Origin of the sequence: Tardiphaga robiniae (genome assembly GCF_001618955.1) — a bacterium.
Lineage (GTDB): Bacteria > Pseudomonadota > Alphaproteobacteria > Rhizobiales > Xanthobacteraceae > Tardiphaga > Tardiphaga robiniae_A.
In genome coordinates, this window is the sequence record NZ_LVYV01000001.1 from 832,342 (window position 1) to 889,540 (window position 57,199).

At 61.6% G+C, this 57,199-nt stretch carries 53 protein-coding genes and 1 pseudogene (2 of these 54 running past the window's edge); 23 read left to right on the plus strand and 31 right to left on the minus strand.

The annotated features are described in order from the left end of the window. Positions 1-1,650 carry the 3' portion of a DNA topoisomerase (ATP-hydrolyzing) subunit B gene (gene gyrB, locus A4A58_RS03945; RefSeq protein WP_068729946.1) on the plus strand. It extends 792 nt beyond the left edge of the window, so 1,650 of the gene's 2,442 nt are visible here — the last part of the coding sequence; the start codon falls outside the window, past its left edge; it ends in the stop codon at positions 1,648-1,650. Positions 1,651-1,717: 67 nt separating this feature from the next. Here the strand turns inward: gyrB and A4A58_RS03950 are convergent, their stop codons facing one another. The 4 genes from A4A58_RS03950 to A4A58_RS03965 all read right to left on the minus strand — a co-directional run bounded on the left by A4A58_RS03950 (position 1,718) and on the right by A4A58_RS03965 (position 6,495). Continuing rightward, a complete protein-coding gene (locus A4A58_RS03950) occupies positions 1,718-2,947 on the minus strand; it encodes an ABC transporter substrate-binding protein (protein ID WP_081421688.1) in 1,230 nt (409 codons plus the stop codon). Between the two features lie 75 nt (positions 2,948-3,022). Continuing rightward, positions 3,023-3,781, minus strand: a complete 759-nt coding sequence (locus A4A58_RS03955) for an enoyl-CoA hydratase/isomerase family protein (RefSeq protein ID WP_068729948.1) — start codon at positions 3,779-3,781, stop codon at positions 3,023-3,025. After that, entirely contained in the window at positions 3,781-5,019 is a 1,239-nt protein-coding gene (locus tag A4A58_RS03960) for a CaiB/BaiF CoA transferase family protein (RefSeq protein WP_244499654.1), read from the minus strand. The genes A4A58_RS03955 and A4A58_RS03960 overlap by 1 nt, the downstream gene beginning before the upstream one ends. A gap of 165 nt (positions 5,020-5,184) precedes the next feature. After that, positions 5,185-6,495 carry a hydroxymethylglutaryl-CoA reductase, degradative gene (locus A4A58_RS03965; RefSeq protein WP_068729952.1) on the minus strand — a complete coding sequence of 437 codons (1,311 nt, stop codon included), beginning with the start codon at positions 6,493-6,495 and terminating at the stop codon, positions 5,185-5,187. 273 nt (positions 6,496-6,768) lie between these two features. Here A4A58_RS03965 and A4A58_RS03970 point away from each other — a divergent pair, with 273 nt between their 5' ends. Then, positions 6,769-8,163 carry a PLP-dependent aminotransferase family protein gene (locus A4A58_RS03970; protein WP_068729954.1) on the plus strand — a complete coding sequence of 465 codons (1,395 nt, stop codon included), beginning with the start codon at positions 6,769-6,771 and terminating at the stop codon, positions 8,161-8,163. Between the two features lie 14 nt (positions 8,164-8,177). Here A4A58_RS03970 and A4A58_RS03975 read toward each other — a convergent pair whose 3' ends face one another. Further along, complete coding sequence (locus A4A58_RS03975; RefSeq protein ID WP_068729956.1) at positions 8,178-8,879, minus strand: GntR family transcriptional regulator; 702 nt, start codon at positions 8,877-8,879, stop codon at positions 8,178-8,180. Positions 8,880-9,045: 166 nt separating this feature from the next. On the opposite strand from A4A58_RS03975, the gene A4A58_RS03980 reads away from it, so the two are divergent. From A4A58_RS03980 to A4A58_RS03995, 4 genes are read left to right on the plus strand one after another with little or no spacing between them, the layout of a single operon-like run. Further along, positions 9,046-9,900: an ABC transporter ATP-binding protein gene (locus A4A58_RS03980; protein ID WP_204378157.1), complete on the plus strand. Its 855-nt coding sequence runs from the start codon at positions 9,046-9,048 to the stop codon at positions 9,898-9,900. A 3-nt stretch (positions 9,901-9,903) separates the two neighbouring features. Next, positions 9,904-10,677 (plus strand): ABC transporter permease, encoded by a 774-nt coding sequence (locus tag A4A58_RS03985; RefSeq protein ID WP_068729960.1) that lies wholly within the window; start codon positions 9,904-9,906, stop codon positions 10,675-10,677. Between the two features lie 27 nt (positions 10,678-10,704). After that, positions 10,705-11,730: an ABC transporter substrate-binding protein gene (locus A4A58_RS03990; protein ID WP_068729961.1), complete on the plus strand. Its 1,026-nt coding sequence runs from the start codon at positions 10,705-10,707 to the stop codon at positions 11,728-11,730. A 13-nt stretch (positions 11,731-11,743) separates the two neighbouring features. After that, complete coding sequence (locus tag A4A58_RS03995; RefSeq protein WP_068729963.1) at positions 11,744-13,183, plus strand: amidohydrolase family protein; 1,440 nt, start codon at positions 11,744-11,746, stop codon at positions 13,181-13,183. 21 nt (positions 13,184-13,204) lie between these two features. Here the strand turns inward: A4A58_RS03995 and A4A58_RS04000 are convergent, their stop codons facing one another. The 7 genes from A4A58_RS04000 to cyoA form a co-directional block, all read right to left on the minus strand. Further along, positions 13,205-13,738, minus strand: a complete 534-nt coding sequence (locus A4A58_RS04000; RefSeq protein WP_068729965.1) for a response regulator transcription factor — start codon at positions 13,736-13,738, stop codon at positions 13,205-13,207. Continuing rightward, a complete protein-coding gene (locus tag A4A58_RS04005) occupies positions 13,728-15,053 on the minus strand; it encodes an ATP-binding protein (protein WP_244499682.1) in 1,326 nt (441 codons plus the stop codon). The genes A4A58_RS04000 and A4A58_RS04005 overlap by 11 nt, the downstream gene beginning before the upstream one ends. A gap of 132 nt (positions 15,054-15,185) precedes the next feature. Next, a complete protein-coding gene (locus A4A58_RS04010; RefSeq protein ID WP_244499655.1) occupies positions 15,186-16,007 on the minus strand; it encodes an SURF1 family protein in 822 nt (273 codons plus the stop codon). Beyond that, positions 16,007-16,396, minus strand: coding sequence for a cytochrome o ubiquinol oxidase subunit IV (gene cyoD, locus A4A58_RS04015; protein ID WP_068729967.1), 390 nt, complete (start codon positions 16,394-16,396; stop codon positions 16,007-16,009). The genes A4A58_RS04010 and cyoD overlap by 1 nt, the downstream gene beginning before the upstream one ends. After that, complete coding sequence (cyoC, locus tag A4A58_RS04020) at positions 16,393-17,025, minus strand: cytochrome o ubiquinol oxidase subunit III (RefSeq protein WP_068729969.1); 633 nt, start codon at positions 17,023-17,025, stop codon at positions 16,393-16,395. Before cyoC ends, cyoD begins: the two co-directional genes overlap by 4 nt. Beyond that, a complete protein-coding gene (cyoB, locus tag A4A58_RS04025; protein ID WP_068729971.1) occupies positions 17,022-19,046 on the minus strand; it encodes a cytochrome o ubiquinol oxidase subunit I in 2,025 nt (674 codons plus the stop codon). Before cyoB ends, cyoC begins: the two co-directional genes overlap by 4 nt. A 13-nt stretch (positions 19,047-19,059) precedes the next feature. Beyond that, positions 19,060-20,226 (minus strand): ubiquinol oxidase subunit II, encoded by a 1,167-nt coding sequence (cyoA, locus tag A4A58_RS04030; protein WP_081421736.1) that lies wholly within the window; start codon positions 20,224-20,226, stop codon positions 19,060-19,062. A gap of 176 nt (positions 20,227-20,402) precedes the next feature. On the opposite strand from cyoA, the gene A4A58_RS04035 reads away from it, so the two are divergent. Further along, entirely contained in the window at positions 20,403-21,737 is a 1,335-nt protein-coding gene (locus A4A58_RS04035; RefSeq protein WP_068729973.1) for an MFS transporter, read from the plus strand. Positions 21,738-21,872: 135 nt separating this feature from the next. Here A4A58_RS04035 and ccoS read toward each other — a convergent pair whose 3' ends face one another. From ccoS to A4A58_RS04080, 10 genes are all read right to left on the minus strand, one after another. Continuing rightward, a complete protein-coding gene (gene ccoS / locus A4A58_RS29530) occupies positions 21,873-22,028 on the minus strand; it encodes a cbb3-type cytochrome oxidase assembly protein CcoS (RefSeq protein WP_081421690.1) in 156 nt (51 codons plus the stop codon). Continuing rightward, complete coding sequence (locus A4A58_RS04040) at positions 22,025-24,289, minus strand: cation-translocating P-type ATPase (RefSeq protein ID WP_068729975.1); 2,265 nt, start codon at positions 24,287-24,289, stop codon at positions 22,025-22,027. Before A4A58_RS04040 ends, ccoS begins: the two co-directional genes overlap by 4 nt. A 70-nt stretch (positions 24,290-24,359) precedes the next feature. Beyond that, complete coding sequence (locus A4A58_RS04045) at positions 24,360-25,160, minus strand: DUF2189 domain-containing protein (RefSeq protein WP_068729977.1); 801 nt, start codon at positions 25,158-25,160, stop codon at positions 24,360-24,362. Between the two features lie 16 nt (positions 25,161-25,176). Beyond that, positions 25,177-25,392 carry a hypothetical protein gene (locus A4A58_RS04050; RefSeq protein ID WP_068729979.1) on the minus strand — a complete coding sequence of 72 codons (216 nt, stop codon included), beginning with the start codon at positions 25,390-25,392 and terminating at the stop codon, positions 25,177-25,179. Beyond that, the gene (ccoP, locus tag A4A58_RS04055) at positions 25,389-26,270 is read right to left on the minus strand and encodes a cytochrome-c oxidase, cbb3-type subunit III (RefSeq protein ID WP_068729981.1); all 882 of its coding nucleotides are present in this window, start codon (positions 26,268-26,270) and stop codon (positions 25,389-25,391) included. The genes A4A58_RS04050 and ccoP overlap by 4 nt, the downstream gene beginning before the upstream one ends. Then, complete coding sequence (locus A4A58_RS04060) at positions 26,261-26,446, minus strand: cbb3-type cytochrome oxidase subunit 3 (protein WP_349509566.1); 186 nt, start codon at positions 26,444-26,446, stop codon at positions 26,261-26,263. The genes ccoP and A4A58_RS04060 overlap by 10 nt, the downstream gene beginning before the upstream one ends. A 2-nt stretch (positions 26,447-26,448) precedes the next feature. Further along, positions 26,449-27,189: a cytochrome-c oxidase, cbb3-type subunit II gene (gene ccoO, locus A4A58_RS04065; RefSeq protein ID WP_192855880.1), complete on the minus strand. Its 741-nt coding sequence runs from the start codon at positions 27,187-27,189 to the stop codon at positions 26,449-26,451. Positions 27,190-27,191: 2 nt separating this feature from the next. Beyond that, the gene (gene ccoN, locus A4A58_RS04070) at positions 27,192-28,850 is read right to left on the minus strand and encodes a cytochrome-c oxidase, cbb3-type subunit I (protein ID WP_068729985.1); all 1,659 of its coding nucleotides are present in this window, start codon (positions 28,848-28,850) and stop codon (positions 27,192-27,194) included. Positions 28,851-29,091: 241 nt separating this feature from the next. Beyond that, on the minus strand, positions 29,092-29,466 hold the full coding sequence (locus A4A58_RS04075; RefSeq protein WP_068729987.1) for a nuclear transport factor 2 family protein: 375 nt from the start codon (positions 29,464-29,466) through the stop codon (positions 29,092-29,094). A 93-nt stretch (positions 29,467-29,559) separates the two neighbouring features. After that, positions 29,560-30,519, minus strand: coding sequence for a tripartite tricarboxylate transporter substrate-binding protein (locus A4A58_RS04080; protein ID WP_068729989.1), 960 nt, complete (start codon positions 30,517-30,519; stop codon positions 29,560-29,562). 159 nt (positions 30,520-30,678) lie between these two features. On the opposite strand from A4A58_RS04080, the gene A4A58_RS04085 reads away from it, so the two are divergent. Beyond that, on the plus strand, positions 30,679-31,152 hold the full coding sequence (locus tag A4A58_RS04085) for a DUF2867 domain-containing protein (RefSeq protein ID WP_068730446.1): 474 nt from the start codon (positions 30,679-30,681) through the stop codon (positions 31,150-31,152). Positions 31,153-31,204: 52 nt separating this feature from the next. Continuing rightward, the gene (locus A4A58_RS04090; RefSeq protein ID WP_068729991.1) at positions 31,205-31,702 is read left to right on the plus strand and encodes a hypothetical protein; all 498 of its coding nucleotides are present in this window, start codon (positions 31,205-31,207) and stop codon (positions 31,700-31,702) included. Here the strand turns inward: A4A58_RS04090 and A4A58_RS04095 are convergent. Further along, positions 31,686-32,831 (minus strand): FUSC family protein, encoded by a 1,146-nt coding sequence (locus A4A58_RS04095; protein ID WP_068729993.1) that lies wholly within the window; start codon positions 32,829-32,831, stop codon positions 31,686-31,688. The two genes, A4A58_RS04090 and A4A58_RS04095, sit on opposite strands and share 17 nt — an antisense overlap. Positions 32,832-32,960: 129 nt before the next feature. Here A4A58_RS04095 and A4A58_RS04100 point away from each other — a divergent pair, with 129 nt between their 5' ends. Beyond that, positions 32,961-34,325 (plus strand): MmgE/PrpD family protein, encoded by a 1,365-nt coding sequence (locus A4A58_RS04100; protein ID WP_068729995.1) that lies wholly within the window; start codon positions 32,961-32,963, stop codon positions 34,323-34,325. Positions 34,326-34,331: 6 nt separating this feature from the next. Here A4A58_RS04100 and A4A58_RS31395 read toward each other — a convergent pair whose 3' ends face one another. Beyond that, on the minus strand, positions 34,332-34,619 hold the full coding sequence (locus tag A4A58_RS31395; protein ID WP_068730447.1) for a DUF1330 domain-containing protein: 288 nt from the start codon (positions 34,617-34,619) through the stop codon (positions 34,332-34,334). Between the two features lie 90 nt (positions 34,620-34,709). Further along, a pseudogene (locus A4A58_RS31740) lies at positions 34,710-34,955 on the minus strand (DUF1127 domain-containing protein); the annotation flags it as partial. A 110-nt stretch (positions 34,956-35,065) separates the two neighbouring features. Here A4A58_RS31740 and A4A58_RS04110 point away from each other — a divergent pair. The 5 genes from A4A58_RS04110 to A4A58_RS04130 all read left to right on the plus strand — a co-directional run bounded on the left by A4A58_RS04110 (position 35,066) and on the right by A4A58_RS04130 (position 41,027). Next, positions 35,066-35,986 (plus strand): LysR family transcriptional regulator, encoded by a 921-nt coding sequence (locus A4A58_RS04110; protein ID WP_068729997.1) that lies wholly within the window; start codon positions 35,066-35,068, stop codon positions 35,984-35,986. Between the two features lie 65 nt (positions 35,987-36,051). Then, complete coding sequence (locus A4A58_RS04115; protein WP_068729999.1) at positions 36,052-36,654, plus strand: 3-keto-disaccharide hydrolase; 603 nt, start codon at positions 36,052-36,054, stop codon at positions 36,652-36,654. Positions 36,655-36,758: 104 nt separating this feature from the next. Next, positions 36,759-37,676, plus strand: coding sequence for a pirin family protein (locus A4A58_RS04120; protein ID WP_068730001.1), 918 nt, complete (start codon positions 36,759-36,761; stop codon positions 37,674-37,676). Between the two features lie 66 nt (positions 37,677-37,742). Then, positions 37,743-38,660, plus strand: coding sequence for a phosphoribosylaminoimidazolesuccinocarboxamide synthase (locus tag A4A58_RS04125; RefSeq protein ID WP_068730003.1), 918 nt, complete (start codon positions 37,743-37,745; stop codon positions 38,658-38,660). A gap of 174 nt (positions 38,661-38,834) precedes the next feature. Further along, complete coding sequence (locus A4A58_RS04130) at positions 38,835-41,027, plus strand: SLC26A/SulP transporter family protein (protein WP_068730005.1); 2,193 nt, start codon at positions 38,835-38,837, stop codon at positions 41,025-41,027. 42 nt (positions 41,028-41,069) lie between these two features. On the opposite strand, the gene A4A58_RS04135 is transcribed toward A4A58_RS04130, so the two are convergent. From A4A58_RS04135 to A4A58_RS04145, 3 genes are all read right to left on the minus strand, one after another. Further along, positions 41,070-44,237 carry an efflux RND transporter permease subunit gene (locus A4A58_RS04135; RefSeq protein WP_068730007.1) on the minus strand — a complete coding sequence of 1,056 codons (3,168 nt, stop codon included), beginning with the start codon at positions 44,235-44,237 and terminating at the stop codon, positions 41,070-41,072. A gap of 8 nt (positions 44,238-44,245) precedes the next feature. Next, the gene (locus A4A58_RS04140) at positions 44,246-45,376 is read right to left on the minus strand and encodes an efflux RND transporter periplasmic adaptor subunit (RefSeq protein WP_068730448.1); all 1,131 of its coding nucleotides are present in this window, start codon (positions 45,374-45,376) and stop codon (positions 44,246-44,248) included. A gap of 941 nt (positions 45,377-46,317) precedes the next feature. Beyond that, a complete protein-coding gene (locus tag A4A58_RS04145; RefSeq protein WP_068730009.1) occupies positions 46,318-46,674 on the minus strand; it encodes a hypothetical protein in 357 nt (118 codons plus the stop codon). 280 nt (positions 46,675-46,954) lie between these two features. Here A4A58_RS04145 and A4A58_RS04150 point away from each other — a divergent pair, with 280 nt between their 5' ends. Beyond that, positions 46,955-47,167: a hypothetical protein gene (locus A4A58_RS04150; protein WP_068730011.1), complete on the plus strand. Its 213-nt coding sequence runs from the start codon at positions 46,955-46,957 to the stop codon at positions 47,165-47,167. Between the two features lie 213 nt (positions 47,168-47,380). On the opposite strand, the gene A4A58_RS04155 is transcribed toward A4A58_RS04150, so the two are convergent. Together A4A58_RS04155 and A4A58_RS04160 are read right to left on the minus strand one after the other, a co-directional pair. Beyond that, positions 47,381-48,871 (minus strand): NAD-dependent succinate-semialdehyde dehydrogenase, encoded by a 1,491-nt coding sequence (locus tag A4A58_RS04155; protein WP_068730013.1) that lies wholly within the window; start codon positions 48,869-48,871, stop codon positions 47,381-47,383. 154 nt (positions 48,872-49,025) lie between these two features. After that, entirely contained in the window at positions 49,026-49,355 is a 330-nt protein-coding gene (locus tag A4A58_RS04160) for a hypothetical protein (RefSeq protein ID WP_068730015.1), read from the minus strand. Between the two features lie 274 nt (positions 49,356-49,629). On the opposite strand from A4A58_RS04160, the gene A4A58_RS04165 reads away from it, so the two are divergent. Further along, the gene (locus A4A58_RS04165; RefSeq protein ID WP_068730017.1) at positions 49,630-50,814 is read left to right on the plus strand and encodes a serine hydrolase domain-containing protein; all 1,185 of its coding nucleotides are present in this window, start codon (positions 49,630-49,632) and stop codon (positions 50,812-50,814) included. A 162-nt stretch (positions 50,815-50,976) separates the two neighbouring features. Here the strand turns inward: A4A58_RS04165 and A4A58_RS04170 are convergent, their stop codons facing one another. Then, entirely contained in the window at positions 50,977-51,978 is a 1,002-nt protein-coding gene (locus A4A58_RS04170) for an adenosine kinase (protein ID WP_068730019.1), read from the minus strand. Positions 51,979-52,138: 160 nt separating this feature from the next. Between A4A58_RS04170 and murJ the strand changes: the two genes are divergently transcribed. The 6 genes from murJ to rimI form a co-directional block, all read left to right on the plus strand. Further along, positions 52,139-53,692 (plus strand): murein biosynthesis integral membrane protein MurJ, encoded by a 1,554-nt coding sequence (murJ, locus tag A4A58_RS04175; RefSeq protein WP_068730020.1) that lies wholly within the window; start codon positions 52,139-52,141, stop codon positions 53,690-53,692. An 88-nt stretch (positions 53,693-53,780) separates the two neighbouring features. Further along, positions 53,781-54,833 carry a tryptophan--tRNA ligase gene (gene trpS / locus A4A58_RS04180; RefSeq protein WP_068730022.1) on the plus strand — a complete coding sequence of 351 codons (1,053 nt, stop codon included), beginning with the start codon at positions 53,781-53,783 and terminating at the stop codon, positions 54,831-54,833. 156 nt (positions 54,834-54,989) lie between these two features. Then, positions 54,990-55,484 (plus strand): universal stress protein, encoded by a 495-nt coding sequence (locus tag A4A58_RS04185; RefSeq protein WP_068730024.1) that lies wholly within the window; start codon positions 54,990-54,992, stop codon positions 55,482-55,484. A gap of 136 nt (positions 55,485-55,620) precedes the next feature. After that, the gene (locus A4A58_RS04190) at positions 55,621-56,190 is read left to right on the plus strand and encodes a NifU family protein (protein ID WP_068730026.1); all 570 of its coding nucleotides are present in this window, start codon (positions 55,621-55,623) and stop codon (positions 56,188-56,190) included. A gap of 229 nt (positions 56,191-56,419) precedes the next feature. Beyond that, positions 56,420-57,115, plus strand: coding sequence for a tRNA (adenosine(37)-N6)-threonylcarbamoyltransferase complex dimerization subunit type 1 TsaB (gene tsaB, locus A4A58_RS04195; RefSeq protein WP_068730028.1), 696 nt, complete (start codon positions 56,420-56,422; stop codon positions 57,113-57,115). Continuing rightward, positions 57,115-57,199: the 5' portion of a ribosomal protein S18-alanine N-acetyltransferase gene (gene rimI, locus A4A58_RS04200; protein WP_068730449.1), read on the plus strand. The gene runs 401 nt beyond the window's last position; 85 of the gene's 486 nt are visible here — the first part of the coding sequence; the start codon lies at positions 57,115-57,117; the stop codon falls past the right edge of the window. The genes tsaB and rimI overlap by 1 nt, the downstream gene beginning before the upstream one ends.

Below are 57,199 nucleotides of genomic sequence, written 5' to 3' on the forward strand. Positions count from 1 at the left end.
AGCGGCATCAGTGTCGAAGTCGCGATGTGGTGGAACGACAGCTACCACGAGAATGTGCTGTGTTTTACCAACAATATCCCGCAACGCGACGGTGGTACCCATCTGGCCGGTTTCCGCGGCGCGCTGACGCGCCAGGTCAACGGCTATGCCGAAGTTGTCGCCAAGAAGGAAAAGATCGCACTGACCGGCGACGATTGCCGCGAAGGTCTAACTGCCGTGCTGTCAGTGAAAGTGCCCGATCCGAAATTTTCGTCGCAGACCAAGGACAAGCTGGTGTCCTCGGAAGTGCGTCCGGTGGTCGAGAACGTTCTCAACGAAGCCCTCGCCTCGTGGTTCGAGGAACATCCGACCGAGGCTAAGATCATCGTCAGCAAGGTGATCGAAGCCGGCGCTGCCCGCGAAGCCGCCCGCAAGGCCCGCGAACTGACCCGACGCAAGGGCGCGCTGGATATCGCCTCCCTGCCCGGTAAGCTGGCCGACTGCCAGGAGCGCGATCCCGCCAAGTCCGAACTGTTCATCGTCGAGGGTGACTCGGCAGGCGGCTCCGCGAAACAGGGCCGCAACCGCGAATTCCAGGCCGTGCTGCCGCTGCGCGGCAAGATCCTCAATGTCGAGCGCGCGCGCTTCGACAAGATGCTCGGCTCCGAACAGATCGGCACGCTGATCACGGCGCTCGGCACCGGCATCGGCCGCGACGACTTCGACCTGTCGAAACTGCGTTATCACAAGATTATCCTGATGACGGACGCCGACGTCGATGGCGCGCATATCCGCACGCTGCTGCTGACGTTCTTCTTCCGTCAGATGCCGACGCTGATCGAAGGCGGCTATCTCTACATCGCTCAGCCGCCGCTTTACAAAGTGACGCGCGGCAAGTCCGAGCAGTATCTCAAGGACGAGCGGGCGCTGGAAGATTACCTGATCGATACCGGTCTCGACGACTGCATCTTCAAGCTCGCTTCGGGCGAGGATCGCACAGGCCGCGATCTGCTAGCGCTGGTGGAAGATGCCCGCATCATCCGCGGCACGCTCAACAATCTGCACTCGCGCTATAATCGCAAAGTCGTCGAGCAGGCTGCAATCGCTGGCGTGCTCAATCCGCGGGTCACCGCCGATCTCGCCACCGCGAATGCCGCCGCCGCTTACATTGCCAAGCGGCTGGACGCGCTGGCCGACGAAGTCGAGCGTGGCTGGATCGGTGAATTCCGCGAAGGCCAGGGCTTCTTCTTCGAACGCACGATTCGCGGTGTGAGGGACGTCTCCTTCATCGACGACGCCCTGCTCGGCTCCGCCGATGCGCGCAAGCTCGACGAATATGCCGGCAGCCTGCAGGAAGCCTATCCGAAATCCGGCGTCCTGCGCCGCAAGGACATCGAATTCCCGATCCACGGCCCCGTCTCGCTGTTCGAGGCCGTCACCGACGCCGGCCGCAAGGGCGTGGCCCTGCAGCGCTACAAAGGTCTGGGCGAGATGAACCCCGGCCAGCTCTGGGAAACCACGCTCGACACCAATGAGCGCTCGCTGCTGCAAGTCCGGGTCAAGGAAGTCGACGAGGCCGACGACATCTTCACCAAACTGATGGGCGATGTGGTCGAACCGCGCCGCGAATTTATCCAGGACAATTCGCTCAGCGCGAATGTGGACGTGTAAGCGGATCGCGCCCCAGAGATAAAACTGAAAAGGCCCGCCATTCTTGGCGGGCCTTTTTGCGTTTATCCTACTTGTTTACCAGCGGGCAGCGCGACTGCGCCAACGGCTGGAAGGCCTGATCTGCCGGGATCGTGGCGAGCAGCTTGTAGTAATCCCACGGCGCCTTGGACTCGTTCGGCTTCTTCACCTCGAACAGATACATGTCGTGGACCATACGACCGTCTTCGCGGATCTTGCCGTTCTTGTAGAACACGTCATCGACGGGCAGTTCACGCATCTTCTTCATCACCTCTTCGGTGCTGTCGGTGCCGGCGGCCTGAACGGCCTTCAGATAATGCAGTACCGATGAATATGTGCCGGTCTGAAGCATGTTCGGCATGGCGTTCACCTTCCCGTAGAAGCGCTTCGACCACTTCCGCGTCTCGTCGTTCATGTCCCAATACGACGCCTCGGTGATCGTCAGCCCCTGGGCCTCCTTCAATCCGAGACCGTGAACGTCGTTGATAAATCCCGCCAGCGCCGAAAGCTTCTGGCCGCCTGCCGTCAAGCCGAACTCTGCCGCCTGCTTGATCGAATTAATGGTGTCGCCGCCGGCATTGGCGAGAGCCACAACCTTGGCCTTGGACGACTGCGCCTGAAGCAGGACGGAGGCGAAGTCCGCCGTTCCGACCGGATGCTTCGTCGCACCGGCGACCTTGCCGCCCGATGCCTTGACGACATCACCAGTGTCCTTCTCGAGGCCTTGACCGAACGCATAGTCCGCCGTCACGAAATACCAGGTATCGAAACCCTGGCTGACAAGCGCCTTGCCTGTGCTGTTCGCGATAGCGAATGTGTCATAGGCCCAATGAACCACATAGGGTCCACACACCTCGTTCGTGATTCGGGTCGATCCCGGCGAGCTCAGTGTGATGATCTTCTTCTTCTCCTTGGCGATCTCAAGGACGGCCAAGGCAGGCGACGACGACGCAACGTCGAGAATGGCATCGACTTTGTCGGTATCGAACCATTTGCGCGCGGCCGTGGCTGCAATGTCCGGCTTGTTCTGGTGATCTGCGAACACGACTTCGACTGGCATGCCGAGGACCTTGCCGCCGAAATCCTCCACCGCCATCTGCGCCGCAGTGACGGCGCCCTTGCCGGTAATGTCGGCATAGACGCCCGACATATCCTCGATCACGCCGACACGGACAACACCATCCGAGACCTGTGCATTCTGCGCCAAAGCAGAGACGGTGCAAAGAAAAATGCTGGCAATCGCCGTCGTAAAGCACGCCCCCAGTTCAGATTGTCTCATATCATCCACCCCTTTTACGTTTTTGATTTTCAATACGCCTGCGACGCGCGATCTCTCCAGGGACCTATCGCATCGTCACTTCTCGTTTCCTCTGTTCGCAAACGCAGCCAGGCCACGCTTGGCATCCGCACTCGTGAAGGTGCGCTGACCGAGTGCGGCCTCCACGCGAAATGCTTCTGCGAGCGGCAGGTCCTGAAGCGTCAGCGCCGCTTCCTTGATGGTCTGGATGGCGATCGGACTCAGTGCCGCGATCTTTGCTGCCATCTCATAGGCCAGCGGTTCGACTTGATCGGAATCGACAAGCTGGTTGACGACGCCTTTGGCAAGCATGTCATCCGCGGAAAAGCGCTCCGCCGTCAGCATGATCTCCATGGCATGCGCGTAGCCGATCTGCCGGACCAGGCGCACGAGCGTGCCTCCCGCCGGCACGAAACCGTGCTTCGGTTCGGGCAGTTGAAAGACAGCGTCGCGCGCCGCGATCCGGATGTCCGTCGCCAGCATGATCTCGAACCCGCCGCCCATGCACATGCCGCGAATGGCGCTGATGACCGGCTTATAGAATCCGGGAAACTTGATATGGGCCGGATCCCAGGCAGAGATGTCGATTGTGTCCGCCGCAAGTGCAGGAATGGACTCCCGGAGGTCAGCACCGACGCAGAAGGCGCGATCGCCCGCACCGGTCAGCACCACGGCCCGGATCTCATCGTCATCCTTGATGGCGTGGAATGCGCGGCCGAGGTCGTCATACATGGCGAGCGTCAGCGCATTCATCTTGTCCGGCCGGTTGATCCGGACCGTTGCGACGTGACTGTCCTTGGTGAAATCAATCGCCATCAGATCGCTCCCGACGCCTTGAGACGCGCCAGTTCGGCCGCCGTGACATCCGCCAACCGGGAGAGAACCTCTGCATTGTCCTCGCCAGGCAGCGGCGCTTTTTCGAACGACATCTGCCCCGCACCGGATAGCTTGATCGGCAGACCGAACATGCCGATCAGCTTTCCGGCGATCGGAACGTCGACGATCATGTTGCGTGCGGCGATATGCGGATCTTCGACCACTTCGGCGATGGTTTTGATGGCGCTGAGCGGGATCTTGTCGCCGGCCATCTCCTCGAGTTCGGCCTTGGTGTAGTGGCTGAACCAGCGTTCCAGCAGCGGCTTGACCCTGGTTTCCGCAACAATGAGATCAAATCGCTTTTCCATCGTATCGATGACCGGATCGCGCGCCATTTCAGGCTCACCGAACAGGGCACACGTGATGGCCCAGAACTTGTCGGTGTAGCCGCCGAAGAAAACGTAGCCGTCCTTGCAGGGAAACTGGCCATAGGGCCGAACGAACGGATGATCGTTGCCCAGTGGCGAGGCGACCTCTTTCTGCGCGGTGTAACGGACCACGGCGTTCTCGGTCAGTGTCAGTACGGAGTCTTGCTGAGACACATCGACCACCTGACCGACACCGGTCTTCTCCGCCTCTCGCAATGCTGCGAGCGTTCCGATAGCCGCATAGAGGGAAGCGGCGAGGTCGCCGATGATCGTGCCGACGCGAACGGGCGGCATGTCGGCATAGCCATTCATCGACCACAGCCCGCCGGCCGCCTGCCCCGTATTGTCATAGGCCGGCTTGGATGAATTTGGACCTGTGCGACCGAAGCCACTGATAGCGGTGTAGACGAGCTTGGGATTGAGTTCGCGCAGCACCTCGTAGCTGAGACCAAGCTTGTCCATGGTGCCAGGGCGGAAGTTCTCGACGAGGATGTCGGCCTTCTGCACCAGCTTCTTCAACAGAGCCTTGCCATCATCGGATTTGAGATTGAGCGTGATGCCCCTCTTGTTGCGGTTGAACTGTGTGAAGAAGGCGCTGAGTTGCTCATCATCGTTGCCGACGAAGGGTGGAAAGGTCCGCGCATAATCCGGCTCTCCGGGATGCTCCACCTTGATCACGGTGGCACCCAGGTCTGCGAACAACATCGAGCAGAATGGACCTGCGACAACACGCGTGATGTCAAGCACCGTCACGCCCTTGAGAGGACCGTTGCGCTCCTTGAGCCCAACTATCTTTTCTGCTGTGTTCACGTCATCCTCCCAGTCCATACGAATGTCCGCCGACAACATCGGCGCGCATGGTTTTCGTACAAGAGCATGAGTATCGAAGATACATTTTCATACCCGCCGGCCGTGCAGGCGTGATGCCTGCACGAAGTTGCGTTGCACAAAGTGGCGTTAGAACGTCTCCACTTTTTACGACCGCAGCTTTTCGAGAACTTCCTTGGCGCGGTCGACACGGACGTCGTGATCGGCGGCAAGCGCGGCGGCGACCTTCTCGATCTCGTCGCCGGTCGCTCCGGCCACGATCGCGATGTTTCGCGCGTGAAGCGCCATGTGCCCTTTCTGGATGCCTTCGGTGGCCAGCGCACGAAGCGCGCCCATGTTCTGCGCCAGACCGACGGCAACCGTGACTTCCGCCAGTTCCTGCGCACTCTGCACGCCAAGTATCTTCAGGGCCGCTCGCGCGGCGGGATGAGTCTTGGTGGCACCGCCGACGAGGCCGAGCGCCATCGGCATCTCGATGGTGCCGACGAGATTGCCCTTGCCATCGATTTCCCAATTGGTGAGCGAAGTGTAGCGGCCGGAGCGCGAGGCCCAGACATGGGCACCGGCCTCGATGGCGCGCCAGTCATTGCCGGTGGCGACCACGACGGGATCGATACCGTTCATGATGCCCTTGTTGTGGGTCGCAGCGCGGTAGGGATCGACGATCGCAAACGCGCAGGCCTCGACGATGCCGCGGGCGATCCGCTCGCCGCTGTATTCGTCGGTCTTCAGCGCCTCCGGCGTGACGCGCACCATGGCGCGCGCGATGCGGAGATCCGCGTAATTCGACAAAATACGAAGGCGAACCTCGCCGCCGGTGATCTTCTCGATCAGCGGCGCGACCGTCTCCGCCATCGTGTTGACGGTGTTGGCGCCCATGGCATCGCGCACGTCGACGATGAGATGCACAGCCATCATCGGCCCCACCGGTGTGTCTTCGAACACATGCACCTCGACGTCGCGGCAGCCACCGCCGAGCGAGATCAGCACCTTGTCTTTGGCATTAGCCGCCTCAAGGATGGCATCGCGCTCGCGTAGCACGCGCGCACGGGCGCCGTGCACGTCGGTCACGCCTAGCACCTGCACCTGCGCACGCATGATCGGCGCGGAGCTTGAGGTCTGGAAACCGCCGCATTTGCGAACGATGCGCGCCATATAGGACGCTGCAGCCACCACCGACGGCTCCTCGACCGCCATCGGAATCAGATAGTCACGGCCGTTCACGGTGAAATTGGTGGCGACACCGACCGGCAGTTCGAATGTGCCGATGACATTCTCGATCATGCCATTGGCGAGTTCGAGCGGCAGCGTACCGGGACTGAAGGCCGCGCGCTCGGTGTCACCGAGCGAGGTCGCTTCGATCACACGGCCCAGCCTTTCGGCAGGCGCGAGATTGCGCAGATTTTCCAAACGCGAATTGATCTTTCCGGGCTGTTCGCCCGACTTCGAACCGGCCATTGCGGCGCCTCCTATGCAGGGTCTTCTGTTGGCGGCACGTTAGGCATCCGCGGATGACGTCCGAAAGAGACAGTTCTGAAATATTGTCCTAGACTGTACCCATGGCGATATGACCACTCTATTCGCGGATGCAGCATTCTTCCGTGCAAATGGAGCGCAGACCAGATTCATCTGCGCGAAGACATGAGACTGGACGATTGAATTCAATCTTGTCGCTCTTGGAGAAAGGTACGGTTCTGATGGACCGTCCAGCACTGCACCTGGAGGCATTGCTTGACCGCTTCTCGTGAGCCGTCCGACCGCAGCACAACGCTGGCCGAGACTTTGGCCGGCCGGTTGCGTGTGCAAATCCTCTCGGGCGCATTGCCGGAAGGCAACCGCCTGCCCTCGATCAGAAAGGCCGCCGGGGAATTTGGCGTGTCGAAGAACACCGTGGTCGAAGCCTATGACCGACTGGTGCTTGGCAATCTCGTCGCGGCAAAGGCAGGCTCCGGTTTCGTGGTCATCTATCGCGGGGATGATGGCGGGCGACCGAAACACGTGAGCGAAGCCGTCGACATCGCATCGCTGCTGAGTGCCCAGCTCTCGCAGAATTTCGAGATCCGCGTCGGCGACGGACGGCCGCCGGCTTCGTGGACGGAGCAATCGGAGATCAAGCGCCATCTGAGCGGGACCGGACGGATCCTGCCGGCCGCCGCTGACGCCTATGGCTCCGCGCTCGGATTCCTGCCGCTCCGACAACAGATCGCATTGCGGCTGCAAGCCCAACAAGTCGCGGTGAAGGAAGACGGGCTTCTGCTCACATTCGGAGCCAATCACGCGCTCGACCTGATCATCCGCGCGATGCTGTCGCCTGGCGATACGGTGCTGGTGGACGAGCCCGGCTATTATCCTCTGTTCGCAAAGCTCACGCTGGCGCAGGTTCGCATCGTCGGTGTTCGCCGCCTGGCGGATGGGCCGGATGTCGATGACCTCGCCGCAAAGATCCAGTCGGAGCGACCGAAGCTGTTTTTCACGCAGTCGCTCGGCCACAATCCGACCGGAGGATCGATCACGCTGCCCGTGGCGCATGCGGTGCTTCAGGCGGCGATGCGATCGAACCTCGTGATCGTTGAGGACGACCCGTTTGCCGATCTCCCGATGGCGGTGAACGGCCGGCTGGCGACGCTCGATCAGTTGAACAATGTAATCTCGATCGGGACCTTCTCGAAGACGCTGTCGGCGAGCCTACGATCGGGCTTCATCGCGGCCCGCAGCGACCGCATCGCGACGCTGGCCGAATTGAAGATGCTTACCACCGTCAACAGTTCGGGACATGTGGAGCGACTGCTGCACCGGCTGCTCGCGGACGGCCACTATGAACGGCACCTGAAGCGGCTGGGACAGCGGAGTGAAGCCGCCATGGGCCAGGTGCGCGCCAATCTCGTGCGCGGCGGGCATCAGCTCTATGCCGACGCACGCACGGGCTATTACCTGTATCTGCTGCTGCCGGACGGGATCGACGACATGGCGCTGGCGCGCGAAGGCGCGAAGGACAGCATCTTCATCGCGCCGGGAAGCCTGTTCTGCCTTGACAAGAACAGCCCGCTGGCGCGGGCGATCAGAATTAATGTGTCGCGGGCGGACAATCCGAAGTTCTACGAATTTCTGCTGCGCCGGCTGCAATAGACGCCGCGACGCCTTCAGGTCGCTTCCTCGGTATAGGGCGCCAGCACGTCGAGCAGATCCCTGCCCCGCGCCGGGGTCGGCTCTACCAGAGCGCGGTTGGCGACCGAGTCGAGATGCGAATGCATTAGCGACATCGCCTTGTTGGCATCGCCGTCCTGCAGCGCTTCGATGATCGAAATGTGCTCGCTGATGCCGCATTCCGACGAATGTGGGCGACTGAACAGCGACAATGTCAGACAGCAGCGATAGGCGATCTCGCTTACATAGCGGACCAGCACCGGGCTGTTGGTCATCGACGCCAGCATGATGTGAAATTCCGTCGCTAAGCGAATGGACACGGCATTCGGCCCGTCATGCGCCTCGCGCTCCGCCTCGACATGCGCCTTGAGGCGCGCGATCTGGCTGCTGCTGAGCTTGCCGGCGATCTTGCGGACGATCAGCCGTTCGAGATCCATCCGGATGTCGAAGATGTCGCGCGCGTCCTGCCAGCTCGGCGTCACGACCACGGCGATGCGGTTACGTCGCAGCTCCACAAGCCCCTCGGACGCCAGTTGCCCGAGTGCATAGCGCGCAATGGTGCGGCTGACGCCGAAGCGCTCACCCAAGGAGTCCTCGGGAAGCTTGGCGCCGGGTTCCAGAGCCTGCTCGATGATCGCCCGCCGCAGCGCGCGGCAGATCATCCCAACCTTGTCTTTTGAATTCGGCGCTTCTGGCATTCAGATCGAACCTGTCGCGATTTTGGGCATTCTGGGCCGTGCCCGAAGTGCATGCAATCGAGGAGAGTGACTGCCCAATAATTCCTCAGGGAATGGCGAGCGAACGTAAAATGACAACGTTTCGCCTTGGACTCAAGTGGCACCCCAATTGCATGCACTTATCGCCATGACAAGTATGCAAGAAAATGGGCCCACCGAGGGCCAACGCAGACCGACCGCCGTTGAACTGTCAGCGACCTCGGTAACGTTCGGCCGCGGCCCGACCGCCACGCCGGCGCTTGCCGAGACCAACCTTAGCATTCCCGATGGCGAATTCGTCGCGCTGGTCGGCCCCTCGGGCTGCGGCAAATCGACGATTCTCCGGCTGGTCAGCAATCTCGTCCGGCCAACCACTGGCGTCGTCATCGTCGGCGGACGTGAGGTCGCCGCCAAGGCCCTGCGGATCGGCATGGCCTTCCAGAACCCGACCATGCTGCCCTGGCTGACCATCGAGCGGAACATCATGTTGCCGCTCAAGATCGTGGAGCCGTTCCGGTCGGAGTATCGACAGAAGCGCAAAGGCGAATTTCGCGACAAGGCGCATGCATTGCTGGCCCAGGTCGGCCTCAAGGACTTCGGCAACAAGTATCCCTGGCAGTTGTCCGGCGGCATGCTGCAGCGGGCGAACCTTTGCCGCGCGCTGATCCATGAGCCGCGGATGCTGTTGCTGGACGAGCCGTTTGGCGCGCTCGACCAGTTCACCAAGGAAGAACTCTGGTCGATCCTGCAGAGCCTCTGGCTGCAACACAAACCGACGGTGCTGCTGGTCACGCATGACCTCCGCGAAGCCGGCTTCCTGGCCAGCCGCATCTGCGTAATGAGCGCACGACCGGGCCGCATCCTCGACGACAGCCCGGTGGACTTCCCGCGCCCGCGCACCATCCCCATGACTTTCGAGCCTGATTTCGTCGCACTCAATCAGCGCCTGCGTGAACTCATCGTCAACGCCCGGAGCAACGCTCCCGAAGCGCAGGAGGCATAGGTCATGAGTGTAGGCCTGCGTCAAAAACTCTGGTCGTTCGGACTGATCGTCATCTTCTTCGTCGGATGGCAGTTATTTTGCGCCATGTCGGGCGTGTCGGATCTGGTTCTTCCGCGTCCGACGGAAATCATTGCGACGCTGATCGCGCGCTTCCCGATCCTGTGGCCGCATATTCTACAGACCCTCGGCACGACCATGGCCGGCTTCGTCCTTGGCGTCGGCCTCGGCGTGGTGCTGGGCGCGGTCATCGGCGTCTCGAAAGTCGCCTATGACACCGCCTATCCGCTGCTGGTCGGCTTCTCGTCGATTCCGAAGGTCGCCGTCGTGCCGATCTTCGTGCTGTGGTTCGGCTCCGGCTCCGTGCCTGCGATTCTTACCGCGCTGTCGATCTGCTTCTTCCCCATCGTCGTCAATATCGCGACCGGCCTCGCCACCACCGAACCGGAACTGGAAGACGTGCTGAAGGCACTTGGCGCAAGCAAGATGGACATTCTCTGGAATGTCGGCCTGCCACGCACCATGCCGTTCTTCTTCGCCTCGCTGAAAGTCGCGGTCAGCTACGCCTTTGTCGGCGCCGTTCTGGCTGAGACCGTCGCGTCCAATCGCGGCATCGGCAATGTGATGATGAGCGCATCGTCGAACTTCAACGTCCCGCTGGTGTTCGCCTGCCTGTTCATTCTCGCGATCCTCGGCGTGGCGCTCTACGTCATTTTCTCTCTGATCGAAGCGCGCGTGACCGGCTGGGCCACGCGCAAGAACGATCTCGTTGCGACCTAATCCACCCACATCAACCAGGAGAATGTCATGTTGAAGAGATTGACCGCCCTCGCAGTCGGCAGCGTCCTGCTCACAGGCTCTGCCTTCGCTCAGGAGACGACCATCAAGTTCACGCTGGGTTGGAAAACCCAGGGCAGTGACGCGGCGTTCTTCTATGCGAAGGACAAAGGTTACTTCAAGGAAGAGGGCCTGAACGTCGTCATCGATCAGGGCGAAGGCTCGGGCGCAACAGTGACCCGTATCATGTCCGGCGCCTGGGATGCCGGCTTCGGCGACGTCAATGCCATCATCCAGAACTCCTCGACGCGCCCACAGGACGCGCCGGTGATGGTCTATATGATGTGGAACCAGCCGCCCTTCTCAATCGTCACCAAGAACACCAGCGGCATCAAGACGATCAAGGATTTCGAAGGACACACGCTGGGCGGCGCGCAGGGCACGCCGACGACCCGGCTCCTGCCCGTCTTCATCCAGAAGAACGGTCTCGCGGCCGACAAGATCAAGGTCACCAATATGGCTCCCAATCTGCAGGAACCGATGTTGATCAAGGGCGATATCGACGCCGCGCTGGTGTTCAACATCACCAGCTATTTCAACCTCGTCCTGAACCGTCAGGATCCCGAGAAGGATTACAAGTGGTTCTCCTTCGGCGAATTCGGCCTCGACCTGTATTCCAACGGCGTGATGGTGTCGCAGAAACTGCTGGCTTCGAATCCCAAGGCCGTTGCGGGTCTGGTCCGAGCGATCAACAAGGCCAACATCGCCGTCGCCAAGGATCAGAACGCAGGTATGGCGTCGGTTGTCGCCTTCGACAATCTGGTCGACGTTCCTGTCGAGAAGCGCCGCCTACAGTACTCCTTCGACAAGCTGATGGTCTCGCCCGAGATGAAGGAGATCGGCGTCGGCGATATCAAGGATGATCGCATGACACGCGCCATCGGCATGGTCGTCGAAGGTTATGACCTGAAGCGCGTCCCGACCCCGAAGGAAGTGTTCTCTCGCGAATTCCTGCCGGCACGTGGCGATCGCGAGCTGGTCTACACGGCAAACTAAGGCTGGCACGCGGATGACCGGGATCCTGTCTGCGACGAATATCTTCACCGGCACAGATCGGGGCCTCGTGCCTCAGGCCAGCATCCACCATGCGGATGGCCTGATCACGAGCGTCTCGACCGGCGCAAGTATTTCGCCGCAGACGAACCATCTGGTCATCCCCACGCTGGTCAACGCCCACGACCACGCGCGGCCATCCATGACATCCTTCGGCGCATCGAACATGCCGCTGGAATCCTGGATCGTCCGCTCGGCTTTTGGCACTCCACCCGATCCCTATCTCGCCGCCGCTGTCTCGCTTGCCCGCTCGGCGCGCGCAGGCTGCGGCGGCGCGATGATTCATTACACCCGCCCCAGCGGCAAGATGCCGATCCTCGACGAGTCGATCGCCATCGCAAAAGCCGCAAGCGATATCGGCATCCGGCTGGCCTTCGCATTGGCCGTACGCGACCAGAATCCGATCGTCTATGGCGACAGCGCAGAGGTGCTTGTCGCGTTACCTGAAGAGGACCGCAGTACGATCCAGGACATGTTTATTCGTCCGAGCCCGACACCGTCAGAATATCTCGACCGCGTCGAAGCCATTCATGCCGCCATTGCCGGTCCGATGATCGATGTGCAATTCGGCCCCGCCGGCGTCCAGTGGTGCTCGCGTCAGCTGCTCGAAGCCATCGCCGAGCGCTCCGCCGCCACCGGCCGGCGCGTACACATGCATCTGCTCGAGACCATCTATCAGCGGCAATGGGCCGACCGCGCCTTTCCAGGCGGCGTCGTACGCTTCCTGAAAGATATCGGCCTATTGTCGAACCGGCTGACGCTAGCGCATTGCATCCATGCCCGGCCGGACGAACTCGACATGATCGCCGAGTCCGGCGCGACCATCGTGACGAATTTCAGCTCCAATCTGCATCTGCATTCCGGCCTCGCACCCATTGCCGACGCCCATCGCCGCGGCTGCCCGATTGCCGTTGGCATCGACGGCGTTGCTCTCGACGAGGACGACGACGCGATCCGCGAGATGCGCCTCGTGCAGATGGCCCATGACGGCCTCGGCTTCGACCGCACATGGAGCCGGCCGGAGTTTCTCGCGCTCGCTATCCGCAATGGCCGCAAGTCGATCGGCGCCCCGGGCCCGGGCACGCTCGCCGCCGGAGAAGCCGCTGATTTCGTAATTCTCGATATCGGCCAGCTTGATCGCGACGCTATCATGCCGGTCGATCCGCTCGACATGCTGTTTGCGCGCGGCAATACGAGCTGCATCCGCGATGTCGTCGTCAACGGCCGCATTATCAGCCGCGACGGCAAGCCAACCGGCGTAGATCTGGAGGCCATGGAGGTCGAGTTACGCGGGCTCTATCGCAAGAACGTGCCTCAGTTCAAGGCTTTCGAACGCGCCTGGGCGCCGTTCGAAAGCGCTGTGTCGCACTGGTTCCGTCAGCAAGGGTGTTGCTAGCTCGCCAAACGCTGAGCGGCCTTAGTTCACCTGACGCTTTTCGAGCTTCCGTGCCAGCGTGCGGCGATGCATGCCGAGACGGCGCGCGGTCTCCGAAATATTGAAATCGCTTTCCACCAGCGTCTGGTGGATGCGCTCCCATTCCAGCGTCTTGATCGAGGTCGGGCGTTCCGTAAGCGCCACCTGCACGTCGCCGGTCGCCTTCTGGAAGGCTTCCTCGATATCGTCGGTGTTCGACGGCTTGGCCAGGTAGTGGCACGCACCGAGCTTGATCGCCTCCACCGCCGTCGCGATGCTGGCATAGCCTGTGAGCACGACGATCAGCATCTCCGGACTCAGCGCATGCAGCGCCTCGACGCAGGCCAAGCCCGAGGCGCCCGCGAGCTTGAGATCGACCACCGCATAGCCCGGCATCTTGTCGCCAAGCACCTCGGTCAGTGTCTCGAAACCGTCGGCATGCAGCACGGTATAACCGCGGCGCTCGAAGGAGCGCTTCAACGTGCGCGCAAAACCCTCGTCGTCCTCGACAATGATCAGCAGACGTTCATCCGACATGTTTGCGCGCTCCAATCGCGAGGGCGGACAGTGGCAGTGACAACGACACCAGGGCGCCGCCCACGGGCCGGTTCTCCGCCACCACCGTGCCACCCAGTTTGCGGACGGCATTGACCACCAGAAACAGACCGAGCCCGCGCCCGGACTGGCCTTTGCTTGAATTATAGGGCTTTCCGAAATTCGCCAGCATCTCCTTGGCAAAGCCCGGCCCCATATCGCTGACTTTCAACACCAACGAATCGCCATCGCGTTCGATGGCAAGGCGAACCCAGAGCGGCGACACTTCATTGGCATTGTCGAGCACGTTGAAGATCATCTGCTTCAACGCCGAGTCCGACACGATCGGCATGTCCTCGCCGAACCGGTTCTCGTAGACCAGCGTGTTGATCGAGCGGGCGCCGCGCCAGTCCTCGACCAGCTCGCCGAAGAAACCGTTGACGGTCGTCACCACCGGCGCCTCGCCGCGCATGTCGCCGGCCGACATCAGAATGCCGGTGACGATCGACTTGCAGCGCTGCACATCGGCCTGCATCTCGCTGACCTCTTCCATCAGCTCCGGATTGCCTGCAAGTTCCGGCATCCGGCGCCAATCGCTCAGGATCACCGACAGCGACGCCAGCGGCGTACCGAGTTCATGCGCAGCGCCGGAGGCGAGCAGGCCCATGCGCACGATATGATCTTCCTCTGCAGCCTGTTGGCGCAGCGCTGCCAGACCCTCGTCACGCTCGCGCAGATTTTGTGCGATGCGCGTCATGAAAACAACGATCAGCGCCGCGTCCAGCACGAAGCAGATCAACATGCCGATGATGTGCAGCTCGAACAGATCGTCGCGCAGCGCTTCCGGTAGCGCCAGCGGGCGATGAAATACAATCAGTCCGGCGAAGCACAGACAGGCAACAACAACGACGACCCAGGTCGAGCGACCATTTAGCAACATCGCCCCGAGCGTAACCTGCAGGAGATAGAGCGATATGAATGGATTTGTGGCGCCGCCGCTCAGATAAAGCTGGGCGGTCAGCGCCGCGACGTCGAGCAGCAAAAGCAGAAGCAGTTCGCGGTCACGCGCGTCGGTCTGCTGGCGCAGCCATTCCTGGCTGATAACATTCAGGAACACCGAGCCGCAGAGCACCATGACCATGGCCATCAGCGGCAGCGAAATGCCCATCACCAGATGCACGAAGCCTATGGTCAGGACCTGCCCGACCACTGCGATCCAGCGCAGCTGGATCAGCAGATTGATGTTCTTGATATTGGTGGTCTCGTCGAGGGGCAGAGCAGTGACTGCAACGGGTGTGGTGACACCCGCCGCGTCGATAGGTGACGCGGCAACTGCACTGACGCCAGTGACGTCTGGTGTGCCCACCTTGCTCTCTGCTCCCAAACCCGGCATCTCGCCCCGTCAGCTTGATCGGCCAGCCTCAATCGAACCGGCGCACCATCCATGACGTCATACGCGAGGTAGTGATTTTTTCCGAATCCGCCACTCGTCGCGGGCGACGAACAGGGCACCGCCGGCCAGCATCAAAGCGAGGCCGAACCAGGTGATGGCATAGACCACATGGTTGTTCGGGAAGGCGATGACGGTCAGGCCGCCATGGGGCTGACCCGGCACGTCCAGCGCCGCATTGGCATCGATAAAATACGGCGCAACAGCACCGAGCTTCTGGCTTGCAGCAATGGCCTCGACGTCGCGGGAATACCAGCGCTGGGTGGCGGGATCGTTGCTGCGCAGGAACCCGCCTTTCGGCTCGGTGATGCGCAGCAGGCCCGTCACCGACACCGGCGCCGCGAGCACCGCGAATGCGCCAGCCTTGCGCTCATCCGGGCTGACGAAGCCCCGGTTCACCAGAACGGTGTAGCCGGCCTCGGCGCGCAACGGGGTCAGCACCCAGAAGCCGGCGCCTAGATCCGAGACGGCCTGAACCAGAGTATCGGCACCCGGCACGAACCGGCCGGTGACGTTGATGCGACGATATTCATCGTCACTGCGATTGATCGCAAGCCACGCCGCGGGCCCGGGTGCAGCTTCGGGCGCGGCGTGGCTGCGCTGATCGACACGTGCGATCAGATCCAGTTTCCAGGCGCGGCGTTCGACCTGCCAAATGCCCAGCGCGGTCAATCCCGCAATACCGAGCAGTGCCAGCAGACCCAGCACCGTGAGCGTCGTCGCGCGACGCGGCGAACGCCCGGATTCCATTTTCGATTCAGACGGCTCCTGTCTGGCCGGGCGGCCCACGACGATCCCGTCGTTGGCACGCACCATAGTCATCAGGGCATATTCCTCATGTCGTGAACCGGCATCATGTTGACGTTCAGATGATACATCACCCAGAGCGAACCGCTCAGCGCGATGACCACGATGATGATCGTGAAGATCAGCGCCATCATGGTCCAGCCGGCATCCGACGTCGTCTTCATGTGCAGAAAGTAGATCATGTGAACCACGATCTGCACCACGGCGAATGCAACGACGATCGCGATGGTCCAGTTCTTGTTCTCGATCACACCCGTCATCACCAGCCAGAACGGAATGGCGGTAAGGACGACCGACAGGAAGAACCCGATCAGATAGGACTTCATCGAGCCGTGGTCGCGGCCGTCGTCATGGCCGTGGTCATCGTGACCATGTCCGTGCGCGGCATGTGCATCGGCGCTCATCGCAGCACTCCCAGCAGATAAACAAAGGTGAAGACGCCGATCCAGACGACGTCGAGGAAATGCCAGAACATGCTCAGGCACATCAGCCGGCGCTGGTTCGCCTCAATCAGGCCAAAGCGAGCGACCTGCACCATCAGCGTGACCAGCCAGATGATGCCGAAGGTGACGTGCAGACCGTGGGTGCCGACCAGCGTGAAGAACGACGACAGGAAGGCGCTCCGCCAGGGGCCAGCACCTTCGTGGATCATGTGATGGAACTCGTAGAGTTCGATGCACAGGAATGCGAGGCCGAACAGGCCGGTAATGCCGAGCCACATCTGGGTCGACTTCACTCTGCCCTTCATCATCTCCAGCATCGCTAAGCCGTAGGTGATCGACGAGAACAGCAGCATCGCGGTGTTGAGCGCGACGAGCTTGAGGTCGAACAGATCCTTCGGTCCAGGTCCGGCAGCATAGCTACCGCCGAGTACGCCGAAAGTAGCGAACAGCATCGCGAAGATGAGGCAATCGCTCATCAGGTAGAGCCAGAAGCCCAACATGGTGCTGGAACCAGCCGGATGATCGTGTTCATCGACGACGTAGAAGACCGGCACTTCAGTGCCGTTTATCGTTGGGGTCGTAACGTTCATGACGCGGCCTGTGCTGCGAGAAGTTTCGTACGCTCGCCTTCGGTACGGATGACGTCCTCCACCGGAATGTGGAAGTCACGGTTGTAGTTGAAGGTATGGAAGATCGCGACGCCGACGATGGCAACGAAGCTGAGCGCCGCGAGCCACCAGATGTACCAGATCAAAGCAAAGCCCATCGCCGTGGCGAGTACCGAGAGAATCAGGCCGGTGCCGGTGTTCTTCGGCATGTGGATCGGCCTGAAGCCTTCCAGCGGACGGACATAACCGCGGCGCTTCATGTCCCACCACGAGTCGTTGTCGTGAATGACCGGCGTGAAAGCGAAGTTGTAATCCGGCGGCGGCGACGAGGTTGCCCATTCCAGCGTGCGCGCGTTCCAGGGATCGCCCGTGGTGTCGCGCAGCTTCTCGCGATTCCAGATGCTGACGGCGATCTGGACGAGGAAAGCGCCGATGCCGATGGCGATCAGGACAGCGCCGAAAGCCGCGACGATGAAAAATATCTGCAGCGAAGGATCGTCGAAGGTGCGGAGCCGGCGAGTGACGCCCATCAAGCCGAGCGCATAGAGCGGCATGAAGGCGAAATAGAAGCCGAGGACCCAGCCCCAGAATGACACCTTGCCCCAGAACTGATCGAGCTTGAAGCCGAACGCCTTCGGAAACCAGAAGTTGATGGCCGCGAAGATGCCGAACACCACGCCGCCGATAATCACGTTGTGGAAGTGGGCGATCAGGAACAGCGAGTTATGCAACACGAAGTCGGCCGGCGGCACCGCGAGCAAAACACCAGTCATGCCGCCGATCACGAAGGTCAGCATGAAGGCGATCGTCCACATCATCGGCAATTCGAACCGGATGCGGCCGCGATACATCGTAAACAACCAGTTGAATATCTTCGCTCCCGTGGGAATCGAGATGATCATGGTCGTGATGCCGAAGAAGGAATTCACGCTGGCGCCCGAGCCCATGGTGAAGAAGTGATGCAGCCAGACGAGATAGGACAGGATCGTGATGACGAGCGTGGCGTAGACCATCGAGGTGTAGCCAAACAGCTTCTTGCCCGAGAAGGTCGAGGTCACTTCCGAAAACACGCCGAACAGCGGCAGGATCAGGATGTAAACCTCCGGATGACCCCAGATCCAGATCAGGTTCACATACATCATCGGATTGCCGCCGAGATCGTTCGTGAAGAAGTTGGTGCCGACGTAACGATCCAGCGACAGCAGCGCGAGAACGGCGGTCAGGATCGGGAAGGACGCGACGATCAGGACGTTGGTGCAGAGCGAGGTCCAGGTGAAGATCGGCATCTTCATCATAGTCATGCCGGGGGCACGCATCTTCACGATGGTCGCGATCAGGTTGATGCCTGACAGTGTCGTGCCGACGCCAGCCACCTGTAGCGCCCAGATGTAATAGTCGACGCCGACATCCGGACTGTAACCGATATTCGACAGCGGCGGATAAGCCAGCCAGCCGGTCTTGGCGAATTCACCGATGAACAGCGACATCATGACGAGAATGGCGCCGCCAGTCGTCATCCAGAAGCTGAAATTGTTCAGGAACGGGAACGACACGTCGCGGGCGCCGATCTGCAGCGGCACGATGTAGTTCATCAAGCCAGTGACCAGCGGCATCGCCACGAAGAAGATCATGATCACCCCGTGCGCCGTGAACACCTGATCGTAATGGTGTGCGGGCAGGAAGCCATCGGAGCCATTGAAGGCCATCGCCTGCTGCGCGCGCATCATCAGTGCGTCGGCAAAGCCGCGCAGCAACATGACGATGCCCAGCACCATATACATGATGCCTATCTTCTTGTGGTCGACGCTGGTGAACCACTCCTTCCAGAGATAGCCCCAGAGCTTGAAGTAGGTCAGCGCAGCGAGCAGCACGATGCCGCCGAGGGCGACCATCGCGAAAGTCGCGACCAGAATCGGTTCATGATAGGGAAACGACTCGAGCGTCAGGCGGCCGAAGATGAACTTCGCAAGCCCGGTGTTTGCCACTACGGCTGTATCAGACATTAGATCGACCCGATCAGGTGTTGGAAGCGCGCCGCTCGGCAGGCGACAGCGCAGGCGTGAAATTGAACGGCGCGGGGGCGGCACCCGGGCGCGTGAGACCAGCACCGGTGACCGGTGTCGGGTCGGGTGGAGTCGTCGTCGAGCGGTGATCGGCTGCTTCGCGAGCCGCCTCGGCGAGGGTGCAGACGCTGGCGACGTAGTTCTTGGTCGAACTGGAGCCGTCAAGCATCGAGATATTGTACTTCAGCGGCAGGATGTTGCGGGCGCTGGCGAGGCCGAGGCCACCCTTCGCATCCATCGCCATCATCTCGCTCATGCACATCTTGCCGGGTTGGGCGCACATGTTGAGGATCGCCTTGTAGAGGTCAGGCGCGACTTCCTTGTAGAGACGAACCGGCACGTTCTCGCTGGGCTTTTCGAGCTCCAGATAGGCCTCGCGGCTCAACGTCTCGCTGCTCGCCTTGGCCTTGGCAATCCAGGCATCGAAGCCGGCCTGATCGACGCCATGGAACTTGAAGCGCATGCCGGAGAAGCCGGCGCCGCTATAGTTCGCCGAGAAGCCGTCGTAAACGCCGGCCTTGTTGATGACCGCGTGCAGCTTGGTTTCCATGCCGGGCATCGCATAGATCTGACCGGCGAGCGCGGGGATATAGAATGAGTTCATCACCGAAGAGGCAGTGATCTTGAAGCGCACCGGACGATCGACCGGCGCAACCAGTTCATTGACCGTAGCAATGCCGTATTCCGGGTAGAAGAACAGCCACTTCCAGTCGAGCGCGACGACTTCGACCTGCAGCGGCTCAAGAAGGCTCGCAGCATTGCCGGGCGCAATCCGGTCGAGCCGACGATACGGGTCGAGCAGATGCGTGCTGGACCAGGTCACGGCGCCGAGGCAGATGATGATGAGGAGGGGCATCGACCAGATGACCAGCTCGAGATGGGTCGAGTGATCCCAGTCCGGCTCGTATTTCGCGTCGGCATTCGACTGCCGGTACTTCCAGGCGAAGAACACGATCAGGGCCATCACCGGCACGATGATCAGCAGCATCAACACCGTGGAAATGACCACGAGATCGCGTTGCTGCACTGCGATGTCACCCGCAGGATTCATCACGACGAAATTGCATCCGCCCAGCAAGGCAACCAAGGGCAGCAAAAGGAGTATCCGTAGGCGGCTCAAGGTGTTACCCATTCAATAATGTCCGTCGCGCGCACGGTTAAGCGTATTTGCTGCAGGGCAACATTGGACAATTTGTCCAATGGTCCGAAGACGCGGTTCGCGACAAATCGTCAACCTCGCGTCGCCCTTGGGCGTCGATTGCATGACCTTCAACACACCACCGACGGATAGAAAAAATGGCGCAGACGTCATCGACGATCGAACGGGACGCACGCCTTCTGCACGCGGATGGCCACGGAGCGGTTAACCCGGGCGAGATCGCCATTGGCGTCATCATCGGCCGGACCTCCGAGTTCTTTGACTTCTTCGTCTATGCGATTGCTTCGGTGCTGGTGTTTCCGAAGCTCGTCTTCCCCTATCTCGATCCGCTGACCGGCACTCTCTATTCCTTTGCGATCTTTTCGCTGGCATTCATCGCCCGCCCGATCGGCACGATGATCTTCACGGCCATCGATCGCAGCCAGGGCAAAGGCGCCAAACTGACCATCGCGCTGTTCCTGCTCGGCGTGGCCACCGTCGCCATCGCCTTCCTGCCCGGTCACGAATCCATCGGCGTCGCATCGGCCTGGCTACTGGCGGCTGCGCGTATCGGCCAGGGCATTTCCTGGGGCGGCACCTGGGACGGCCTTGCTTCGCTGCTGGCGCTGAATGCGCCGGAGGGCAAGAAGGGCTGGTACGCCATGATCCCGCAGCTCGGCGCGCCGATCGGCCTTCTGGTGGCGAGCGCGCTGTTCGCCTTCTTCGTCGATACCCTGTCCGCTGAAGACTTCCTCGACTGGGGTTGGCGCTATCCGTTCTTCGTTGCTTTCGCCATCAATGTCGTCGCGCTGTTCGCACGTCTGCGCATGGTGGTGACGCCGGGCTACACGGCGCTGTTCGAAGCCCGTGAACTCGAGCCGTCCTCGGTCACCGAGACCATCGCCCAGCAGGGCCGCACCGTCGTCATCGGCGCCTTCGCACCGCTGGCGAGCTTCGCGCTGTTCCACATGGTCACGGTGTTCCCGCTCTCATGGGTGTTCCTGTTCACCCGCGAAGCACCCGGCCGCTTCCTGATCGTCGAATGCGTCGGTGCCGTGTTCGGCATCATCGCGATGATCGTGTCGGGCTATGTCGCCGACAAGGTCGGCCGCCGCACGCTGCTGACCGGTTCGGCGATTGCCATCGCCGTATTTAGCGGCTTCGCACCGCAGATGCTGGACGGCGGCATCGTCGGCGAACTGGCCTTCATGGTGACCGGCTTCATCCTGCTCGGCCTGTCGCTCGGTCAGTCGTCGGGCTCGGTCGCATCGAGCTTCTCGAAGCGCTTCCGCTACACCGGTTCGGCGCTTACCACCGACCTTGCCTGGCTGTTCGGCGCCGGCTTCGCGCCATTCGTGGCGCTGGTGATGTCGAGCCGCTTCGGCCTGTCCTCGTCGGGCGTGTATCTGCTGTCGGGCGCGGTCGTGACCCTGCTTGCGATCTCGATCAACCGGCAGTTCGCCAGCCGCGACGCCTCGGCGATCCAGCCATAACTCTCAGTCGTCATACGCGGGCTTGACCCGTATCCATCTTCGCCCGCGCACAAACTTATCGACTTTGAAGCTGGATTGCCGGGTCAAGCCCGGCAATGACGTGAGGGGGAGGCCCGCGACCGTCGCTATTGAATTCTAATGCGACAGCGGCACATCGTCCTGATGCAGAATGCGTTCGGCGGCGCCCTGCAGATCGTCATACTGACCTGATTGCAGCGACCACAGGAACGCCGCGAGGCCGCACAGGCCAAGCCCGATGGCGATCGGGATCAGATAAAAATAGTCCGTCATTCCGCCGGCTCCAATCTGACTGACATTCGCGGCGTTGATGCGCCTGCGCCCTGAGACTTGTCGGACTTGCCACGGCCACGCAGCCGCAGCGCATTGGCGACAACCACGATGGACGAACCGGACATCGCGATCGCTGCAACCAGCGGCGTGACATGGCCCATGATCGCGATCGGCACCGCAATGAGATTGTAGCCGACTGCCAGTGCGAGATTCTGCCGCACGAGATGCCCTGCCTCGCGCGAGACCGCGATTGCCTGCGACACGGCCGACAGATCCTCGCGCAGGAAGACGAGATCTGCGGCGTTGCGCCCGACATCAGCAGCTGACGCCGGCGCCATCGACGCATGCGCGGCCATCAGCGCCGGCGTGTCATTGAGGCCGTCGCCAACCATTAGCACCTTCTTGCCGGCGGATGCCAGCTCTGCCACATGCGCCGCCTTGCCGCCCGGCAGCACGCCGGCGAAATATGGCACGCCCATGCCGCTCGCGAGCGTGCGCACCGGCATCTCGCGATCGCCCGAGACAACCTCGACAGCCAGTCCGTCGCGCTTCAAGTCGCCGACCGTTTCAACCGCGCCCGCACGCAACCGATCCTCGAAGCGGAAATCCGCCACGCATTGTCCATCGCGCGACAGCACGACGGAGGAGCCATCGAGATCCATGCGGCTGGTATCGGTGAGAGCCCATTCCGGCCGCCCGAGGCGCAGCACGCTGCCGCCGAGACGCGCTTCCATGCCGCAGCCCGGATGTTCGGAGACATCATCGAGCACAATCGGGGCCTGCAACCTCGGAACGGCCGCAGCGAGCGCGCGCGAATAGGGATGACGTGAATGCGCGGCAATCGCGCCGGCCAGTGCCAAGGTCGCAGGATCGACGTTGTCCGAATTGACGACGCGGGCATTGCCGAGCGTCAGTGTGCCCGTCTTGTCGAACACCACCGTATCGATCTCGGCGAGACGCTCAAGCGCCCCGCCATCCTTGATCATGATGCCGCTCTCAAACAGTCGTCGCGCAGCAACCACCTGCACCATCGGCACAGCTAAGCCGAGCGCACAAGGACAGGTGATGATCAGCACCGCGACGGCAATGGTGATGGCGCGATGCACGTCGCCGGACACGATGAGCCAGCTGACCAGCGTGATCGCCGCCGTGAGATGCACAACCGGCGCATAGAGCCCGGCTGCACGATCGGCGATGCGGCGATAGACCGAACGGCCCTGCTCTGCGGCTTCCATCATCCGCAGCATCTCGGCCAGGAACGACTCGTTGGCGGAGGCTGTCGCCGTGATGATCAGAGGCCCCGTGAGATTCAGCGTGCCTGCGCGCAGGACCGACCCCGGCAGTGCCGGCTGCGGCACGCTCTCGCCGGTGACCAACGAGACGTCGAGTTCGGACAAACCTTTGGTGACCTGCGAATCGACCGGCACGCGCTCGCCGGCGGCGAGCATGATGGTCATATCCGGCGTGATTTCGCTGACCGGCAGATAGGTCTGCGCACCATCACTCTGCAGAACCAGCGCGCCGCGCGCCGCCAGACGCGCGAGCCCCTTGACTGCGACACGTGCGCGCTCGCGCATCATGTGATCGAGCGTGCGGCCGATCAGCAGGAAGAACAGCAGCGTCACCGCCGCATCAAAATAGGCATGCGGACCATGGATCGCAGTCTCGTACAGGCTCATGCCGAAGGCCAGCAAGACGCCGAGCGAGATTGGCACATCCATATTAGTGCGACCGTGACGCAGCGCCTGCCAGGCCGAGCGAAAGAATACCCGGCCGGAATAGATCAGCGTCGGCAACGCGATCAACGCAGAGATGCCGTGGAACAGATCGCGTGTCGCGGGCTCGGCACCGGACCACACCGAGACCGATAGCAACATGATATTGCTCGCCGCAAAGCCCGACACCGCCAGCGCACGGATCAGTTCCGACAGCGTCGTGTCCCTGGCATCGCCATCGACCTCGAACAGATGCGCTTCATAGCCGACATTGCGCAACGTTTCGATGAAGGGCGGAGGCGAGGCATCGGCGCGCCATTTGATGGTGACGCGCTTCGTGGAAAGATTGACCCGGGCCCAGGTCACGCCATCGAGTGCATCGAGCGCCTTCTCAACCGTGCGAATACAGGCGCCGCAGTGAACGTCCGGTACCGAGAGATCGGTCTGCCTCAAACCGCCGGCAATGGTCCGGCTGACCAGCAGGACTTCGCGCGGATCCGGCGCCGCCAGCATTGCCAATTCTGCTCCTGAGCCACAGCAACTCATCGGAGACCTCGTTTCTCACTTTGCGCATGATCCTTTCGGAAAACCGGTTCCCACTTTTCCGGATCATGCTTTAGCCAGTCACCTCGACACCCGGCTTCATCGCCACATAGGCGTGCCATGTCCCGTGACCGAGCACGGGAAACACGACGATCATACCGAGCAGGCCGGTCATGACATTGATCAAGAACAAAGCCAGGGCGATTCCCGCCCAGGTCAGCATGACCGGCAGATTGGCCCAGACCATCCCCATGCTGGTACCCATGGCGGTGAGCGCATCGACGCGCTCGTTGAGCAGCATGGGAATGGCGAACACGCTGATCGCAAAGGAGAATGCCGCAAAGATGCCGCCGACCGCGGTGCCGGCGATCAGCATCGCCCAGCCGACGGGTGTGGTGAACAGCATGGCCGCAACGCCATCGAGGCCGGGAAATGGGTTCATGCCGAAAAACAACGCGTAGATGATCACCGCGGCGCGGATCCAGACCAGCATCAGCGAGCACAACAAGAGGCCCGCGAACAGCAGCTGCCCGCCCGACTTCGGCCGGACGAGAATCATCTGCAACAGCGAGACACGCTCATGGGCGGCGATCCGGCGACTCTTCTCATAGAGCCCGATGGCGAGTACCGGCCCGACCACCATGAAGCCGGCAAAGGCCGGAAACAGGATGTAGTCCCAGCCGAAAGCGAACAACCCGCCGACCAGGACGACCGAGACCGCGAAAACCAGCATGCCATAGCTGAGGCTCACCGACGGGATAATTGTCAGATCGCGCCAGCCGGCTTTGAGCCAGTCAAAGGCGACGGATGGCGCGACATGGCGATTCCACGACACCGAGGGTGGTAGCGGAGGGGCAACGGCTGGAAGATTCATCTTCGACCTCGCAATCTCAATGACGCGGCGTGCATGACGAGGACGCCGCACTGAATTTTCCGGCTTCCGCGACACTGGTGCCGCGCTTGACGTGATCGATACAGTCGGGCTGCGACCAGAGCGCCACATAGACCATGTGCGCATTGGCCATCAGCACCAGTAGCAGACCGGCAGCAACCGCCATCCAGATCCAGAACTTCGCGTTGACGTGCTTCATCGCTGCTGCACTCATGGCCCGGCAGCCCTGAGGTTGACGAGATAGAGCGCGAGAATCTTGCGATCGAGCGCCGACAGCCGCGAATCCCAGCTCGGCATGTGACCTTGCCGGCCACCCCAGACAGTCGTGAAGACCGACTGGGCGCCGCCGCTATAGATCCAGAAATTGTCGCGCAGGTTCGGCGCACCGAGTTCGATATTGCCGGTCGCGTTCTCGCCGTGGCAGGCGACGCAATTGTCGGTGAACACCGCTTTGCCGCTGGCGAGCTTCGCGGGCGCGATAGCCTTGGCGACGGCAGGGTTCGACAGGCTGCGAACATAGTCGACGACATCGTCGATCTGCTCGCGCTTCAGCATCCCGTCCCGGCCGAAGGCCGGCATCTGCGACGTCCGCGAATCCTTGTGCGGCGAATTGATGCCAACGCGGATCGTCTCGGCGATCGCATCGGGCGTGCCGCCCCACAGGAAGGCTTGCGACACCAGCGTTGGAAAGCCGTTGCCACCCTCGGCGGTGCGGCCATGACAGGCCGCACAATTGTCGCCGAACAAAGTCGCGCCGGTCTGCCGCACGATCTTCATCAACTTCGGATCGGCCTGGATAGCTTCGAAGCTTTCGGTATCGATCAGCTTGCTCCACTTGGTGCGGTCTGAGGCCGCGTCCTTGATCTGCTCGGCCACGGTGTTGCGCTGGTCGATCCCCAGCAGACCCTTGGTATAGGTCACGCCCAGCGGCCAGGCCGGCATCAGGATCCAGTACACGACCGAATAGAGAAAGGTCGCCCAGAGCAAGAAGACCACCGTACGCGGCACTGGCGTGTTCAACTCCTTGATACCGTTCCACTCGTGGCCGGTGGTGAGATAACCGGAGACGGGATCGCGTTCCTCTACTGCCATCGCTTCGCCTCATACGGCTTGTCCTCAACAGAGGGGTCGAGGATCGACTGCGCTGCAGAGTCGAACGACGTCTTGTTCTTGGGCCAGTAGGCATAGACCACCACGCCGATCGACATAGCGATCAGGTAGAACAGTCCGAAGGATTTCGCGAACCAGACGGTGGTCTCATGCTCCATCGTCACTCTCCCGCCGCAGCCGTTTTGGCCTTATGAGCCGCATCGGTCAGCTTGCCCAATATCTGCAAGTAAGCGACCAGCGCATCCATCTCCGTCGGCTCGCCGGGCTGACCGTCAAAGGCACGCACATTGGTCGCCTCGCCATAGCGCTTGGTGACGCCTTCGGCGAAAGGCGTATCCGGCGTTGTCTGGCCATAGGCATCGTTGGATGCGTTGGCGATCATCTCATCCGTATAAGGCACGCCGACCTTGCGCAGCGCGGCCAGATGCAGGCCGAGATCGTCGATCCGCGCCTTGGCGCGCGTGAGATAGGCATAAGGCGGCATCACGGATTCCGGCACCACGTCGCGCGGATTGGTCAGATGCTTGACATGCCACTCGTCGGAATACTTACCGCCGAGGCGCGCGATATCCGGCCCGGTGCGCTTCGAGCCCCACAGCATCGGATGATCGTATTTGGATTCGACCGCGAGCGAATATGGCCCGTAACGCTCGACCTCATCGCGCAATGTGCGGATCATCTGCGAATGACAGGCGTAGCAGCCTTCACGGATGTAGATGTTGCGGCCGGCGATTTCGAGCGGCGTATAGACGCGCATATCCGGTGAGTCTTCCACCGTCTGATGGATCGTGAACAGCGGCACGATCTCGATGAGCCCGCCGATGCTGGCGGCAATGATGATGCCGATGGCAAGACTCATCGTCTTGCGCTCGAGCTTGTAGTGCAGGCCGAACAAACCCATCGTTATTCTCCCGGCTGCAGCGCAGGCACGCCAGTGGGCTGTGCCACCGGACGATCGGCGGCGCGTTCATCGGCCGGCTGACCAGCAGTGCGGATGGTCATGACGATGTTGTAGAGACCGATCACGGCGCCAGCGAAGAAGAAGAACCCGCCGACCGCCCGCGCAACGTAATAAGGCTTCATCGCGATCACTGTCTCGATGAAGGAATAAGAGAGCGTGCCGCTACTGTTATAGGTGCGCCACATCAAGCCCTGGATGATACCTGAATTCCACATCGCGAAGACGTATGTGAAGAGGCCGGCGACAGCGAGCCAGAAGTGCCATTCGACGAGCGCCGGCGAATACATCCGCTCGCGCTTCCACAGCCACGGCACCGACGCATAGATCGAGCCGAAGGTGATCATGGCCACCCAGCCGAGCGCACCGGCATGGACATGACCGACGGTCCAGTCGGTGTAATGCGATAGCGAATTCACCGAGCGAATCGCCATGAACGATCCCTCGAACGTGGTGAGACCGTAGAACACCGCGGCCACCATCATGAAACGCAGCGTCGCATCGTCGCGCACCTTGTGCCAAGCGCCGTTCAGCGTGAGCAGGGCATTGCCGGCGGAGCCCCAGGACGGAATCAGCAGCATCAGCGAGAAAGTCATGCCGAGCGTCTGCACCCATTGCGGCAGTGCCGTGTAATGCAGGTGATGGGAGCCCACCCACATATACATGAAGGTGATGCCCCAGAACGAGATGATCGACATCCGGTAGGAATAGATCGGCCGGCCCGCGCGCACCGGCAGATAGTAATACATCATGCCGAGGAAGCCGGAGGTGAGGAAGAAGGCGACGGCGTTGTGGCCGTACCACCATTGGGTCATCGCATCCTGCACACCGGAAAAGGCCGAATAGCTCTTGGCGTGACCGAACGAGACCGGCATTGCCAGATTATTGACGGTGTGCAGGATCGCCACCACCAGGATGAAGGCCATGTAGTACCAGTTGGCGACGTAGATATGCGGCTCCTTCCGCCGCGCCAGCGTCCGCATATAGATGACGAAATAGACGATCCAGACGATTTCCAGCAGAAGGTCGGCATACCATTCCGGCTCGGCATATTCCTTCGACTGGGTGACGCCCATGAAGTAGCCGGTGGCGGCGAGCAGGCAGAACAGATTGTAACCGAGCAACACGAACCACGGGCTGATCTGATCCGGCAATCGTGCACGCGAGGTGCGCTGGAGCACATAAAGCGAAGTGCCGATCAGCCCATTGCCGCCGAAGCCGAAGATCACCGCGCTGGTATGCGCGGGACGGATGCGGCCGAAGCTCGACCAGCCGGCATCGAACGTCAGATTGGGAAACACCAGCTGCCACGCGACCCAGTCGCCGATGAACATGCCGATGACGGCCCAGATCATCGCCAGGATGATCGCCACTTTGGTGGGGTCGTCGTAATATAGCGCCAGCCGGCCCTCGTCGGGCTCCGGCTCGTAATAGACATAGATGACACCGAAGATGCCGGCGATCCCGGCCAGCATGACGATCGCGCCATGGACGCCGAGCGGGTCCTGGCGGCCGGCGATCGCCATCGCGAGACCGCAAATCGTGAAGGCCAGCAGGATGATCAGCGCAAGCTGCCGTTCTGATTTGGTCAATTGCGCGATCATCCGGTCATCCCCTGCTCGTCTCGCGGCGGTTCGTCAGGCAGGACTCGCGGCGCCCGATCGGCACAGAGCATCCTCACACCATCACGACTAGCTCACTGCGCCGCCGCCGCGATTGACTTAGGTCAATCCCGCGAACGGATTCCGACCGGGATCAATCGCAATTTCTGATATTTATAGCCAATGTCGCGCAACCGAACTTGGCACACGTCTTCTACAAGTGCAGGCAGGATGCCTGCGCCTGTTAGTCCTTCACGTCGTAGCGATAGGATTTCGAGACGATCTGCCAGCCATCGGCCAGCTTCATCGCGATCAGGTAATCGGTGAAATAACGCGGCGGCAGCTGGCAGCGCACCTTGATGAAGGCCGTTTTGTCGTCGGAGCGATCAATGGTGACAATGAGGTCATCGCGGGTCTTGCCATCGACCTTGCCCGAGGTCCGCGTACGAACCATGGCCATCCAGTCCGGCATGGTCAGCACTTTCAGCTCGCCATTCTCGACCCAGCGCAGGTCCGCGGTCGGATGAAAAATTGCGCCAAGCTTGTCGGCATCAGCCTCGTAGAGGCCGTCGAAATAATGCTGGATCACCGCTTCAACGGTCGAACGATCGTAAGCCAAGTTATTCCCCCACCAACAGCCGCACTGAAATTCTTATAACACGAAAGCGATGACGGCCATACTATACCGTTGCATAGGTGATCCGGCCTTAGATCACTTGCTGTCGCCCAGCATCTTTCGAAAACGTTCGATCTCCTGCGGCACGAAGGCCGCGAGATAGGCCGGCGCCATTTCCGCATCGCCGGCGGGCACGGAGCCGAGATCGTCGAGCCGTTTCTGATAATCGGGATTCGCAACGGCAGCGCGCATCGCGGCATTGAGCTTCCCGATGATCGGCGCAGGCGTACCCTTCGGCGCAAACAGCGCATACCAGCCGGATATTTCAAATTGTGGCAACCCGGCCTCGCTGGCGGTCGGGACGTCTGGCAGATGCGGCAGGCGCGTTCTGGATGCGAGCGCAATCGCGCGAATGAGACCGCTCTGGATGGCCGGCGTCACCGATGCCGAAGAATCGCAGATGCCGTCGATCTGTCCGCCTATCAGATCATTCAGGGCCGGACCGCCACCGCGGTAGCCGACCAGCGTGACGTCGATGCCCGCGGCCTGAACGAAAGCCTTGCAGAACAGATAGTTCTGCGAGCCCACACCGGAGTGGCCGATATTGAGACGGCCGGGATTCTGTTTCGCATGCGCGATGAATTGCGCGAGATTGTCGGCCGGAAAATTGCGCCGGATGGCAACCATGGCCGAACTCTTGTTGAACATGCCGATGCCTGCAAAATCCGACGGCGCGAATTTCACATCGGGCGTGAACAGGTAGACCGCAGTATTGGTGCCGCTATTGCCCTGCACGATAGTGTAGCCGTCGGGTGGAGCCTGCGCGACGCGGGCTAGCGCCACGGCCCCACCCGCACCGCCTATATTTTCGATCACGATGGGCTGACCGAGATGCCGGCTCATCTGTTCGGCAATCAGCCGCGCATTGACGTCGGAACTGCCGCCGGCGGCGAATGGCACAACGAGCGTGATGGGACGGGTGGGATAGTCCTGCGCGGACGCGCACAGCGGCGCGATCAGCACCAGACAGAGCGGAGCAAGCCTGAGCCAAGCCATTTCAAATCCTCCCTGACCAGGTCTTGTCTAAGCAGATCTTTGCCTAATTTTTCCGTGATCTTAGGGAGTATCCGGCGCCGGATGCAAAGACATGTTATGCTGCAAAGCGGCGTAACTGGCGGCGTGCTGCGCCGCTTCTTGACGTCTACGGAGGTCCTGATGACCATATCCATGGTTCACCCGACAATCGACACCAAGAGCCTGCTGACCGGCGCACAATTCGCCGACGCCTTCAGTATCACGACCGAGACGACGGACCTGACCGCTCGCGACGCCGCCACCCGCATGCTCAGCCACTCTCCGCCCTGGGTGGATGCCCTGATGCGGCTGCGGGATCTGATCGTTGCGCCCTTCGGGCTGAAGACGGCGCACTCTGCCCGTCACGCCAATATCGACAAGGTCGGCTTTTTCCCTGTACTCAGCGAGACGCCGCAGCGTCTGGTCGCGGGATTCAATGACAATCATCTCGATTTTCGCGTCGTGGTCGATGTCGCAGCGGACGGCACCGGCCAGCGCGTTACGGCAACGACTGTCGTGCTGATGCATAACTGGCTCGGACGCATCTACCTGACGGTCATCAAGCCGTTTCACCGGATGGTGGTCCGTTCCATGTTGCGGCAGGTCGCGCGCTGAATTTGCCGTGGCCGCCGTGGGGAACCTGGGTCATCGCAGCTCGTTAGCCCATATGCCATTTACCGAGATTGATCCGCAGAACGACGAGCTGAAAGTCACGCTGGCGCACGCGTTTGACGCCGCTTGGCAGCCCTTTGTGACGCATGAAGGCGAGTCCGCCGACACGCCAGAGAACCGCCGCCGCCTTGCCGCGCGGATTGTCGCCGTGGCGCGATCCGGACAGACCGATGAAGAGGCGCTCAGCGAGGCCGGATTGATCTACCTTCGCGTACTCGCCGAGGCGGCGCGGCTTTCGGCCCGCATTCGTAACATCGCATCTCCCGATCTGGCACCTCAGGCTGACGATCAGCGAAACCAGTCGTTCGGCCCGGAGACGGTCGCTGCGATGTCCGCGGCGCTGGATCTCTGCCTCGATGAATTGCCGCTGCGGATTTCATCGGATGCCGTGCAGTTGCTCTCGAACAGTATTCTCGATGAAGCATCGCGCGGCGAGCGCGACCCGGAAAAGCTGCAGCTCCACGCCTTGGCATTGCTCAAGTCGCGTCAGTAGGCTCCTTGCTCACCGGATCCGGGTTCGTCTCGGCCCATTCGGCGACGCAACGTTCGAGATCCTTCAAATTCTGCCGCATCTGTTCCAGCGAAAAGCCGATCGCGAAGAAGCGCTCGGCTACATCGCCGGGTAATCCGCGCGTTAGTCCTTCCTGACGCAGCGCACCGATCTCTCCCGCATAAGCCTGCAACGCCGTCTGTACCGGCCAGATCGCCGGCGCGCCGGTGCCGCTGCGCAATGCCACGGCCGTCGAATGCAGGAAACTCGTCATCGCATCGCTGACCCGCGCCAGCGGACCGGCCAGCCTGACCTGCAGTGCGGATGGCAACGGCACCACCGTGGACCGCCCGATCATGACCAGATCGTGCCGCAGCCGCAGCGTCGTGCGCAGCAACGGGCCAGTGTCGGGACCACGGGAGAGATGCGCGGCACGCTCACGCTCTGCTTCGGCGCCGATCGCATTCAGATTGGTGAGCGCGTTGCCGATCCCATCCTGCAGCCGGTGCAGTGCCTCGTTGTCTCGCCCGCGCGTCAATGACGCCAGCAGTTCGGTGAGCGCCGTCGCGATCAGATCGAGCGCTTCCGCCGAACTGGCCCGGACCTGACTATGCGCCCGCGACGGCAGCACCAGGAACGACACCAGAAGACCTGTGACGGCACCGACCGTGACTTCGAGCACACGATCGATGGCGGATTCCAGCGGCGTGTTGTGGTTCATCATCGGCAGCAGCAGCACGATGATGGCCGTCACGGTCGCGACATTGAGGCTAGGATTGATCGCCGCGATGAAGGCCAGTGGCGCCACGGAGAGCACAAGCACCGCGAGCAGCGCACCTTCATTGGAATGCGGGATCAGAATCGCGACCGCGCCGCCGTAAATGGCGCCGCCGATGGTCCCGACCAGATAATCGCGCGTTGCCTTCAGCGACCGCCCGACGCTCATCTGGGTGACGATGATCGCGGTCAGCACGGCCCAGAGCGGCAGTTTGAGCCCGACGGTCAGGGCCACGATCAGCGCGACAAGCGCCGCTGCGGTCACCCGGACGCCGAGGCCGAGTTCGACCTTGCGCTCCCCGAAGAAGGCAACCACCCGTTTCAGGAAGCCGAGAATTCGCTTCGATGCGGACATGTCAGAATTGACCCCTGAAACGGATTTTGACGAACCGGTTTCAGCATGGCTGGTCCACGCGTCGTCCTGCCCGCTTGAAACGCCGATTTGGTCCGCCTAAGGCTATTTCAACAAGAGTGAGGAAACACAATGGCTAACGAGACTGCAACGCTTGCCGCCTATGTCGCAGACCTGAAATTCGACGACATTCCGCAGGACGTGCTGGAACGCGCCAAGGTTCTCACCCTCGATTATCTCGGCAGCACCATCCGTGCCCGCAGCGAGGCCGAATCCACCCCCTCCTTGCTCAAGATGCTGGAAGCCCTGTCGCTGGACGGCACGGGCGAATCCACCGTCTTCGGCGACAGCAAGACATGGACGCCGGCCGTGGCAGCCCTGCTTAATGGCGCGCTCGGCCATTCGCTCGATTTCGACGACACCCATGCCGATTCCTCGCTGCACCCCAGCGCCCCCGTGGTACCCGCCGCCTTCGCCGTTGGTGAAATGGTAGGCGCATCGGGCAAGCAGGTGTTGACCGCGATCGTCGCCGGCTATGAGGTCTGCTGCCGGCTCGGCAATGCGCTCGATCCGACCTCGCACTATGCCAAGGGCTTCCATCCCACCGCGACCGCCGGCACCTATGGCGCTGCGGCTGCAGCCGGCAAACTGTTCGGGCTCTCAAAGGATCAGCTGATCTCGGCCTTCGGCGTGTCGGGCAGCCAGGCGGCGGGCTCGCTGCAATTCCTCGTCAACGGCGCCTGGAACAAGCGCTACCAGGTCGGCGCCGCCGCTATGAACGGCGTGATCGCCGCGACTTTGGCGCGCAACGACTTCATCGGCGCGACCGAATCCGTCGAAGGCAAGCATGGCCTGCTGGTCGGCTATAGCGACAACGCGCATCCCGAGAAGGCCGTGGCCGATCTCGGCTCTGTCTATGAGACCATGAAGATCGGCGTGAAGCCGTATCCGAGCTGCCGCTATACGCATGCCGCCATCGACGCATTGGTCGCGATGCGGCGCGAACACAATCTGACGCCCGAGCAGGTCACGCGTGTCGAGATCGGCCTGCATCGCAACGGCATCACGCTGACCGGCGACGCCGCCACCAAGCGTCACCCGACCTCCATCGTCAGCGGCCAGTTCTCGATGTTCTTCACCGGCGCGCTCGCGCTCGAACAGGGCAGCTTCGGCTGGGACGACTATAAGCGTCTCGGCGACAGCGCAATCAACACGCTGGCCGACCGTTTCGACGTGGTTCAGGACGAACGCCTCGAAGGCAAGCGCCATCCGTTCGGCGCCCGCGTCAGCATCACCACCGAGGACGGCGTGCATGAGCGCATCTATGCCGATCCGTCGGGCGAACCGACGTCGTTCCCGGATGCGAACGCCATGCAGCAGAAGTTTCTGCAGCTCGCGCGCCCCGTGCTGAACAATCGCGCCGAGAAATTCGCTGACGCGATTCTCTCGCTCGAGACTTTCGACCGCGTGGCAACGGCGACCGCGCTGGGACGGTAACGGGCATCAGGCGCCGTCGATGATGATAAAATCGGCCTCGGCGCATTTTTGCCGGATGAACTTGGCGGTTTCGTATTCCGGGCTGCGATAGCAAGCCGTTGCTGTCGCGCGGTCGGCGAATTCCACCACCACATTGCGATCCCGGGCATCGCCTTCCATGGTTTCGAAGGCGCCGCCGCGCACGATGAACCGTGCGCCGAACTTGTCGAACGCCGGCTTGGCCGCGGCGAGATATTCCGGATAACGGCTCTCGTCGAGCACCGAGACGCGGACAATCCAGTAGGCTTTCGACATCATGGCTCTCCAGTTTTGATATGATCGTTGTGGCGCGTCCTGCGTCGCATCGTCATTGCTGTGGCGGGTCACGGCATCAATGGCGGCGCGGGTCACGCCAATATCGCGCAATTCGTAGTCGCTCATGGAGCGTAGTTGGTCTCGCGCCTGTTGCCGCTCGCGCAGGCAGCGCCAGCCATGGCGCAGGGCTGCGACGGTCGCCATCGCGACCGAACGCAACATCCGGCCGCGCTCGACATGGATGCCCCGGATGATGGATCGCTTCAGCGCGGTCCATTGCAGCGGCGTCAGGTAGCGCGTGTCATGCGCGTGCGGCTCGCATTCGCTGTCGATCATGTCCGCACCCTTTTCCGCTCATAGCTGATGTCAGCCATGACGGGTTTACCCGGCGCTTTTCATCCCATAAAATGAATAATCAAGATCATTTCGATCTCATGGGGAGATGCATGGATCTGTCCGAACTGCGCATCTTTCGCGCCGTGGTGCGCGAAGGCGGTGTGACGCGCGCCGCGGAACGGTTGCACCGCGTGCAGTCCAACGTGACGACGCGGGTGCGTCAGCTCGAAGACGATCTCGGCACGGCGCTGTTCGTGCGCGAAGGCAAGCGTCTGCATCTGACGCCTGCGGGTCAAACGCTACTCGGCTATGCCGACCGGCTGCTGGCGTTGGCGGACGAAGCCCGCGACGCGGTTCAGGACCCGCGGCCGCGCGGCGTCTTTCGCCTTGGCGCCATGGAGAGCACCGCGGCGGTGCGGCTGCCCGCACCGCTCAACGAATTTCACCGCCGCTATCCCGACGTGCAGCTCGAAATGCGCATCGGCAATCCGGAGACGCTCGCGAAGGGCATCCTCGCCGGCGATCTCGATGCCGCCTTTGTGGCGGAGCCGATCGCCGCGGCGCCGTTCGACCGCATGCATGCGTTCGACGAGGAGCCGGTGATCGTGTCGTCGCCACGCCATCCGCCGATCGGCCGCAAGGACAGCGCGCCGCGCTCGGTACTGGTGTTCGAGAACGGCTGCCCGCATCGCAAGCGGCTGGAAGACTGGTATGCAAAGCGCGGCGAGATGCCCGAGCGCACCATCGAACTCGGCTCCTATCACGCCATGCTCGGCTGCGTCGTCGCGGGTATGGGCATCGCGCTGCTGCCGGAAAGCGCGCTGTCAACCTTTCCGGAGGGCAAGCGACTCACCGTGCATCGCCTGCCGCGCGGCGAGAATCACGCCGAGACCGTACTGATCTGGCGCAAGGGCGCGGCCTCGCCGAACGTCCAGGCGATGCAACAAGTGCTGCTGGACGGACGATCAACCCGCAGCCCTGCAGCGAAGCGCAGGACATCAAGCGTTAGCGCACCGCACAATGTGAAGTAGATTTACAACCCCATTCTCCCGCGGCTAACGTCACGCCAATAAAAAGCAAACGGGAGGAGACCTTTATGTTGCGCGTTACAGCGATTGCGGCCGGATTCGTCATTGGCGTTGCGGCTCTTACGACAATCCAGCCTGCCATCAGCCAGTCTGACGGCTGGGTCACGCTGGTCGACAACACCAAGATGGGTGACTGGGACAAGGTTGGCGATGCCAACTGGGCAATGAAGGACGGCGCACTCGCCGCCGACAAACTGCTCTCCGGCAAGGATCTCGCTTATCTCGTCAGCAAGACGCCCTACAAGGATTTCCAGATCAAGGCCGAGTTCTGGACCGATGCCGAAGCCAATAGCGGCATCTTCATCCGCTGCGATAACCCGAAGGTGATCGACGGCAAGACCTGCTACGAGGTCAACATCTTCGACAAGCGGCCCGACCCGTCCTATGGCACCGGCGCCATCGTCGATGTGGCTAAGGTCAATCCGATGCCCAAGGCGGCGGACAAGTGGAACACCTATGAGATCACGGCGAAGGGTCCGAAGCTCACGGTGATCCTGAACGGCGAAAAGACCGTCGATGTCGAGGACACCAAGCACGCCGCCGGCCCGATCGCCCTGCAATACGGCTCCGGCGTGGTGAAATTCCGCAAGGTCCAGATCAAGCCGCTGTAAGTACAGCCATTCCTCAGCCCGGACGGAGCGATCCATCCGGGCTGAGCCCCTTTTACCCGCCCCGCCAAATGCTGCTATGATGGCCCCAACCCCACGGAGCCCTCATGAGCTGGCAACCATCAGAAGATCCGATCCTCGGCGACGCGCAGACTTGCGACGCGCTGGAGCTGGTGATCGTGCCACGCACCCGCGATCTCGGCGACGGCTTCCTCGTCCGCCGCGCCCTGCCCCACGGCAAGCGGCAGATGGTCGGCCCGTTCATTTTCTTCGACCATTTCGGCCCGATGCAGTTCATCTCCGGCAGGGGCATGGACGTGCGGCCGCATCCGCATATCGGCCTAGCCACCGTCACCTATCTGTTCGACGGCGCCATCATGCATCGCGACAGCGAGGGCAATGTCCGCGAGATCCAGCCGGGCGCCATGAACCTGATGACCGCCGGAAAGGGCATCGCCCATTCCGAGCGCACCCCGGACGTGCAACGCCGCGACGGCCAGAAGATGCTCGGCCTGCAAAGCTGGATCGCATTGCCCAAGGGTTCCGAGGAAATCGCGCCCTCGTTCCAGCATTATGCCGCCGACAGCCTGCCAACCATCACCGATACCGGCTTCACCGCGCGCGTGATCGCCGGCAAGGCGTTTGGCAAAGCTTCGCCGGTGTCGATGGTGTCGCCATGGTTTTATGCCGAAGTGGCCGTCGAGGCCGGCACCACCGTGCCTCTCGATCCCGACCATGAGGAGCGCGCGGTCTATGTGGTCGATGGCGAGGTCGAGATCGCCGGCGACCGCCATGAGGGGCCGCAACTGCTGATCTTCCGGCCCGGCGATGCCATCACCATCAAGGCGACGCGCAATACCCGCATGATGTTCCTCGGCGGCGATGCGCTGGAAGGGCCGAGGCATCTGTGGTGGAATTTCGTATCCTCCAGCAAGGAGCGCATCGAGCAGGCGAAAGAGGACTGGAAGACCGGCCGCTTCGCCCATGTGCCCAACGAACACGAATTCATCCCGCTGCCGGAATAGGCTCACTCCTTCATCACGCCGCCGCCGGCCAGACGCCGGACGACTCTGCTTTCGAAAGACCCTAACATGACCACGATGGCCACCAGCGATCTGCCCCTCCCCAAGATCGGTCGCGGCAAGGTGCGCGATATCTATTCCGTCGGCGACGACCGGGTGCTGCTGCTGACCACCGACCGCATCAGCGCCTTCGACGTAGTCATGAACGAGACCATCCCGATGAAGGGCGCGGTGCTGACCCAGATCAGCGCCTGGTGGTTCAACCAGCTTGGCGGCGTGGTCCCGCATCACATGATCTCGGCCGATGCCGACGAGATCATCAGGCAGGTGCCGGCTCTCGCAGATCACCGCGCCGCCTTGGCCGGTCGCGCCATGCTGTGCCGACGCACCACCGTGTTTCCGATCGAATGCGTGATCCGCGGTTACATTTCGGGCTCGGCCTGGAAGGAATATGCCGCGTCAGGCACACTGGCCGGCGAGAAGCTCAACGCTGGACTGCTCGAAAGCCAGAAATTCGCCGAGCCGGTGTTCAGCCCGGCGACCAAGGCCGAGACCGGCCATGACGAAAACATCACTATCGCCCGGATGCGCGAGATCATCGGCGAGGAAGATGCCTTCACCCTCGAGAGCATGACCCGCGCTGTCTACACCCAGGGCGAGGAGATCGCCCGCGAGGCCGGCATCATTATCGGCGACACCAAGTTCGAATTCGGCAGGGAAGGCAATGGCCGCATCATCCTGATCGACGAGGTGATGACCCCCGACAGCTCCCGCTTCTGGGCCGCCGACGTCTATAAGCCGGGCCAGCCGCAACCGAGCTTCGACAAGCAACCGCTGCGCGACTATCTCGACATCGAGCGCCGCGCCGGCCGCTGGAACGGCGAAGCCCCGCCGCCGCCGCTGCCCCCTGAGGTGATCGACGCCACCAGCAAGCGCTATTTGGAGGCCTATCGTCGCTTGACCGGCACGGAGCTGGTCATCAACTAACAAATTGACTGTCTTTCCCGCGGACTGTCATAAAAATAGTCTTGTCCGTGCATCTCACCGTCGTCTACCAGAGACGGCGGCGGTTGCGCCTGTCGCGCAGCGCTCCTACAGGTTCGCGCGTGACATACTTCCGGCCCGCCCACCTCATCGCCGTTATTGCGAAAGTAGCCGCCCATGACTGACACCCTTGTCAGCCCGGACGTGTTGCGCGCCTGGCGCAACGACGTGTTCGGCGGCCTGATCGCCAGCGTCCTCACCATCAGCTTCGGCCTGTCCTATTCCGTGCTGATCTTCACCGGGCCGCTGGCCTCGCTGCTGCCCTACGGCATCTCCGCGACCTTCATCTCTGCAAGCGTCATCGCCGCCGTCATCGCGCTCGGCAGTTCGTTTCCCTTCGCGGTCGCCGGACCCGAGAGCTCCACCGCAGCCGTCACCGCCATCCTGGCGGCGGCCCTGGTCGAACACATCGTTACGGCCGATGCGCCGTCTGCCTTGCTCGGCCCGGTACTTATCACCCTGTCCTCGGCCACGATCATCACCGGCATCGTGCTATGCGGCTTCGGCGTTACTCGCATGGGACGCGCGATCCGCTATGTGCCCTATCCGGTGATCGGCGGATTTTTGGGCGCCACCGCCTGCCTGATCGTCGCCGGCGCGATTCAGGTGATCACCGGCTACAAGCTGCAATGGGCGAACCTGACAAAACTCGCCAATCCGATGACGCTCTACGAGTTGCTGGCCGCGGCAGCCGTGGCACTGACCATCTATGCGACCTGGCATCGGTCCCGTAACCCACTAGGCCTGCCGATGATTCTCCTCGGGAGCGTCATAGCGGCGCATCTCGTCTTCCGGATCGCAGGCGTGTCCGTGATCGAGGCCCAAGCTATGGGCTGGACCTTCGCATCGCCGCCCAAGGCCAGTCTAACCTTGCCCTGGGCATTCTTCAGCGGCGGTTACCCGTGGCAGGCGCTGCCCGGCCTCATCGGCAATTTCATCGCTGTGATCTTCGTGACGGCCGTGAGCACGCTGTTCAATACGACGGGCCTCGAAGTCGCCGCACATCGGGAAGCCGATATCGAACGCGAGCTCAATGCGACCGGGGCGGCCAATATCCTGGCCGGTGTACTCGGAGGCTATGCCGGCTGCATCTCGATCAGCCGTTCGCTCCTGAATCGCAACAGCGGTGCCACAGGGCGGCTTTCGGGCCTCACCGTCGCCGCGGCAGCCGCGCTGATGCTTGTGGTCGACCCTGCCTTGCTGGCCTATATGCCGCGCTTCGTGCTCGGTGGCCTGCTGCTGTATCTCGGCCTGGAGCAACTTCATCGCTGGATCGTCGACTCCCGCAAGCGGCTCTCGCTGCTCGACTACCTGTCACTGCTGGCAATCATCGTCATTATTCTCACATGGGGTTTCGTGGCCGGCGTGCTGATCGGCATCGTGATCGGCTGCGCCACCTTCGCGCTCAGCGTGTCGCGGGTGTCCTCGATCAAATACGGTTTCGATGGCTCGGAATATCGCAGTTCGCTCGATCGGTCGCTTGAGGATCAGCGCACGCTGGCGGCGCATGGTCGCGAAATCCAGGGCCTCAATCTGCAGAGCTATCTGTTCTTCGGCTCGGCCAACCGGCTGTACCTGCACGTCAAGGCGCTGCTGCGCCGGCATCCCGAGTGCCGCTATCTGGTGTTCGACTTCAAACTGGTGACGGGCATCGACTCGTCGGCCGCCCACAGCTTCGCCCAGATCAAGCGCATCGCCGAAGGCCACGGCACCGCGCTGGTGCTCGCCAATCTTCATCCCTCAGCCAATCGCAATTTGCGCGCCAGCCTGTTCATCGATGACGCCGTCAAGGTCATGGGCGAACTCGATCACGCGCTGGAGTGGTGCGAAAACGAGGTGATCGTGAGGCACCGCGGACTCGCCGAAGAAGAAGCCAACTTGCGCGACTGGTTCACCAAGATCCTGCGCACCGCCGACGATTCCGAAGAACTGATGCGACGCTGCCAGCGCGTCGAGGTCGGCGCCGGCGAAATCGTCGTTCAGGCCGGCGACGCTGCCGATTCCATGCACTTCATTCTCGACGGCCGACTCGGCATCATGGTGCCGGCAGGCGATGGCAGGCTGACGCGGGTGCGCAGCCTCGGGCGTTACACGACAGTGGGCGAAATGGGCCTCGTCGCCTATGCCCCCCGTAGCGCCACCATCCAGGCGGAGATCGCAAGCGTGCTGTATCTGCTGCGCGCCGATGCCTTCGAGGACATCAAGCAAAACCATCCGGCATTGAGCCAGAAGCTGCTGACATATTTCGTATCGGTCATGGCGGAGCGGCTGGCTTTTGCGAGCCGCATGATTGCGGTGTTGCGAAGGTAAGAATAGTCCACACGACGCATCTGAAACGGACGTCACGACCGGCTACGAGTTGGCGCCGCCGGCACCGACAGTTGAATTGGCAGTTTTCGTTGTCTTGCGGCTGGCGCGCCAGTTCTCCCACCTTTGGACGACGACAAAAAAGATCGGAACGAACAGGACGGCAAGGCAGGTCGAGGCGAGCATGCCCGAGAACACGGTGATGCCGATCGACTTGCGGGCGTTGGCGCCGGCGCCGGTCGCGAGCACCAGCGGCAGCACGCCGAGAATGAAGGCGAAGGACGTCATGAGGATCGGCCTAAATCGCGCACGTGCGGCTGCGACCGCCGACTCCAGCAGTGGCTTGCGATCATGCACATGCAGTTCGATCGCTACCTCGACGATCAGAATCGCGTTCTTCGCCGACAGCGCGATCAAAAGGATAATGCCGATCTGGGTGTAGAGATTGTTCTCGATCCGCAGCGCGGTGAGTACCGCCATCGGCCCCAGCAGTGACAGCGGCACGGCCAGGATCACCGAAATCGGCGCATACCAGCTTTCATACTGCCCGGCGAGCACCAGATAGACGAGCAGCAACGCAAGGCCGAACACATAATAGAGCTGATTGCCGACGATCTTTTCCTGATACGACATTGCTGTCCATTCAAAGCCCGTTCCCGGAGGCAAAGTCTTCGCCGCAATCTGCTCCATCAACGCCATGGACTGCCCGGAACTGTAGCCCTGTGCCGGCAGGCCGATCACCACCGCCGTCGGATAAAGATTATAGAGACTGATCAACGACGGTCCCACGGCGGGCGTAATCTTCGCCACGGTGCCAAGCGGGATCATGTTGCCCTGCTGGTTGCGGACCATCAGGTTCTCGATGTCCCGGGCAGTCAGCCGGAATTTGGCATCTGCCTGAGTGTAAACCTGAAAAGTACGGCCAAACTTGTTGAACTGGTTGACGAAGGACGAGCCCAGATAGGACGACAGGGTCGAGAACACCTGATCCGTCGTCACGTGCAGGGTCTGGGTCTTGATACGATCGATCTCGATATCGAATTGCGGCACCATCGAGCGGAACGGCGAACTGACGCGCTGTAAAGCGCTCTGCGTCTCTGCATTAGCTACAATCGCCCCGGTGATCGCCTGCAGCTTGCTGTAATCGGCATTGCCATCGCGCAGTTCGATCTGCATGGCGAAGCCCGCCGCGTTGCCGATGCCCTGAATGGGCGGCGGCGGGATCACCAGAATGCGCGCCTCTGGAATCACCGACAGGCTCTCGTTCAATCCAACGAACAGCGAACGAAGATCCTGCCCCGGCCCTCGCTCGCTCCATTCTTTCAGGATCAGATAGGCGACACCGGCATTGGCCAGGCTGGAGCTGCTGTCGAGCGCGGAGATGCCGGCAATGGTAACCACCTGTTCCACCGCTGGCGTCTTGGCGGCCAATTCGCTGACTCGATCGAGCACACGCTGCGTCCGGTCCAGCGCGGCGCCATCGGGCAACTGCACTGCGACCAGCAGATAGCCTTGATCCTCGATCGGGATGAAGCCGGTGGGAATCCGGGACAGGCCGTAACCGCCGATGCTGATCAGGATCAATGCCAGAACAACCGAGAGATTGCTGTGCGCGACCATGCGGCCGATCAGGGCGGCATAGCCCCGCTCAAGCCGGTCATAGACCCTGTTGAACCCGCGATAGAAGAAATTGCGCTTCTCCGGCGGTACCGGGCGGCGCAGCCACAATGCGCATTGCGTCGGCTTCAGCGTGGCCGCATTGACGGCGCTGAGCAGCGCCGTGGCGGCAATCACCAACGCGAATTGCGCATACATGCGCCCGGTCAGCCCGGGCAGGAATGCCGCCGGCAGGAACACCGAGATCAGCACCAGCGTAATGCCGATGATCGGAGCAAACAGCTTGTCCATCGCGCTGATCGCAGCGTCGTGGCCGGACATGCCCTGCTCGATATTGTAGGCGGCACCTTCGACAACCACGATGGCGTCGTCAACCACGATGCCGATCGCCAGCACGATGGCGAACAGGGTCGACAGATTGATCGTGAAGCCGAGCGCCGCCATCGCCGCAAAGGCACCGATGATCGTCACAGGCACCGTCGTCGCCGGTACCAGCATCGCGCGCCAGTCCTGCAGGAAGATCAGGATGACCACCAGCACGAGAAGGCCAGCCTCGATAAGGGTCTTGTAGACCTCGTTGATCGATGCCTGGACGAATTTCGTGGTGTCGAACGGCGTGTCGTATTTGATGTCGTCGGGAAATTGCGTGGCCAGCGCGGCCATCTTCTTCTCGACAGCCTTCTCCACCTCGAGCGCATTGGCGCCCGGCGACTGGAACACGCCGATGCCGACGGCCGGCTTCTGGTTGAGTGAAAAGATCTGGCTGTAGGTTTGCGCACCCAATTCGACGCGCCCGACGTCACGGACCCGCGTGACATCGCCATTGTCGCCGGTCTTGACGATGATGTCCTCGAATTCACTGGGATCATCCAGCCGCCCGTTGATGTTCAGCGTGTACTGGAAGGCCTGTCCCGCGGGCGTCGGCGGCATGCCGATTTGCCCCGCAGAAACCTGCTGGCTCTGCTGCTGGATGGACTGGATGATATCCTGCGGCATCAGCCCGCGCACTTGCAGCTTGCTCGGATCCAGCCATATCCGCATCGAATACTGGCCGGCGCCGAACACCGTCACATTGCCGACCCCCGACAGACGCGACAACTCGTCCCGGATGTTGATCGTGGCGTAATTGCTCAGAAACAGGCTGTCATAGGTCGCCTTCGGCGACGTCAGTGTCACGAACAACAGGATCGCCGTCGATTTCTTCTGAACGGTCACGCCCTGATTCTGCACGGCGGTCGGCAGCGACGACAGCGCGCTCGATACGCGGTTCTGCACCAGCACCTGCGCAAAATTCAAATCGGTGCCGATCTTGAACGTGACCGTGAGTGAATAGGTGCCATCCGCTGCGCTGTAGGACTGCATATAGAGCATGTCCTCCACGCCATTGACCTGCTGCTCGATCGGCAGCGCCACCGTGTCGACGATGGTCTTGGCGCTGGCGCCGGGATAGCGCGTCGTCACCTGGACGGTCGGCGGCACCACGTCCGGATATTGTGCGACTGCGAGGCCATAGAGCGAGACGCCGCCGATCAGGATCATCAGCAACGCGATGACATTGGACAGGACCGGCCGCTCGATGAAGAACTTCGAAATCATGGCCTGTCCTATTTGGTCGGGGTCGGCGCTTCGATCTTTCTCAGTTGCGGATCGGCCTTCTGCCCCGGAATGGCACGCAGCAGGCCTGCAATGACGACGCGATCGTCCGGCTTCAGGCCGCTTTCAATTACGCGAAGCTCACCTTCCAGCGGGCCGGTCACGACCTTGCGCTGCTCGATGACATTGTCGCCATTCACGACCAGCACGTAACGCCCGGCCTGATCGCTGCCGAGCGATACATCCGGCACCAGCAGCGCGTTGTCCTGCTTGTCGATAGGCACGCGAACGCGAACATAGAAACCCGGCAACAGGATGCGATCCGGATTTGGCAGCACACCTCGCACCGGCAGCGTACCCGTCGATTGGTTGATCGTCGGCGAGATGTAGTCGATCTGGCCCTTGTGCGGAAAACCGGTCTCGGTCTGCAAACCTATCTCGATCGGCAACTGCCTGAGATCGCTGACCGTCAGCCCGCGCCGCCGGGCTTCATCCCGGATGCGCAGCACGTCCTGTTCGTTAACGTTGAAATTCACATAAATCGGATCGAGCTGCACGATCGTCGCAAGCTGGGTCGGCGACGCGACACCGACCAGCTCGCCAACCGACACCAGATGCGCGCTAACGATGCCATCAAATGGCGCAATGACATTCGTATAGCCGTAATTGACGGCCGCGATCTTGGTGTTGACTTGCGCCTGCTGCAGATTGGCTTGTGAATTTTCTCGTGTCGCCGTCGACTGCTCGAGCGTTGACTGCGAAACAACCTGGCGGGATACGAGGTCCGACTGGCGCTTGAAATCCGCTTCCGCCTGCTTTGCAGACGCCTGCGCACCGGCTTCCGCAGCCTGCGCCTGCTCCAGCTTCAACTGGTATGTCTCAGGCTCGATCGTGAACAGCGTGGTGCCCTGCTTGACGAAGGAGCCGTCCTGATAGTTGATCGACTGCAGAACGCCCTGAACGCGCGCCACGAGATCGACATTCTTGATCGGTGCTGTATTGCCTGTCGCTTCCAGAAAGCGCGTGATGCCGCGCTGCACAGGAACCGCCACCTCAACTTTCGGCGGCGGTGGCTGCACGAAAGTGTTTTGCTCGCAGGCACTTAAAAAGAAACTCGCCAGCGCGACGCTTGAAACGCGCATGATCGTGACATGCTGCAGCTGCTCAATATGATCCTTCGGTCCAGATGAACAGGCGCGCACAAATCGCATTGTCCTGCCTCAATCAAATGACTCTCAAAAAATCCTTGGCCAAAAAAACGGACAGCCGTCCGCATCAATAGCAACAATCCACTTGTAGTGAAACCGAAACCGTAAAATGATGACGAGCCGAAGTTGTTTTGCGAATGCCTTTCAGAACTCACACTTCTTGAAGATTTTGCGCAGTTGCCCTGATTGATCGGGCGGTAGCAACGAGGATTTTATCGATGAATTTCATGTTCGGTTCAGCCGCGCGACATCGCGTGTCGATGGCAACTATTATTCTAATCGGAATCATGAGCCCCGCCTTTGCGCAGGCGCCGAGCCAGGCGCAGCGCGACGCGATCAAGACGCAGTGTCGCTCGGATTACATCGCGCATTGCTCGAGCGTTCCTCCTGGTGGAGAAGCCTCGTTGCAGTGCCTGCAGAAGAACATGTCGAGCCTTTCTATAGGATGTGCGGGGGCGGTCCGCGCCGTCCAGGCGCCAGCAGCTGGGCCTAAAGCCGCCGAACCAACACCCGCAGTAACGCCCAAGACAGAAGCCGCTCCACCGGCCACGAAGCCAGCCACTGCCGCGCCGAAAGCAGCTGCGAAAGGTACGACTGCGGCTCCGGCTGCGGCAGCCACGACCGCCGCACCTTCTGCAGCCGCCGTCGCTCCCGCAGCGATCGTGCTGCGGCCGATGCGGCCACGCGAAGAATTATTCGTGATGAGATCAGCATGCGGTGGCGATATCAGATCGCTGTGCGGCGGAATTGCGCCGGGTGGCGGCCGCATCGTGCAGTGCCTGGCCAGCAACAGCGCATCGCTTTCGCCGGCTTGCACCAGCGTCCTGGCGCCGTTCGCTCGACGATGAACACGACGCGCCCCGCAATGGGCGGGATCACTCTCCACGGAAGGCCAAAATCAACTGGATTAGCCGAACAGACAGAATGACGTAACAGAACGACATGATGATCTGAAGCGCCACGTGCCATTCCAACTTTGCGAGCTTGTAGAGGCCATCGAGAAAATTCAGTAGCAACAAAACAATTCCGAACAGCATGACACCGCGGCCGACAAGACCGTGGCGCAAATATCCAAACAGAACGAGAGAGGGCTCATCGCTCGACACATGTGCCCCGGCCGATATGATCAAAGTGCCGATCACCATCTTTTCGACGTGACTGAATATTTCCTTGGAAGCGGGCTCGATATGTCGATTGTGCAAAGTAAGCCACATGGTCCTGAAATCCGACATGCTTTCTCCTGCTGATTCAACATCGGGCGAAATAGTCCCGTCGCATGTTTCAAGTCGGCAAGTATCTGCGAGATAGAATAGACGTTCTGCCGCATCAGGACGCAAGGCGCCGTTACAGGATTTCTGAACGCTTACGGGACTTTTGCGGGTTCTTACGAACTACTCTTTGTAATCGAAGAAATTTCCAAAACTCTTGTTCGTATTGCGGTTACGCCACCACTGAAGCCCACGAACCTTTCTTCGCATGTCCTTTGTCAACCAACCAAGCCGGGAGATCACCATGCGTTCTTTCTTGATGATGGTTGCAGCCGTTCTCGCATTCGGTACGACAATGACGTTTGAAGCCACCGACGCCAATGCCGTCGTCTGCGCGCGCGGCGTCTACCGTGCCGGCTGCGCCGGCTATCGTGGCGCCGCCGTGGTGCGCCGCCCGGTGGCGGTCGCGTGCCGCACCGTCTGGGTCAATGGCGTGCGCGTACGTCGCTGTTACTGACCGAGGGCGGCTTCGACTGAAGTCAATCTATTCGGACGGCCCGTCGGACTCGCTGGCGAACGGCCGAGAGAGAGACATTGATTTGTGCCGGCGATGGCTGAGCCATTGGCCCTGCCTGCAAAAACGTAAATGCCCGGCACATCTCACGAAGCTCGCTTCGCGGTGGCCGGGCATGACGAGTGACTGGTTCAAAATTCGGGAAGGCGCGACGCCTCAGATTCCCGACATCATGATGTATTTGATCTCGACATATTCTTCCATGCCGTGATGCGAGCCTTCGCGGCCCAAACCTGACTCCTTCACGCCGCCGAATGGAGCGACTTCGGTGGTGATCAGGCCGGTATTGACGCCAACCATGCCGGACTCCAGCGCTTCCGCAACACGCCAGACGCGGCCGAGATCGCGCGAATAGAAGTACGATGCCAGACCGAACGGCGAGGCGTTGCACATGGCGATGACATCGGCTTCATCCTTGAAGCGGAACACCGGCGCCAGCGGTCCGAAGGTTTCTTCCTGCGAGACCAGTGCATCCGGCTTCACATTGGCGAGCACCGTCGGCTCGAAGAACGTACCGCCCAGCGCATGGCGCTTGCCGCCGGTGACGACCTTGGCGCCGCCCTTTACCGCATCGGCGATGTGGCGCTCGACTTTCTCGACTGCCTTCTCGTTGATCAGCGGGCCCTGGGTAATGCCCTGTTCGGTGCCGTCGCCGACCTTCATCGCCGCGACCTTCTTCGACAGCTTCTCGACGAACTGGTCGTAGATGCCATCCTGCGCGTAGAGGCGGTTGGCGCAGACGCAGGTCTGGCCCATGTTGCGATATTTCGACACAATCGCACCTTCAACGGCGGCATCGATATCGGCATCGTCGAACACCACGAAGGGTGCGTTACCGCCGAGTTCGAGGCCGAGCTTCTTCACACCGACCGAAGCCTGCTTGTAGAGAATCTTGCCGACATTGGTGGAGCCGGTGAAGCCGACGAAGCGCACGGCAGGATGTTCGCACAACACGAGGCCGATGGACGACGCATCGCCGGTGATGATGTTGAGCACGCCCTTCGGCACGCCGGCACGCTCGGCGAGTTCAGCCAGTGCGAGTGCCGACAGCGGCGTCTCGTTGGCAGGCTTCAGCACCACGGTGCAGCCGGCTGCCAGCGCCGGCGACACCTTGCGGGTGATCATCGAGTTCGGGAAATTCCATGGCGTGATGGCGCCGCAGACGCCGATCGGCTGCTTGATGGCGAGGAGCCGGGCATCGGCACGCTGGGTCGGGATGGTCTCGCCATAGACGCGGCGGGCTTCCTCGGCGAAGAATTCGATATAGGCGGCGCCGATATCGACCTCGCCCAGCGCTTCGGCCAACGGCTTGCCCTGCTCGGTGGTCAGGATCAGCGCGAGGTCTTCACGATTCGCAATAATCAGCTCGAACCACTTGCGCAGGATGTTGGAGCGCTGCTTGGCGGTGAACTTGGCCCAGGCCGGAAACGCCTTTTCGGCGGCCTCGACAGCCTGCGTCGCTTCCTTGGTGCTCATATTCGGCACCCTGGCAAGTTCGACGTCATTGACCGGGTTGGTGACCACCGTTTCGCCGGTGCCGACCCAGGCGCCATCGATATAGCACTTGTCGCGCAGCAGCGAGGGGTCCTTGAGGCGGTCGCGCAGCGAAGAGGCGGTGGACTGGCGTGCGGCTGATGTCGGTGACATGGGCGGTTCTCCTGCGGAAAGTGTCGCGAACGTATAGCCGCGGACTTGTAGAGGAGTATAGGCCCGAAAGCTCCCCTTCACCGCGAATGGCAGCTATCGCTCGCAGGGGTATTTAACGCCCGAATTCAACAGTCGCAGAGCGCCGCAAGCCCGATCAGGCCGCGCCGCGCATATAGGTCTCGCGCCGATCGATCATTCGCTCGAAAGCGATGCGGGCGTTGGCACGGGTGGTCGTGGAGAAGGTGCGATATTCCAGCTCCGGCAGCATCGCGGCGTCGCCGCGACCGAACCAGGAAATAAACGATTTGGGCGGAGCCGAGATCTTCGCCAACGCCTGCGCCAGATTGTCGGACGCATCGAAAGCGAAAAGGGCGCCGGTCTGCGCCACGCGAACCTCGAAAATTCCTGGACCGATCGGCGCCTCGATGCTCTCGCCACGGGAAGCGCGGGGATAATGTTTCCAGTCGGTCCAGTTCGCGATCATCGTCAGTCTCCGCAGCTGACACGCTGCATCAGGTACTCATGGTCTTACGGATTAGTGTCGGAAGGCGCTTTGACGTTCACATCATTTTTTGAACACAGCTGCGCCAATTTCGTTCCAGGGCGCGGTTAAACTCGCTCCCAACGTCGATATGGTTCCTCTCAAATGCTAAAACCAGCGCAAATGTAATCACATCCGCGAGACCGACGACCTCGCGCCCAAGTTGAATGTCCACGCCGGAAATCGGTAAGATCAAAGAAAATCGGAGAGGAAACGGATGTCAGTTCAAGTCGAGATCGACCGGATTCTGCAGCAGGCCAGCGAAACAGGTGCGATTCCCGGTGCCGTGGCGGTAGCTGCGACACGGAACGAGATCATTTACCAAGGGACGTTCGGCAAGCGCGACGCATCCAAGGATACCACCATGACTCCGGACAGCGTGTTCTGGATCGCTTCCATGACCAAGGCGATTACCGCTGCCGCAGCAATGCAGCTGGTGGAGCGGGACAAATTGACGCTGGATGCACCGCTGGCGGCCGTGCTTCGGGACCTTGCGGAGACGCAGGTGCTGGATGGCTTCGACAGCGAAGGCACTCCGAAACTACGTCCGCCGCGCCAGCCGATCACCTTGCGGCATCTGCTGACCCATACCGCCGGTTTCTGCTACGACATGTGGAACGGCGACATGGTGCGCTATCTCGAGACAACCGGCATTCCGCCATTTCGCTCCGGACTGAACGCCGCCATGAAGGTGCCGATCATGCGCGATCCCGGAGCGCGCTGGGAATACGGCACCAATATCGACTTCGTGGGCAAGGTCGTCGAGGCCGTTAGCGGCGAACGCCTTGACGCCTATTTCCTGAACCATTTGCTGGCACCGCTTGGGATGACCGACACCGCCTTCGTGATTGGCGGCGACCAGCGCAAGCGCCTCGTTGCCATGCACAGCCGCGGCGCCGACGGTGCACTGACCCCGATCCCGTTCGAGATCAAACAGGATCCGGAATTCTTCGCCGGTGGCGGGGGGCTCTATGGCACCGCCCCCGACTACATCAAGTTTACGCAAATGATGCTGAATAACGGGACCGGCAACGGCAATCGGGTATTAAAGCCGGAGACCGTCGCGCTGATGAGCCAAAACCACATCGGCGAACTCAACATGACGCCGATGGCTTCAGCGGTGCCGACCGCCAGTAACAATGTCGACTTCCTTCCGGGTATCGACAAGAAATACGGCCTCAGCTTCATGATCAACACGGTGCAAACCGCTGAAGGCCGCAGCGCTGGCAGCCTCGCCTGGGCCGGCCTCGCCAACACCTATTACTGGATCGATCCCGCACGCGACATCACCGGCGTGATCATGATGCAGGTGCTGCCATTCGCGGATACGACTTGTTTGAAGGTGTTTTCGGATTTCGAACGCGCGGTGTATGCGGGGCTGGGCGCGAAGCAGGCGGCGTGAGAGCCGCGATGCGCTGATCTCTCACCACGTCATGGCCGGGCTTGACCCGGCCATCCACGACTTTCCTCTCTTGCCAAGACGTGGATGCCCGGCACATCTAGCGAAGCTCGCTTCGCGCTGGCCGGGCATGACGACAGAGAAGAAAACCCAAGAAATGCAGCCTTAAACCGGCAACCCGTTCTTGCCCGCCAGGTCCTTCAGCGAAACCTGCGGACGCGCGCCAATATGCTGGATGACTTCAGCGGCGGCCATCGCACCGAGCTTGCCGGCATTTTCATAGCCGGCGTTGCGTACCAGGCCGAACAGGAAGCCCGCCGCGAACAAATCGCCAGCGCCCGTCGTGTCGACGAGCTTCTCGATCTTGTGTGCAGGCACCGCAACGACGCCATCGCCCGATGTCACGACACAGCCCTTCTCGCTACGCGTCACGACGCCGAGCTTGATGTCCTGGCCGAGCTGCCTGAGCGCCGCATCGAAATCCGCGGTCTCGTAGAGCGAGGTCAACTCGGCCTCGTTCGCGAAGATGAGATCGACCGTGCCGGTACGCATCAGGTCGAGAAACTCGGCGCGATAACGGCCGACGCAGAACGCATCCGACAGCGTCAATGCGACCTGACGCTTGGCGTCATGGGCGATCTTCGAGGCCTTCACGAAGGCTTCCTTGGCGCTGGCGGGATCCCACAAATAACCTTCGAGATAGACGATCGACGAGGCCGCGACTGCAGCGGCGTCGATATCGTCGGGCGTCAGATCCTGCGCAGCACCGAGATAGGTGTTCATGGTGCGCTCGCCATCGGGCGTCACCAGGATGTAGGAACAGCCGGTGGCCGGACCGCCGGTGGCGGGTTTGGTGTCGAACGCAACGCCGGCCGCACGGATGTCGTGGGTGTAGAGCGTGCCGATCTGATCATCCTTGACCTTGCCGATATAGGCCGTGCGCGCGCCGAGACTGGCGAGGCCGACGATGGTATTGGCGGCCGAACCGCCGGACATTTCCGTGGCCGGGCCCATCGCCTTGTAGATCGCCGTGGCGCGGGCTTCGTCGATCAGCGCCATACCGCCCTTGGTCATCTCATGCACGGCGAGAAACTTGTCATCGGCCTGCACCAGCACGTCGAAAATCGCATTGCCGATTCCGAGCACGTCATATTTCGCTGAGGTCATTAAGAATATCCCGTTGCGGCAATTGCGATGAGGCTGAAAATCCGTTTCAACTCGTCTCGCGGTCGCCCAAGTTGAGCCGTCGGTAAAGGCCGGTCTGATGGCTGCAGCGACTATCACGTTCTGCCCCGCGCCAGCAAGGACAGCCCCTTACGATGGTTCTATGATCCGCTCCATCCTGACCGTTTCCACGGGCACTTTGGCATCGCGGTTGCTGGGCTTTGCCCGCGACGCGATGGTCGCCGCGCTGCTCGGTGCAGGCCCGATCGCTGATGCTTTTCTGGTCGCATTTCAGCTCGTCAACGTGATCCGGCGGTTACTCACCGAGGGCGCGCTGAATGCCGCGCTGATCCCGGCTTGGCTGCGCATCCAGACAACGCAGGGCGCCGTCGCAGCCGCAGCTTTTGCAGGTCGTTTGCTTGGCACCATCAGCGTTGCGCTGATCGTCGCGACGATCCTGATCGGTTTTGCGATGCCGCTCGTGATCGCATTACTGGCTCCCGGTTTCGTCGGCCAGCCGACGCTGCAGCTCGCCGTCGACAATGCGCGATTGATGCTGCCCTATCTGGCCTTCGCCGGCCCCGTCACGGTCATGATGGGACTGCTGAACGCGCAACAACGCTTTGCATTGACCGCATTTTCGCCGCTGCTCTTCAACATCGCCCTTATCGCCGTCATGACCCTACTGCTGGTGTGGCGGCAAGAGCCAGACACTGCCGCTATGGCCATGGCGGCCACTGTGGGCATTGCCGGGTTGCTGCAGTTGCTGATGCTGATCTTGCGGAAATCTAATGGCAATCTTGCGGCGCCCTTGCGATTCTCGCTCGATGGCGAGATGCGCGGCTTCTTCCGCAAGGCGCTGCCCGGCATGGTCGCCAATTCCGGCCCGCAGCTTCTCATCGTCACCGGCGCAATCATCGCATCGACGACTCCGGCGGCCGTGTCGTGGCTATACTTCGCCAACCGCCTGATCGAACTGCCGCTCGGCATTGTCGGCACGGCCATGGGCACGGTGCTGGTGCCCGCATTGACGCGCGCCGCGCGATCAGACGATCACGCCGCCATCGCGCAGGCGGAAGCGCGCGGGCTTGAACTCGCTATTGGTCTCACATTGCCAGCTACGCTCGGACTGATGATACTCAGCCATCTCATCGTGCAGTTTCTGTTCGAACACGGCGCGTTCAGTTCGACCGATACAATTGCGACGGCGAATGCGCTGCTATGGCTCGCATTGGGCTTACCCGCTCAGGTGCTTGTGAAAGCCTTGTCGCCCGCCTTCTTCGCACGCGAGGACACGACCACGCCGCTGCTGGCGACGCTCGTCGGTCTGGTGATCGCGATCATCGCCGCACTGGTTTTGAATACGCCATTCGGTGCGCGCGGCATCGCCGCCGCGATCGCTCTGGCGGCGTGGAGCAGCGCGATCTTTCTGATCGTCCGGAGCGCAGCAGCTTTCGGCTTCTCACTCGACCATGATGCAAGACGCCGGCTGCCGATCATTGTCCTGTCGTCGCTGGCCATGGGTGGGCTGCTATGGCTCGCCGCGCATATTGCCTTGCCCTGGACGGCGCAGGCCCACGGCCTGGTACGAGCGAGCTTGCTCGGCCTCCTGATCGCCTCCGGGCTCGCAATCTATGCAGCACTGCTCACCCTCTCCGGCGCAGTGCGCTGGGCCGAGGTCCGCGGCGCCCTCAAGCGATCACCGGCGGCCGGCTAAGGCAGATTGGCAATGGACGCCGCCCGGCGCCTATGGCAAGTCACGCCCCTTGGCCCGCATTCCACCACGGGCACACAGGAACTTGGTTATGGCTTTTACTCAACGGGTCTTTTCGGGCGTCCAGCCGACGGGCAACCTGCACCTCGGCAACTATCTCGGCGCGATCGTGAATTTCGTCAAACTGCAGGAGACGCATAATTGCATCTACTGCGTGGTCGATATGCATGCCGTCACCGTGCCGATATCAGTCTGGGGCGGCCCGGATGAATTGCGCCGCAACACCCGTGAAGTAACTGCGGCCTTCATCGCCTCGGGCATCGATCCGAAGAAGCAGATCATCTTCAACCAGAGCCAGGTCTCCGGCCATGCCGAGCTGGCCTGGATATTCAACTGCGTCGCTCGCCTCGGCTGGCTGAATCGCATGACCCAGTTCAAGGAAAAGGCCGGCAAGGACCGCGAAAACGCGTCCGTGGGTCTCTATGATTATCCGGTGCTGATGGCCGCGGACATTCTGCTGTATCGCGCCACGCACGTTCCGGTCGGCGAGGACCAGAAGCAGCATCTCGAACTGTGCCGCGACATCTCGCAGAAGTTCAACAACGACTTCTCCGAGTCCATCGCAGCGCAGGGCCATGACGGCCCTTACTTCCCGATGCCGGAGCCTGTCATCACCGGTCCGGCGACGCGGGTGATGAGCCTGCGCGACGGCACCAAGAAGATGTCGAAGTCAGACGCGTCGGACAATTCGCGCATCAATCTCACGGATGATGCGGACACCATCGCGCAGAAGATCCGCAAGGCGAAGACCGATCCGGAACCATTGCCGTTGGAAGAGAAGGGCCTTGAGCCACGTCCGGAAGCCGACAATCTTGTCGGCATCTATGCGGCGCTGTCCAACCGGTCGAAGGCTGACATTCTCACAGAATTCGGCGGCGCGCAGTTTTCGGGCTTCAAATCGAGCCTGGTCGATCTCGCTGTCGAAAAACTGTCACCTATCGCCGGCGAGATGAAGCGGCTGACGACATCCGATCTGACCTATGTCGATCAGGTTCTGGCCGATGGCGGTGAACGCGCCGGCGTTATTGCCGCCGAAACCATCAAGTCCGTGAAGGACATCATCGGCTTCGTCCACAAGCGGTAAATTCGCTATCGCATTCCTTTTCTCCGCCACAATCGACGCGACGCAAGCCATCCTTGCGTCGCGCTTGTCGAACGCCGCTGCGCCGTGGCAGCATGACGCGATTGCCAAGCCGCTCACATTCTGGCGCATCAGACGCGCCACAGCATCGGGACATGCATGAGCACCCAGCGACGTAGTTATGAAAGCGGCCACAAGCCGAAATGCCTCGTGGTCGTCGATGACAGCGAGGAATGGGACCGCGCAGTGTATTACGCCAGTCGCTGGGCCATTCGTGTCGGTGGCGGCGTGGTAATGCTGCGCATCATCGACACCGAAGATCGCAACCAGCAATGGCTCGGCGTTGCCGACGTCATGAAGGCCGAAGCGGAAGAAGGCGCCAATGCCGCGCTGGACCGCGCCTCGGGCCGTGCCAATGGCATCGCCGCCATCACCCCTGAACGCGTGATCCGCGAGGGTGATCCCACCGAACAAATCCTCGATGTGATCGACAAGGACGTCGACATTTCCATGCTGGTCCTGGCCGCCTCGGCGGGCGCAGAGGGTCCCGGGCCGATCGTCACCACGATGGCCAAGCTGGTCGGCTCGTTCCCGGTGCCCGTCGTCATCGTGTCGGGCGCCCTGAGCGACCTCGACATCGACGCGCTGTCGTAAGCAACCTTCCGAACCGCTAAGGGGCTGCGAAATCGGCCGAATTCGGCGATTTTATGCCTTGATCGTGCGTTTTTCGTCGCCATCTGCTAGGGGATACTCACGCGCCGGCCTTGAACCGGCGACGCAGGAGAGACCGATGTTCATCCAGACCGAAGCTACCCCCAATCCCGCAACGCTCAAGTTCATTCCCGGCCGCGACGTGCTCGACAGCGGCACCATGGAATTCACCTCACCGGAGGCCGCCGCGCGTTCGCCGCTGGCCGAAAAACTGTTCGCCGTGAAGGGCGTCACCAGCGTGTTCTATGGTTCCGACTTCGTCACCGTGACCAAGGACGACAGCGACTGGCAGCACCTCAAGCCGGCAATCCTCGGCGCCATCATGGAGCACTACATGTCCGGCGCGCCGCTGATGGCCGACGGCAGCGTGAAGGGCGACGTGATCTCCGACGACGAGGCCGAGTTCTTCAACGAGGAAGACGCCGAGACGGTCGATACGATCAAGGACCTGATCGAGACCCGCGTCCGCCCGGCCGTTGCCAATGACGGCGGTGACATCACCTTCCGTGGCTTCAAGGACGGTATCGTCTATCTGAACATGAAGGGCTCATGCGCCGGCTGCCCGTCATCGACGGCGACCCTGCAGCACGGCATCCAGAACCTGCTGAAGCACTTCGTGCCGGACGTTGTCGAAGTCCGCCCTATGTAAGGCTTGTCCCACAGGGATTACCGCAATCAATCGTTAGAACTCGTGATGGCCGGGCTTGTCCCGGCCATCTACGTCTTCACTGCAGCCAAGACGTGGATGCCCGCACGCCTCAAGAAGCCGCGCTTCGCGCGTTGGCCGGATGCGAGGCGTTTTATAACTACGAATGAACTACACTCAGCGGTCGCGCCGCTGGTCTCCGCATCGCAAGCCGTGGTAGCGTCACCCCATCATGCTGATCCTCGCCATTGATACCGCTCTCGATGCCTGCGCCGCTGGCGTGCTCGACACCCGCACCAGCAAGCTGATCGCGCACGAGTCCATGCCGATGAAGCGCGGACATGCCGAGGCGTTAATGCCATTGCTCGGTCGTGTCATGGCAGACTCCGGCATTGCCTTCGCCGACCTCGACCGCATTGCCGTCACCACCGGACCGGGCAGCTTTACCGGCCTGCGCGTCGGCCTGTCAGCGGCACGGGGCCTCGGCCTGGCGGCCAGCAAGCCGGTGGTCGGCATCACCACACTGACCGCCTATGCAGCGCCCGTCGTCAGCGAGAACATGGATGCGCCTGTCATTGCCGCCATCGATGCCCGGCATGACCATGTCTATTTCCAGGTCGTCAGTGGTAACGGCAGCTCACTGGTGCGGCCGGGCGTCATCCCCATCGACGAGGCCCTTGAGGCTGCGCAGTTCGGCGCGCCATATCTGGTCGGAAATGCCGCCGAGATCATTGCTGCACGCTGGCCGTCCGATGCGCCGGCACCGCTGCGCGTCGATATGCAACCTGCTCCCGAAATCTCATGGGTGGCATGGCTCGGTGCAGCCGTGAATCCGGAGACCGCGCTGGCGCGCCCCTATTATCTGCGCGCACCCGATGCCAAGCCGCAAAGCAGCCTGATGCAGCAGGCCGCACTAGCCGCATCATGATGCCGGCCTGGTGGCTGCGCCTGTTCGGCCACGGCAATGCTGTGGTCGAGCCCGCCACATTGCGCGATGTGCGACAACTCGCAC

What these genes read in the sequence shown, in the direction of transcription:
- A4A58_RS04035 (WP_068729973.1), top strand. Translation starts at nt 20,403, where the DNA reads ATGGCGCAGACGTCATCGACGATCGAACGGGACGCACGCCTTCTGCAC.
- A4A58_RS04145 (WP_068730009.1), bottom strand. Translation starts at nt 46,674, where the DNA reads ATGTCGGATTTCAGGACCATGTGGCTTACTTTGCACAATCGACATATC.
- cyoD (WP_068729967.1), bottom strand. Translation starts at nt 16,396, where the DNA reads ATGAGCGCCGATGCACATGCCGCGCACGGACATGGTCACGATGACCAC.
- A4A58_RS04160 (WP_068730015.1), bottom strand. Translation starts at nt 49,355, where the DNA reads ATGATCGCGAACTGGACCGACTGGAAACATTATCCCCGCGCTTCCCGT.
- A4A58_RS04190 (WP_068730026.1), top strand. Translation starts at nt 55,621, where the DNA reads ATGTTCATCCAGACCGAAGCTACCCCCAATCCCGCAACGCTCAAGTTC.
- A4A58_RS04150 (WP_068730011.1), top strand. Translation starts at nt 46,955, where the DNA reads ATGCGTTCTTTCTTGATGATGGTTGCAGCCGTTCTCGCATTCGGTACG.
- trpS (WP_068730022.1), top strand. Translation starts at nt 53,781, where the DNA reads ATGGCTTTTACTCAACGGGTCTTTTCGGGCGTCCAGCCGACGGGCAAC.
- A4A58_RS04000 (WP_068729965.1), bottom strand. Translation starts at nt 13,738, where the DNA reads ATGTCGGATGAACGTCTGCTGATCATTGTCGAGGACGACGAGGGTTTT.
- tsaB (WP_068730028.1), top strand. Translation starts at nt 56,420, where the DNA reads ATGCTGATCCTCGCCATTGATACCGCTCTCGATGCCTGCGCCGCTGGC.
- A4A58_RS04110 (WP_068729997.1), top strand. Translation starts at nt 35,066, where the DNA reads ATGGATCTGTCCGAACTGCGCATCTTTCGCGCCGTGGTGCGCGAAGGC.
- A4A58_RS04185 (WP_068730024.1), top strand. Translation starts at nt 54,990, where the DNA reads ATGAGCACCCAGCGACGTAGTTATGAAAGCGGCCACAAGCCGAAATGC.
- A4A58_RS03985 (WP_068729960.1), top strand. Translation starts at nt 9,904, where the DNA reads ATGAGTGTAGGCCTGCGTCAAAAACTCTGGTCGTTCGGACTGATCGTC.
- A4A58_RS03995 (WP_068729963.1), top strand. Translation starts at nt 11,744, where the DNA reads ATGACCGGGATCCTGTCTGCGACGAATATCTTCACCGGCACAGATCGG.
- A4A58_RS04010 (WP_244499655.1), bottom strand. Translation starts at nt 16,007, where the DNA reads ATGACTATGGTGCGTGCCAACGACGGGATCGTCGTGGGCCGCCCGGCC.
- cyoB (WP_068729971.1), bottom strand. Translation starts at nt 19,046, where the DNA reads ATGTCTGATACAGCCGTAGTGGCAAACACCGGGCTTGCGAAGTTCATC.
- A4A58_RS03965 (WP_068729952.1), bottom strand. Translation starts at nt 6,495, where the DNA reads ATGGCCGGTTCGAAGTCGGGCGAACAGCCCGGAAAGATCAATTCGCGT.
- A4A58_RS04170 (WP_068730019.1), bottom strand. Translation starts at nt 51,978, where the DNA reads ATGACCTCAGCGAAATATGACGTGCTCGGAATCGGCAATGCGATTTTC.
- ccoS (WP_081421690.1), bottom strand. Translation starts at nt 22,028, where the DNA reads ATGACGGACTATTTTTATCTGATCCCGATCGCCATCGGGCTTGGCCTG.
- A4A58_RS04040 (WP_068729975.1), bottom strand. Translation starts at nt 24,289, where the DNA reads ATGAGTTGCTGTGGCTCAGGAGCAGAATTGGCAATGCTGGCGGCGCCG.
- A4A58_RS31395 (WP_068730447.1), bottom strand. Translation starts at nt 34,619, where the DNA reads ATGTCGAAAGCCTACTGGATTGTCCGCGTCTCGGTGCTCGACGAGAGC.
- A4A58_RS04060 (WP_349509566.1), bottom strand. Translation starts at nt 26,446, where the DNA reads ATGGAGCATGAGACCACCGTCTGGTTCGCGAAATCCTTCGGACTGTTC.
- A4A58_RS03975 (WP_068729956.1), bottom strand. Translation starts at nt 8,879, where the DNA reads ATGCCAGAAGCGCCGAATTCAAAAGACAAGGTTGGGATGATCTGCCGC.
- ccoO (WP_192855880.1), bottom strand. Translation starts at nt 27,189, where the DNA reads ATGGGTTTGTTCGGCCTGCACTACAAGCTCGAGCGCAAGACGATGAGT.
- A4A58_RS03950 (WP_081421688.1), bottom strand. Translation starts at nt 2,947, where the DNA reads ATGAGACAATCTGAACTGGGGGCGTGCTTTACGACGGCGATTGCCAGC.
- cyoC (WP_068729969.1), bottom strand. Translation starts at nt 17,025, where the DNA reads ATGAACGTTACGACCCCAACGATAAACGGCACTGAAGTGCCGGTCTTC.
- A4A58_RS04120 (WP_068730001.1), top strand. Translation starts at nt 36,759, where the DNA reads ATGAGCTGGCAACCATCAGAAGATCCGATCCTCGGCGACGCGCAGACT.
- A4A58_RS04130 (WP_068730005.1), top strand. Translation starts at nt 38,835, where the DNA reads ATGACTGACACCCTTGTCAGCCCGGACGTGTTGCGCGCCTGGCGCAAC.
- A4A58_RS04165 (WP_068730017.1), top strand. Translation starts at nt 49,630, where the DNA reads ATGTCAGTTCAAGTCGAGATCGACCGGATTCTGCAGCAGGCCAGCGAA.
- A4A58_RS04115 (WP_068729999.1), top strand. Translation starts at nt 36,052, where the DNA reads ATGTTGCGCGTTACAGCGATTGCGGCCGGATTCGTCATTGGCGTTGCG.
- A4A58_RS04140 (WP_068730448.1), bottom strand. Translation starts at nt 45,376, where the DNA reads ATGCGCGTTTCAAGCGTCGCGCTGGCGAGTTTCTTTTTAAGTGCCTGC.
- A4A58_RS03955 (WP_068729948.1), bottom strand. Translation starts at nt 3,781, where the DNA reads ATGGCGATTGATTTCACCAAGGACAGTCACGTCGCAACGGTCCGGATC.
- A4A58_RS04155 (WP_068730013.1), bottom strand. Translation starts at nt 48,871, where the DNA reads ATGTCACCGACATCAGCCGCACGCCAGTCCACCGCCTCTTCGCTGCGC.
- A4A58_RS04095 (WP_068729993.1), bottom strand. Translation starts at nt 32,831, where the DNA reads ATGTCCGCATCGAAGCGAATTCTCGGCTTCCTGAAACGGGTGGTTGCC.
- A4A58_RS04125 (WP_068730003.1), top strand. Translation starts at nt 37,743, where the DNA reads ATGACCACGATGGCCACCAGCGATCTGCCCCTCCCCAAGATCGGTCGC.
- A4A58_RS04090 (WP_068729991.1), top strand. Translation starts at nt 31,205, where the DNA reads ATGCCATTTACCGAGATTGATCCGCAGAACGACGAGCTGAAAGTCACG.
- A4A58_RS04080 (WP_068729989.1), bottom strand. Translation starts at nt 30,519, where the DNA reads ATGGCTTGGCTCAGGCTTGCTCCGCTCTGTCTGGTGCTGATCGCGCCG.
- A4A58_RS03980 (WP_204378157.1), top strand. Translation starts at nt 9,046, where the DNA reads ATGACAAGTATGCAAGAAAATGGGCCCACCGAGGGCCAACGCAGACCG.
- A4A58_RS03990 (WP_068729961.1), top strand. Translation starts at nt 10,705, where the DNA reads ATGTTGAAGAGATTGACCGCCCTCGCAGTCGGCAGCGTCCTGCTCACA.
- A4A58_RS04100 (WP_068729995.1), top strand. Translation starts at nt 32,961, where the DNA reads ATGGCTAACGAGACTGCAACGCTTGCCGCCTATGTCGCAGACCTGAAA.
- ccoN (WP_068729985.1), bottom strand. Translation starts at nt 28,850, where the DNA reads ATGATCGCGCAATTGACCAAATCAGAACGGCAGCTTGCGCTGATCATC.
- A4A58_RS04135 (WP_068730007.1), bottom strand. Translation starts at nt 44,237, where the DNA reads ATGATTTCGAAGTTCTTCATCGAGCGGCCGGTCCTGTCCAATGTCATC.
- murJ (WP_068730020.1), top strand. Translation starts at nt 52,139, where the DNA reads ATGATCCGCTCCATCCTGACCGTTTCCACGGGCACTTTGGCATCGCGG.
- A4A58_RS04050 (WP_068729979.1), bottom strand. Translation starts at nt 25,392, where the DNA reads ATGAGTGCAGCAGCGATGAAGCACGTCAACGCGAAGTTCTGGATCTGG.
- A4A58_RS04085 (WP_068730446.1), top strand. Translation starts at nt 30,679, where the DNA reads ATGACCATATCCATGGTTCACCCGACAATCGACACCAAGAGCCTGCTG.
- A4A58_RS04045 (WP_068729977.1), bottom strand. Translation starts at nt 25,160, where the DNA reads ATGAATCTTCCAGCCGTTGCCCCTCCGCTACCACCCTCGGTGTCGTGG.
- ccoP (WP_068729981.1), bottom strand. Translation starts at nt 26,270, where the DNA reads ATGGCAGTAGAGGAACGCGATCCCGTCTCCGGTTATCTCACCACCGGC.